The following is a 57,671-nucleotide window of genomic DNA, read 5'->3' as shown; positions in this document are numbered from 1 at the left end:
TTCACTTCAGAAGGGTGATCATCCTCAATTGTAAGCGCCAATCGCACGTACTCACTTTCCTGCTGTAACGATGCCAATTTCTCTGTATCAATCCGAATCATCGGTTGTTCCACAGACTCCGCCTGCTCGATCGCATATGCTTTGTCCAGGTAACGTTCAATCAGATTTGCAAGTTCGGGTTCAAGAGTCTGTCCTCGCAATCGGCCTCTGAATCCAAGCAGTTCACGAAGTTTATTTTCAGTACATCGATAGATCCGCGTAACCATCTGCACAAATTCAGCCTGTTCACCTATGGGCATATATCTGAACGATACCGATCTTCCATAGATCGAATCATCATAGACTGCTTTGCGAAACAGAATGCGCTCCATCGTGCGTTCATCGTTAGGATCACACTCAGGCAACAGTCCAACTTGTCGCGTACGTTCCAGGTACGAATCAACCAAGGCCATGACCCGCGGGATGTACTGCTCCATCACTTCTTTGCCGCCATCTCTATAAAATTTACTGAGTGTAATATCGTAATCATAATATCTTTGCAGCATATTCAGCGATATATCCGATACATTATCCTGTAAAATACGTTGCAGCTCCCTATCCAGCATCTCTGCTGGCAGGTATCCGCCCGAAAGGCCCATGACCTCGGATAAGGACATCTCCATCTGATGGACCAGCACATAATCGACCATCCACTCTTGCATATATATATTTAATTGGGGCAGCCGTTCACGGTAGTTCACCCATAGCTGCTTCAATTGATCATAACCATCCTGAGGATTCTGCCAGCCAATGCCGTTAATTAACTCGTAGATATGAACAAATAGATAGGACAGATCGGTATCCGGGTATCTCCCCTGACGTACTTCCTTCCTCCAAAACATATACCACTTGCGCTGGGCTTCATTCATCACGCCATACGTTGGCCAGTAACTCATAAAGGGAACCCACGGGGATACATCCCCCTCCATCTCTGCCCACTGCTTTGCTTCCTCTACAAAACGTTTCTCTGAGGACAATATGCCTCCACGATGCTGCATCGTATCATGTGCAGACTGCACAATGGTTGAACGATCGGGAACCGGAACCGCTGCTGTTTCAGGTTCTTCACTCAGATCTATCTCCATAAATTCCAATTGTCTTGAGTTGTCTTTCATAGAACGTTATCTCACCCTCCTCCAAGACAGAATACGAACAAGTGTATCCATAGGGATCATTATATCACTTGTCCTGTGTCTGCGGTGACGAAATTTAGATATTCCTGGACACAAAAAAGAAGGCATTTCTGCCCTCTTTTCATCATGTCTATTTAATTTTTTTCTGTCCTCTCCGTTAGGTGTTAAATGTATTATTTCAACTTATATAGTTTCCTTTTAATATATGAAATAAAGTCCGCCCTACGTATTAATCCACTGGTCCAATAGACGGAATGTCTCTGATGCGCTGTTTACCATGTTGTCATGATCTTCTGGAGTGCTGATGGACTGCTGCAGCAACCCCGTAAACTCGCTCCATCTTGTTCTTGTCTCTGAGCCGTAAGCATTGAAATATTCCAAACCACGATCAGCCTCAATGGGCAGGAACTGCGACAAACGCTTGGTCATGATTTGTCCACCGTTCGTGGACCCCTCAATTACATACAGGTATCCAAACAAACGGGCAGGTGTTAAAATATCCGGCAGTTCTTCACAGAGCGGAAGTTGGCTGATCTCTTCTTCACTGGCACCCAGATTTCGTAAATCTTTCTCCAACAGTCCAGCCTTGCCTCTAATCTCGATATCCAATCCCGTACTTCCCCAGAAAGGCTGTTGTACAGCCTGATCTTCCAGCGGTTTCAGGAATCCATAAAATTTCTCTAAATATGTTCTATATTCTTCTATTGTCACAGTTTGATTCATAATGGCTTTTGCATAAGGGTTCTGTTCTACTTGTCTGTGATAATGAGCTGTCTCGCTCTTCAGACGTTCCATAATAGTTGTTGCTGTCATCGTAGTTATCCCCTTTCACAATCTGTTACAAGCAAAGACTCTATGTAAGTATACTTATTCTTGTTTGAGAAAACTATATGAATCCACATCCGTACACAGCCAATACATTCCTCCGTTGTTATCTTAACTGACTGTAATCTGTATGTTTTAGTATTAACCGAAAACAATAAAAACGACCCTATAATCTGGAAGGCAGTAGATTTCAGATGTCAACATGGTACACTAACTTTATATCCTGTCATTGGAGGAATGCATTCTATGGATCTTACAGTTCAAGACGTTGTACTTCATCTCACAGATAACATTGAATTGCCGGAAAACACGGTAGATCAGCTCATTACGGGCTCACTTGATCGTAAGGTCACAGGTATTATCATTGCTTTTATGCCCACACATTATGTTATTGAACAAGCCATACAGCAAGGTGCGAACTTGATCATTGCGCATGAATCTCCGTTTTATAACCATCACAGTCATACGGATTGGCTTGCAAATGATTCGGTTTATGCGGACAAAAGAAAGTTGATCGACGAAGCAGGCATTTCCATCTATCGATGTCATGATATCATCCACCGCTTCCAACCGGATGGCATTACCGAAGGACTGATTCAGGCCTTGGGGTGGTCCTCTTATGTGGAGCAACAACTAGCGGAAGCAGACATCCTTTCTTTTCCGGAAGGACGCACCGCCCAAGCTATTGCTCACCATGTGAAAAGTTCCCTTGGCATCGATTATGTACGCGTTGCAGGCAATGCGGAAATAGTCTGTAGACGTGCAGCGGTACTGGTAGGTTTTCGTGGTAATGGACATGTGACAATTCCCTTGATTCAGAATGAGCAATTGGATCTCATCATTGCAGGAGAAGGATTTGAATGGGAAACACCGGAATATATCCGTGATGCTGTGCAACAAGGCAAGTCCAAGGCAATGATCATGATGGGGCATGCCGAGAGCGAAGCTTCGGGGATGAAGCTATTGGCAGACAGGTTGGCGGAACGTTTTCCCGAGTTGTCTGTTCGTTTTGTAGGCGAGAAGCCTGTTTACACTGTGATTTAATAGCATGATTGGATTTGTACGGAGAGGATCTTCTAGCTGATTGCTTCTAATCTCATTGCCTGTCCTACCCCGGAGCTTTGGATACTTACTATGCTCCGGGGACGCTGGGCAGACTCTCGTTTCAGTTCTTGGATAGCTAACGAACCTGACACACTCTATTGAGCGAATTTTTGCGGATTCTCAAAAGTAACAAATCGTAGACACCCTATTCCTCCATCCCCCCTGTTTTACCGCCCATTTCTACCCAACATAACCCAATTAGCGTCGCTGAGATTCGTTAGATTTCTCAATTCAATCGGATCAGTACAATAAGGTGTCACTGGTTCGTTAGATTATGATGAAAAATGAGTACTGAGCACATATGCCACGCCTCTCTTCATGCCCCATCTGGATTTCCCGAGTTCTTTATTGTACTCTAAATGCTGTGACTTCAAAGCTCAGGACATTTGTCCTTGGCGTTCAGAGTCAATTTATCATTTAATAATAGAAGTCGAAGTGATTGAATAAGGAGCGTACATATGAGAGGAATTATTTTTGCATTACTGGGCGGCGCGTGTATCACGCTCCAAGGTGTTGCCAATACTCGGATTAGCACCGACATGGGCACATGGCAGGCCGCTACGATTACACAACTGACAGGATTCATCTTAGCGGCGCTGATACTAATGTTTGTTAGAGACACCAACCTTCAAGGACTCAAACAAGTAAAGCCTATGTACTTGGCTGGAGGTGCTTTTGGCGCCGTCATTATTTTCAGCGAAGTGACAGCAATTCAGCAAATTGGGGTTACATTCACGATCTCGGCTCTGCTCATTGCTCAGCTGTTCCTGACTTTTCTGGTGGATAGTAACGGATGGTTCGGCGTGGTGAAACAAAAGATGAAACTGCCGCAATTTCTAGGCATTGCCTTAATGGTGACTGGTGTCATTATTATGAAACTATAGTTTTTGGAGAAGGATTGAAACATATCGTCGGGGGTGAATAACAGCGTGCAAGAGATCCATAACGAGCAACAATTAATACAATATCTGAAGCAATATCAACTCGAAACTGTATTTCATGAGCCCCTGCGTACACATATGACGTTATGCCACTTTGAGAAGTGTGAACTGATCTGTCGTGAAGGGGAAACTTCCGAATATTTGTACGTACTGGTCGAGGGTAAAATCAAGATTTTCACCACCTCCGCTCAGGACAAAACGCTGGTGCTTTGTTTCAAAACACCGCTTGAAGTTGTCGGTGACATAGAGTATGTCCGTGAAAGCGATATTGTTAATACGGTTCAGGCCGTGTCACCTGTGGTGATGCTTCGCATTCATTATCAATGGCTTGCTGAGCTTGCCAGCGATTATGCACCTTTACTTAAATTTTTGCTTAAAATCATCTCTCACAAATTCTACATTGACTCGAATTTTTCCAATTTCAACCTAATGTATCCCGTTGAGGTTCGTCTAGTCAGCTACCTGCTCTCCATCTCAACAGAAGAAGCGGGCAATGTCGTTCATGAAGAGCTGGACGCGTTCAATCTGACCGACATCGCGAATCTGATCGGCACCAGTTACCGACACCTAAACCGGGTCATCCAGAAGCTCTGTGCAGACGGGTTAATTGAACGACATCAGGGATTGATTATGATCAAGGATCGAGCGGGTCTAAGGGAAATAACAGGTCACAATATTTATGAATAAGGAGTTCGACAACCATGTTAATCACAGGTATTTCGCTTGCACTACTGGCAGGTGCACTTGTCAGTCTGCAAACGATTTTTAATAGCAAAGTCAATGAACGCACCGGTTCATGGTCCACAACAACGATGGTGCTTTTCACCGGATTCATTGCTTCGTTCCTCATCTCTCTGCTAGTGGAGGGCAAGAACACATTTAGCTTCCAGCATATGCAGCCCTGGTACTGGCTCAGTGGAGCCATCGGCGTTGGCGTGGTCTTCTGTCTCGTCCAAGGGATGAAGCTGCTTGGTCCCACATATGCCATCTCGATCGTACTGACGTCCCAATTGAGTTTTGCGCTACTATTTGATTCCATGGGATGGCTCGGTCTGGAGCAAATTCCTTTTTCGTGGAATCAGCTGCTCGGTGTACTTGTCATTGTTGGGGGAATTGTGTTGTTCAAGTTCGGTGGAAGTAAATCGGAAAAATCAGATCAGTCCCCTGGAACGTTGCAGTCTGAATCGTAAACGAACAAAAAAGAGTGTCCGTCCAATCCCGCAGATTGGTCAGACACTCTTTTTATGCAATCAAACCACGTATGGCCTCGTTCTCTTACACGAACTCTACGTTATGGTAGACTTGTTGAACATCTTCAAGGTCCTCAAGCGCATCGATCAGTTTCTCGAACTGAGCTTGTGCATCCTCTGGAAGTTCAATATGGTTTTGCGCAAGCATGGTCAGCTCGGCTACTGTGAACTCAGTAACACCCGCAGCTTTGAATGCTTCTTGTACAGCGTGCTTAAATTACTATACTCTCACTTTGCATATGAAAATTTAAGGTTTATGACACCAAACTATTATTAAATTTCATCATAATTGTTATGCAGATCTCAATGTTAATACATTTCTCCTCAAGGTAATGAGAAAAAATCTTCTACACTAGCACACATAAAAATCTAATTTAAATGTTACTTAAATGGCAACGCCAGTGAACTAAATGATACACTCTTCTTCAAGTAACTTTGAAGTATATTCTTTTAATTGTTCCTTCAATGTTAATTTTGAAGCTAAATCAATGTGCTTCCCCTTAAATTTAGGAATAAAAAAATCTAACATAAAAATTTCCTTTAATACTTCTAATTGATCATTAATGTACTTCTCTAAGCCAAGCTCTACCTCACTTAACTTTCTAAAATTCAGCAAATCTGTAGACGTAGGACTAGAATGATGAATCAACTCAGAGTATTCTCCATATAAAATATCTAGTTCTTCTTTTTTATTTAGTTTCCCCATTAGACGAGTACTCATTTTCCTTCTCTCATGATTCCTGATTGAAGATTCTAATAGATGTCCATGATGATGAGCATATATCATTCTGTACAATTTTTCTATTAACAACCTAAAAAGCGAATCAACTAAATATTTATCATTTATAGGTATTATTAACAATAATCTGGAAGCGTAACTCTTAAATTCACATAGCAAATTGTAAAAATTCTTTTCTTGGTATTCACTTTTATTGAAAATGTTACACATTACAGAAATATCATTAACGGAAAAATATAAATCTTTAAGTTTATTCAAGGTTTCACCAGACATTTTGTCATAGTAGATAGGATACTGCTCACTAAGATAATCTATATAATTATTTACAATCCAATTGTTATTCATCAAGTTCTTCCTTATGATTTCTGGAATATTTATTGATAATGTGAGTTACTTCATTGGTGCTAATATCTCCTGTTTTATCAATCATTTCAAGTACTATCTTTTTAAATAATTTAACATTATACTCCAATTCTTCTTTTGTGTTTTTTTCAAACTCTCTTATCAATTTTGCAATTAATGCCGTTCTATTGTCATATAGATAATCTCTTATCTCAGTCTGTACTTTAAACTTATTGGTTAATTCCTTTAAATCTTTATTATTTTTAAACAGTTTTCGCGACAAAAGAGTAGGGATTAAAACGCCATAGAAATCCATTCTTGTTTGGTTTGAATCCTTTTTAACTTCAAGTAGTTTAATCCTCTTCCACAGCGCTCTCATTTTCCATCACCTCTATTCTTTGAATAAATTCATCACAAATATTTATCATCATTTCATCTAAGCTTTTGTCGCTCCTGTCTACAATGCTTTTATCGAAAGTAGAGGTAGATAACTTGTGTGACTCTTGAAAAACATTCTCAAATATATAAATTCTGTTGTCTATAACTATATCTGCCACATCTAATCCACTCATGAAATCTGCCTGTTTTGGTTTGTGACCTAGATGTACTCTCGTCCACATCACACCAAGATTTTTTGGTTGTGAATTCTTAAATACAGTGTTTCTTTGACTGTAGACGATATCTTTAACAACTCGTTCTAACAAGTCTACACCAAGAACAGAATAAGCATCTGGTACTGCTGGAACAAAATAGTAATCACTTGTGTAGAAGGACATTTCTGTATAAACTGAATATGTAGGAGGGCAATCCAAAAAGATATAATCATATTCTCTTCTAAGTTCGTTATCTATTATGTAGTCCATCAGCTTATTAGGAGTACTTGGATTCTGCTGTCTCTGTAAGAAAATAGTCTCTAACTCACCAGGAATCAAATCTAAATTTTCGGTTAGTTCAAGTATTACATGTTTCTTAGACATTCCTACTGCGTCTTGTTTAAAGATATTATCCACAGAACACTTAAAGTCAACTTCTTCATTTTCTTTATAATATGTAGTTTTCTTCTCAAACTTCTCTAACAGGGATTGAGTCAAGTTAGCTTGAGGATCAATATCAATTAGTAAAATTTTTATTGATTCTTCACCACGGGTATATCGTTCTGATAAGTAGAGAGCAATCTCTCTACAAAGTGTAGTTTTCCCCACACCCCCTTTCATATTAATAAATGAAATAACTTTAGCATTCCTTGTCATTGATAAAACCTCCTAATTTCCACTTATAACTAGTATTTTATGGGCTAAACTAAATATAGCATTCAGAGTGCAACTGGGATAGTTTTTTCTATTCTGCGTTACTTCATAGTATTACTTCCATTTGTTGTTTCTATGTGAATTCATTACTTTAGTCCCTATAATTCGATAATTGTATATTTTCTATCAAAAATCGACAGGTGAACTATGTGTAAACTTTATAGAAAATAAAAACAATAATTTATTTAATGCTAATGACTCTGAAAAGAAAAGTTTAACTAACCTATTAAAACTTCAACAAGTCTTATAAAGAATCGGCGGGTCATTTAACACTAATGACTTTCCACTAATCTGTATAAAATAAGCATGACTTCTCTACCACTATTATATAGTGTTCAATCATGTAAAAAATTTAAGTCCAGGCCCTCTTAGTTTCGAAGAACTTCGATATAGCATAAACGTGAATCGGTCATCCCCAACATACACTTTCACAATAACTGCTTCTCCAAGCAATTGTAAGTGTAAATGAAAGAGAGATTTCACTTATTTTTCAACTTTTTCTAAGGCATATCTTCAAACCTGCTGAAAAAAAGCGAGCATGAACTTGTCCGGATCAGGCAAACGCACTATATCTGAATTTACGCTGTTAATGTACCTTTCATGTGAGACGCATGATGATCGAGACAACGCAAAAACGTTTTTCTACAGTCCAATGAAATGCTTCGCTATAGATGGAATCTGGGATCTTTCTTTAGCACGTGGTTAGAACAGAGCAGGAGCCTAAGACCAGCCTAGAAATTCTTTCAAATAAGATCTTAACATCAGCAATACTAAGCATACTCTGATATACCTTTATAATTTTTTATTTTATTAAAATATGTACAATTACATCTAAATTAATTATTACATATTTCAGCAAAATGATTTTAAAAATTCATTAACGTGTCAATACAACAAGGTCGGTCCTTTGCATACTTCCAAATTAACACTCAACAAATTCTTTTAAAAAATTCATCACAATTTATTACAGCATCATACAAGCAGGCTTTCCAATAATTTACTCCATACTTCCTAGCGAACATTCTAGCTTGCATTCTCAAGTTTTCTCTATGGTCCTCTATAGATAATGTTTCATTATGGATTACTAAATCGTGAATATTAGATAATTCTTCTTCTATAACCTCTGAGTATTCTTCAAGCAACTCAAGTTTGTTAAAATGTCTTTCTATTAAATCATACTGCTTTGGTTGAATCTCAGAATGCTTAATTAACTCAAATACTACAGTTGGAATTTGGTTCTCTTCATCTAAAGAGTATACTAATTTCGAAGTTAAAAAACGAACATTGGGAATCGAATCATAATAGAAATTCAGAAAAAGCCTTTGACCATTTTCTAACCAGCGATCATTTTTTTTAGTATTACATCTACCGCAACATGGAATTAAATTCGGAGGAAAGATTGAAAATTCAGGAAAAACACTCTTTGGTAAGTAGTGATCGATAGTCCTGGGTTTATCAATTCCACAATAAGGGCAAGAATTCTTGTGTTGTGCAGACTGAATACTTAATATCGTACTCACTACTTCTCCCTCTAGATAGCCTGATTTATTTCTGTTATAGCAACTCCCGAGTGCCTCTTTATCCATTTTGTCAGATATTGTACTTTCCGAAATTAACTCTAAACTTACATTTATCATTTCATATTCTTTATAGCGTTTGAATACTAAGGTTTCTAGATTTTCTAACCGATCACGTTTATCTATGTTTTCTGTGTTTTTAGAATTTGTTTTAATTTCTGTGTATACATCTTCTGCATTAAGCTTTGGCATTTCCAAGATCTTCACCCTTATCCTCCTTATTTTTATTTTTGTATAAACTGTTCAAAAAAGTAAGTGCATTAAAACTTAGATCATCATCAAATGCAGAAATTATATCTTCCTTAGTATAGTTTTCCGACATTTGTCTAAACCATGTTTTATAGTTGCTTTCATGCTCTCTAACATCAAAAATATCGTTCGTAATAGTACTGATATTTTCCCCAAAACACTCTGTTTGTAATATCTCAACATTTGGACTGTTATTAATTCTCGAAAAAACATTAACGTATATAGAAGGAATCTCCTGCATGATTAAAGGCGAATGAGTTGAAATTATAGCATACGAATCGAACTCCTCTAAAATTTCATAGAACATCCTCATGAAATTCGCTATTGCATTTGGATGTAAATGAATTTCAGGTTCATCAAATAACAATAATGAATCATCTTCTATATTTGCTATAACCTCAGTCATAGTAGTAAGTAAAATATTTTGTCCAGAACTTAGATGAGTAGTGAGTCTCTCTGTTTTTTTTCCTTCATTTCTATCTAACCTGATTTTTTCTACCAGCTCTATATGTTCTATTTCAAAAACATTGCTCATTATTTTATACCATTTATCTCCTCTTCCCCTATCCTCTAGTTTACTGAATGATGTATAGAAGTTATCCTCCATCTCTTCTAAGGATAAAATCCCATGCTTATTTCTCAGACCACAATAAACATAACTGAACATTACATTCTCTCTAGACCTTTTCTGTTCACCCTCAGCTTCTGAAGCTTTCTCTGTACGATTAAATGGCTTATAAAGCTCATCAAATGCGCTATAGGATAATGTAATGACCTTACTAAATGAAGGTCTTTCAGGATGAAAGTGTGCCTTACCGTTAGTAGCACCACTCAATTTACTTGCTAATTCCGTTAGAACTTTTGTCTTTCCTGTTGCGTTTTTACCTATAAAGGCATTTATTCTATGGGGAAGAGTACACATATAAGGATTTTTATTTCTTCTAAAGTTCAACTTAACTACATGCTTTTTTGTTGCACTTGGAACTTCACATGAAAATTCGAACCTAATTTGTTTATCTACTTTACGGCCTAACATTATATCCTTAGCTTCCCTGAATGCCTTCTCAGCTTGACTAAAGCGTAATAATGAAACACGAAAAATGTTTTTGTTTCTGAATTCATTTGAAACTTTAATATTTATAGCAGCATCTCTTAAGCCATCAAAAATTTCGTTGTGTAGTGATTTATGAATTTCGGTTCGTATATCCATATAATAGGAAACATCTTGACCCAAAGAACAATACGAATCATCTAATTGAGTGAATGATTCTTCGATAACATTCCGAGTTACCGGACTTTTAGTTGACATAATTTTAACATCACCAAGATCAATATACTCGTTGTTATTTGAAAAAAATCTGCTATGAAAAAGAGTTTCTGCCTCACTATAGTCATTCCAATGATCAGTTGTTAAAACAATACATGGATATTTTTTTTCTAAATTCAGTGTTCTACCATACCTTTTAACATAAAATTGCATTTTAATCACCCACTCATACTTGACTGATCATATAGTATTTCTAATAATTCATTTACATCAAGACCATTTGGTATTTTAATGTCTACCTTATTTCCAGTAAGAGCTAAAATATTTGCTTCAATTATAGACCAAGCTATCTCAATCAGTTTACGGATACTAGATAAAGTAAAATTGGTATCTTTGGCTAATTGCTCTATGCCTGTGAGATAGGCTTTGTCATTATGAGCGAAAGCTTTATCGCGCCAATGCATCAAATCTTTTATCATTTGTTCACATTCAATAATATTCATATTCTGTTTTTTTATATTTTCAGATATCACGCTACCTGTGGTAGAATGTAAACCATAATAAAATATATTTGATTCTGAGATAAATAGTAAATTTTGAAGATTCCCAAAACTACGACCTTTCTTTTCATATATTTTAGAAAGCCCAATAATTGTATTGTTGAGCAACGACCTCATAACAATTGTAAAAAATGCAGGTGCAGCTTTCATCGCATCAAAATGACCTCCTAGTCCCAAAACTTTATAAATTTCAAAAGAAGCATTAACAGAAATAACTTGATCCTTAAGAGCATTCCAATACCCAACTAATTCTTCTTTACTATGTTCAGTCATCTGTCCTTTTCCTCCTTGATTTTTGATTAGACCACGCTGCTTTACACTATTCTGGGTCCTGCTCTGCGACAAACCGCTATACTTTTGACTGAATCTTCGATTTTTCTTTTAAAATTAACTAGGCATACTTCCCATTTTATTCACTAGTATTATCTCCAAGTAGTAAATCATCATTCTAGAGTCACCTTCAATTCGCTTTGTTGAAAAATAGTCTATCTCAGCACGTGAAAAAAGATAACTAATAGTATTCTTCTAGCAGTTTGTTGATTCTATCACCTTCCTGCTTCTTATGCATTTTTCTACTTTCTTCTTTTTTCCGGCGTAAACGCGTATTCGTCTTCAATAAGAGTAATTTTGAAATTCTCAATATCTTCTTTCAGAACACCATGATATGTATCTAAATCTATTAAGTTTAATTTCATTACAATTGCTCATTTGATATCTTCCCAGGACCCTTTTCATTTTCATAGTCATTTTCAGCATCGATATTAGCGAATATTTTCTTGATGATTATCAATATCCTTGAACTCTGATTTTGCTAAGTTCAACTTAGCCTCTTCCCATTTTTCAAAGTTTATCAAATATAATATTGTTCATTTATCCACTGTTACATTTCTTATTAGTTCTTTTCCTCAATAGATTGAACACTGTCACACCTCACACAGCGAATATAATCAAACAGATTTAAAATAACCCTAATTTTGATCCTCCTTTAACTATGCAGTCTTGAACCTATAGTAATTTTGGTTATATATGCTATATTTTAGTTCATTTTTAAAATTGTATCAATCGTGAATATCTTCGATTCAAGAGCATATGTTAGCCACTCCAATATTCCAACTTTAATGCTCTCATTATTAAGTTCATAAAATATGCTTTGATGTGATGTTGACTTCTACTATTTCAACAACCGAAAATTCATTATATAAGTAATTCAGAAATACCCTATTGTTGTTTCTATATCCTTTTATAGTGCGGATACTATAGTCCTTGATCTCCTAATCAAAAGAAACTCTTTGTAACCATCTTCAAATAACATAAAAAAACTCACTCCTTATATGGATTTTCCCATACAAAAAGTGAGTTTTAATACTGCCCTTAGACATCTTAGATAGGAAAACGTATATCATCATAAAAAGCACCAAGCGCAAACATGTATACCCTTGCTGAGCTATAAAAATGATGAATTCTTCATATTTGTCCTACCCTGACAAGGCTACAAAGATGCAATCATACCACGTATCGCCTCGTTATCTTAAACAAACTCTACGTTGTGGTAAACTTGCTGTACATCTTCTAGGTCTTCAAGCGCATCGATCAGTTTCTCAAACTGAGCTTGTGCATCCTCTGGAAGTTCAATATGGTTTTGCGCAAGCATGGTCAGCTCGGCTACTGTGAACTCAGTAATACCAGCAGCTTTGAATGCTTCTTGTACAGCGTGGAATTGATCCGGTTCTGCATATACAATTACAGCATCGTCTTCGTCCACGATATCACGTACATCCACATCTGCTTCAAGCAGAAGTTCCAGTACTTCCTCGGAGTTTTTGCCTTCTATACCGATAACCGCTGTTGGATCAAACATATAGGCAACAGAACCGCTGACACCCATGTTTCCGGCATTTTTGTTAAACGCAGAGCGTACTTCCGGCGCTGTACGATTTACATTGTTAGTGAGTGCATCAACGATGACCATCGCACCATTCGGTCCGAAGCCTTCATAACGCAGCTCTTCATAGTTCTCATCCCCGCTGCCTTTTGCTTTTTCCATCGCACGATCAATGATGGCTTTGGGTACATTATACGTTTTGGCACGTTCCAGCACGACTTTCAGTGCACGGTTCGCTTCCGGGTCCGGTTCGCCCTTCTTGGCAGCTACATAGATCTCAACGCCGAATTTAGCGTAGACCCGGCTCGTGTTTGCATCTTTTGAAGCTTTCTTTTCCTTGATATTATTCCACTTACGACCCATATCGTTTCCGCTCACTTTCAACATTTAATCTGCTTTCTACTATGCCATTATATCTTGTTGAGCGTACTTCAACAAGTTAATACCCACGAAAAAATGGGAGTAACTGCGGTGATTATCCATCTCCATTTGGAGATTAGCCTCAGTTTATCTTCTCATAAATCTCTCGGCGGCAACTAACGTTACCTCTATTCACTCCATATATAGCAGACAAGAAGCACCCCATAAAGGAATGCTTCCGCCCTAAATCAGTCCTAATTTCAGTTCATCTTACCCGGTCAATTAAGCGTGAAATTGTCGACCATCCAACACTTCAGGAACATAACCCGCACGAATGACAAAGTCTCCGAAATGTTCCCCTTCATTGCGCTCTTTGGCATACTGGTTCACCATTGGAGTTAACGTGTCCAGAATCTCGGTTTCGCCAATGTTTTCTTTGTACAGCTTATTCAAGCGATGTCCGGTGAAGCTGCCACCGAGATACATGTTGTATTTACCCGGCGCTTTACCGATAAATGAAATCTCCGCCAGCATCGGTCTTGCGCATCCGTTCGGGCAACCCGTCATCCGAATGACAATCTCTTTGTCTCTCAGCCCGGCTTCGTCCAGTACAGGCTCCAGTTTGTCGATCAGGGACGGCAAGTAACGTTCGGACTCAGCCATCGCAAGACCGCAGGTCGGAAACGCAACACAAGCCATCGAGCTTCTGCGTAGCGCAGAGTAATGTGCACCATCGGTCAGATTGTATTGTTGAATCAAAGCTTCGATCTTTTTCTTCTTCTGGCTGCTGATATTACCGATGATCAGATTTTGGTTCGCAGTCAGACGGAAATCACCCGTATGCACTTTGGCAATTTCACGTAGACCCGTCATAAGCGGATAACCGTCTACATCTTTTACACGACCATTCTGAATGAACAGCGTGTAGTGCCATTTGCCATTATTACCTTTTACCCAACCATATCGATCTCCGTTAGTCTCAAAATGGTACGGACGTGCCGCATCCAGTTTCCATCCCAGACGGGTGGTCAGCTCTTCGACAAACCACTCCACACCACGATCATCCAGCGTATATTTGAAACGAGCATGTTTACGAACTGCACGATCTCCATAATCACGCTGAATCATAACTGTTTTCTCTGCAACATCAATCATTTGCTCCGGCGTACAGAAACCAATGACTTTGGACACCTGAGGATAGGTTTTGGCGTCACCATGAGACATCCCCATGCCGCCTCCTACGGAAACGTTGAAGCCTTGCAACTTGCCGTTCTCCACAATAGCAATAAAGCCAAGATCCTGTGAATAGACGTCCACATCATTGGAAGGTGGTACAGCAATACCGATTTTGAACTTCCGTGGCAAATACACTTTGCCATAGATTGGTTCAACTTCTTCATCCGAGTCCTGGGAATCAACCACTTTCTCTCCGTCCAGCCACAGCTCATGATAAGCCCGGGTGCGAGGGTCCAAATGATTGCTCACCTGACATGCCCACTCATACACTTCAGCATGCACATCGGATTGATTCGGATTTGGGTTACACATCACGTTACGGTTCACGTCACCACATGCAGCCAGTGTGCTTAACAACGAATCGTTTACTTCGCGAATGGTGTTCTTAAGATCCCACTTCAATACGCCATGCAGTTGGAAAGACTGACGTGTGGTCAGACGAATCGTCTCATTCGCATATTTATGTGCCACTCTGTCCATCATCAACCACTGCTCCGGGGTTACAATCCCACCGGAAGCACGCACACGTAACATGAATTGGTATGCAGGCTCCAGCTTGGATTTGTGACGCTCATTACGCAGGTCACGGTCATCCTGCATATAACTACCGTGGTGTTTCATCAGACGGTTGTCGTCCTCTGGAATAGCCCCCGTGATACGATCAGCCAACGTTTCGGTCAGACTTCCGCGCAAGTAATCACTTTTGATCTTTATATCTTCCACATCGCTATTCGTGCGCTGTGGGTTAAGTAAGTTATTATAAACCATGCTGCTTTCTCCTCTCGTCTCTGCGGGATGGTGCAATCCGGCTGGGCCGGTGATTAATAGACGTCCCGCTGATAACGTTTCTCCTGCTGTAACCGTGTCAGATATTCCGATGCCTGCTCAGGCGATAAACCGCCTTCTTGTTCAAGAATCGTGGTGAGCGCAGCATGCACATCATGTGCCATTTTTTTCTCGTCACCACAGATATATACGCTTGCACCTTCCTGAAGCCACTGGTACAGTTCTTTGCTGTGTTCCAGCATGAGATGTTGTACATACACTTTCTGTTCCGTATCACGTGAAAAGGCTACATCCATCTTCGTGAGCACACCATCTTTGAGCCAACGTTGCCATTCCGTCTGGTACAAGAAGTCCGTGGCGAAATGCTGATCTCCGTAGAACAGCCATGTCTTGCCCTCTGCTCCTGTTTCTTCACGCTCACCAAGGAAAGATCTGAACGGCGCCACACCTGTACCTGGGCCAACCATGATGATTGGTGTATCCGGGTTCTCCGGCAGCTTAAAATTCGGGTTATGCTGTATATATACAGGCAAGGTGTCGCCAGCTTCGATTCGTTCAGCCAGATGTACCGAGCATACACCATAACGTTCTCTGCCACGCGCTTCATAACGTACTGACCGAACGGTAAGATGAACTTCATCCGGGAAAGACTTCGAACTACTCGCTATGGAGTACAGACGTGCTGGAATTTTGCGAAGAGCAGCTACAAATTCTCCGGCAGGAATCCCTTTCAGATTATAATCCTGAACCAGATCCAGCAGATCACAGCTATTCATGACTGTACGGAATTCGGAATCATCTGCAAGTAATGCCGTTAGGCCACTCCTAGGATTCAGTTTCGCAAGTTGTTCCACGACCGGTTTCGTCACAGCTGTAATTTCAAAATAACGCAGCAACGCTTCGTGTACAGATACCTGATCGCCGTTTTTATTCACGGTCACGCGTTCATCGGCATTCCATCCCATGGCTGCAATCAATTCCTCCACAAGGCGCGGATGATTCTCAGGGAATACCCCAAGGCTGTCACCTGGCTCGTAATCCAGGCTGGAACCTTCCAAAGACAACTCAATGTGGCGTGTTTCACGGTCCGATCCTCTGCCATTCAGATTGAGATTCTCCAACACTTCAGCCTTGAATGGATTCGTGCGATCATATTCGGATTCCACGCCACTCACCGTAGCTGTAACAGCCTCCGTGGTTACCGTACTCGCAGCAGCAGATGTACTGCTTAAGGATGCCAGTACTTCATTCATCCACTCTGCAGCTGCTTCATCAAAATCAACATCACAGTCCACGCGTGGTACAAGGGCTGTACCACCCAACTCCTGCAACCGATTATCGAAGTCCTTACCTGTCTGACAAAAGAACTCATAGGAGGTATCTCCCAGAGCCAACACCGAGTAACGAAGTCCTTCAAGCTTCGGAGCCCGTTTGCTGTTCAGGAATTCATGCAGCGGAATCGCATTATCCGGTGGTTCGCCTTCGCCATGCGTACTGACGATGATGAGGAGATTTTCAATTTTCTTGAGTCCGTTCGGTTTGAAATCTCCCATCGATGACAACGTTACCTGAAGGCCTTGCTCTTCAAGTTTCTTGGCCAGCTTCTTCGAAAGGCCACTGGAATTCCCGGTTTGTGAACCAAAAAGCACGGTAACTTCCCGGGATACTGGCGGAGCACTGACAGGTGCAATACCTGTAGATGGTGCAGCGTGTACCAGGTTAGCTGGAGCCGCTATTGTCGCGCTTGCCTGAATTGCTGCAATATATCCGCTCAACCAAGTACGTTGTCCATCGGTCAATGTAGGAATAAGACGATTAAGCAGTTCAACTTGTTCTTGATTAAAAGGGCTGTTTGTCACTTGAAGTTCCACTGTTTGCCACCTCGCGCATTGCTTCGATTTTAATTCCGACTAAAATCATCACATTAATTTAATTTCTTCTCTCTAAAACCTAACACACCGGGTGTTGAGGGTCAATTTCAATGATTTTATAGCATTTATCAGTTTCGCTGATAAAGGACAAAAAACAACAAAAACCCTCCTTTTTAAATCAAGGACGGTTTTGTTATATTTTTAAATTTGACAGCCAGCTCAAGTTGAAGTTGAAAGTGGAGTATAGTCACTAAAATGATTTCCCAGCACTCTGCTTTTATCTCCGTATACTTTGTCCAAGTGATTCTCTCCCCATAGACATATGCGGTCAATGATGTCCTGCAGTGTCAAGCCGTACTCTGTCATCTCATACTCTACCTTGGGCGGAATCTGGGGATGAATGATCCGATGGATGATTTCATTCTTTTCAAGTTCACGCAACTGCTGGGTTAAGACCTTCTGGGTAATGCCAGGAATGGCTCTGCGAAGTTCGCTTGTTCGTTTTTTACCTGATATCAGCTGATGCAGAATAAGAATCCTCCATTTTCCACCGACCAGTTCCAGCATCGCCTGCACACCACTCTCATATTTTTTCATTTCTTGTTCCACTTGTACTCCCCCATAATTCACATATATGTATATCCGTTATTAAAAGTAACCGAAGAACCCCAAAGTATCTACAGCACTCTCAGGTGCGTACTTCTCAAGAAGATGTCATGAAACTTATAATAACATTGGTCAGAATGTTTAACCAAAATAAAAAGAAAAAAGGATGGTTACTCCTACATGAAAGTTAAACTGGTCGTTACTCACCCAAGACAGGATTCCCTAACATTTGCCGTGATGAATCGTTTTATAGAAGGTATGCAGGAGAATTCCCATGAAATCGATATCCTCGATCTATATCATGACGGATTCGATCCCCTATATCGTGTAGAAGATGAGCGAGACTGGCAAAATCCCGATAAACAGCATGCTCCTGTGATTCGCAAAGAGCTGGATCGTGTGCTTGCGGCTGATGCCATTGTATTTGTTTTCCCGATCTGGTGGTACAACGTCCCCTCCATGCTCAAAGCTTATCTGGACAAGGTATGGAACATGGGTCTGCTGAACAAGGCAAACTCCAAAAAGGCACTGTGGATTGCACTAGCTGGAGGAACGGAGGCTTCATTCCATAAATACGACTATTACAACATGATTTCCAACTATCTAAATAATGGGATCGCAGGCTATGCGAGAATGCAGGAATCCCGAGTCGAATTCCTCTATGAAACCATATCAGAATCCAAAGAACATATTGAAAGCTTGCTGGAGCAAGCATATCAAATCGGCAAACATTACAATTAACAATTCGCAGACATTACAGATAACAACTGCAAAACGATAGGAGATTACTCGTTCGTTGAGTAACTGACTTTTCGCCCATGACGGGCGTACAATCAAGAAGGCTTACTCCAACCTGGGTTCCAGGTCAGAGTAAGCCTTCTTTTTCACACGCTACGATTCTGATGTATCATCATTTATTCCATACCAGTTTGTCCATCATCGCATATAACAATGTAGCCGATTCAGCTCGGGTCGCTTCGGCAAGTGGGTTCACCTCACCATTGTACCCGTGGGCGATGCCAAGATCCACAAGTAATGCCACACTGTCCCGGGCATAGGAGCGAATCTCGGAAGCATCGCGGAAACGAGTAAGGTTATCTGTTGCAGCCGTCTCGGAGTCAACTAGTCCAGCCACCGCAAGTGCCCTCACTGTCAACGTCATCATCTCTTGACGAGTGATCGTAGACTCTGGCAAGAAGCGCCCGTCACCGGTACCACTGGTGATACCTAGCGAACGCGCAGCTGTAACTGCTTCGTAGTACGAAGCCTTTTCGTTTACATCAGAGAACGCATTCCCGGAAGAAGCATTCAAACCCAGCGCAGTCATCAACCATTGCATGTATTGGCCGCGAGTCATCTCCTGTTTTGGATGTAACTGCGTGGAATCACCCTTTGCCTCTGCATCAATTACACCTCGGACAGCCAAAGCCTCCATTGCTTTCTTGGCCCACAGCACTTCTGCAAGATCTGTGAATGTCTGCTCCACAGACACAACAGCATAATTTCCTGTGAATGATGTTACGGAAAGTACAAGCTGCCCGCTTTTTTGATCGTAGTAACTTTGCGGCAACGGGGTTGCCACACCGTTCGCACCAATGGCAAATGCTACAATCCGATCCTGCTGAGCATTTTGTGAGGATTGGAAAGGCAGACGAAGGTTCAACCCGCTTTCCGATGGCCATGGTTGACCATCCAGTTGAAGTTCAAGCTGGACTCCATATTGCGTGCCGAGCTGATCTGCGACTGTTTTTGGCAGCTCTGTTCTGACCAATCGGATTGATGCAATCCCATCACCAACTATATCCTTCATTAACAGTGTCGCAGGAAGCTCCAACATTCCCAGCTCTGTAACAATGTTGAACACATGTGACTCACCCTGATCTATCAACACAGAGGCAGGCAGAGACAATTCATATGCCGTTGCTCCCGAAACCGGCTTCAGCCGAAGTTCGACCAAGCGCTGACCCGCATCTGTTGAGGGGGCAACTTTAAAAGCATCTTTAATCGTTGAAACATCCACGTTGGACTGCACTACACCCTTCTGATCAGACTGTCCCTGCAACTCCAGAACAGAACGGTCCTTCTCCGGTTTAGGTTGTGGTACCGCATTCTCTGCACTTGAGTTACCACTTCCGGATTGTCCACCATTGCTGGATGAACCAGAACCATTTCCTGGATTTCCACCGGAATTGCCACCTGAATTACCACCCGAACCAGGGTCCGTGCCTCCAGGGGAACGAACATATGCTGGCACCTTCACTGTCAACGGTATAGTCAGGGCTCTACTGTCGTCAGAAGTTCGAGTAATTTCCAACTCCAGTGTTACTGTTGTTTCCTTGGATGGTGGGACAATCGTTCCATCGGTTTGAATGACCGACGGTACCGAACTGGAAGCGATCTTCACCGTGAAACCTTGCGGCACGGATGGTAACTTCAGTTTTTTTGCACCTGCGGAAGGCTGTTCCAATGCTGTGATGCCTGTAGCTACATCGGCAGCGCTCTGCTGAGCCGTGTGCACCTGATAAGCGGAAGATACACCTCTCAAGGATTGCCCCGTCGCATCAAAAGCTTCCACTTTGTAATAATATTCCGTGCCAGGGTTCAGTTCACTGTCCGTGTACTCCCGTCCATTGCCGCTGTAGACCACCTTATACTCTCCTTGCTCACGATCTGAGCGGTAAAGCTTGTAGCTTGCTGCACCAAGATGAGCATCCCAGCGAAGCGTTGCGCTCGTTGAATCTATCGCATCAGCAATAAGGCCAGCACTATCATTTGCAGGTGGCGCGGCGTCAGGTTTAACGATCATAATCCAGCTAATCATCGGGTCCTGTGATGCCGTATTACGCACGGTCAACTCCAGCTTGTTGTCCGACACGCTGATGCCTTTGTTGGCTCTAACACTGGCAGGCGTAAAAGTAACTGCACCGGTATTGGCGCCATTGATGATGAAATTCGCCCTGCGCGATGTATTGGTCCACGGATCGTTGAATCCGGCGTAGACATCGTATGTCCCGTTTGGCACATCAAATCTATAGGTTAAGTCCGTGCCTTTAGGAGAATTGCTGACATTACCACCGTTCAGATAACGTACGGTCGAGAATATATCCCCGCCATTCGAACCGGATGCCAGTGCATCTGCGCTGACATAACCCCAATTGTGTCCCTCAGCCGGAGCGTACATCTGGTCCGCCGTTCCCGGGTTCGCAAGCGTTCCCTTCATATAAGCACCCATGAGACTGTAATCAGCCGTTTCGTAACCTCCGCTGTTCACGAAATACAGTGTATTCTCCGGAATGACATTTACGCGAACTGCCTGCTTTTTGTTGTTATATTCCGGTGTCGTTACCTGTAATGTGAGCGGTCCTGGCTTGGCAAAATCCTCTGCCGTCATGGTCCGGTTATCAATCGTCCATACTGCTGGCGTTGATACCAGTGCTCCACCGTCGCGCACATTCAATGTTGTTGGCAGGGACGGTACTTTGCCTAACGCCACGGCTTCTGGCAACGGATCAGCAATATCTACCTTTCCCATCGAATTCAGCAGATCAGGTGTCCAGCTGTTATACCACTTGATCGCGATGTCGGAGCCTATTCCAAACTCAATTGGCAAGAACACATATTTTGCAGCATCATTCGAGAAATTACCACCATTCCACGTATCCCCCACGTAAATGAATTTTCCTTTTTCCGGATCGACCGGAATGACGGAAGTGGTCTGTGTGCCAAATGCTTTTCCTGGATCGGGATCACTCGGCAACGTGCGCACGAACGGATTGGTCTGCGTTGACCACGGGCCAAAGATGTTGTCCGCCACCGTCACTTTGTTTTCGTTAGGGGCCCAACCGGAAGCTCCGGAAGTCAAAATATAATATTTCCCCTGATACTTGAACATCGCCGGTGCTTCACGTTGCCCTCCCGGGAACACACGCACGTAATCGACGCCGTATTCCGCCTGATAGGTGGAATCTCGTACCGGATTGCCTTTGTCATCCGTTCGTCCTTCCTTATGCCACCCTGTTACGTCACTGTAGTCTTCATTCAGTTTGGAGATATACAGCGTCAGGTTTTCCTCACTGGAATAGATCAGATAGCCAGTGCCGTCATCGTCCTTGAACAACGTCATATCACGTGCCATACCCTTATCGGTTGGGAAGAAATCTTTCTCCCCTTCGGGAGCTCTGTCCATCCGGTAACTCTTCTGATACACAAAAGGCCCTGTTGGAGAGTCGCTGATCGCATAACCGGCCCGTGCCTTACCATAATTCGCATTATCGTTATAGGGGTCTTTGTCGCCGTCCATGTGGGCCCACATCACGTATTTCTTCGTTTTGTCGTTGTAGATGACCTTTGGTCGTTCAATAATCCGTCCTTTGCGGATATCTGCCCAGATATCCACGCGGTCTTCACGCCCCGCATACAATTTGGAGATCAACGGGTCATTGTCAAAATCATCCATGGATTGAAGTGTTGTTAAAGCCATGCCTTCATCCTTCCAATTCATCAGATCCTTGGATGAATACACACGCACACCAACAGCTGGCCAGCCGCCCTTATGATATTCGCCATACCAGTAATAGGTCTCCGTCTGTTCATCATAGAAAAAGCCAGCCCCATGAGCATCAATCGGCTTCCCGTCCAGATCTGGCCACAATTGCCCCGGTGTAATGCTTGTACGAATCGTCGCAACACCACGCGGTGCGGATGCTGGAGAAGTTACACCGTCCACGGTCGCCTGAATGATGTAAAAATATCCTGTGCCCATCGTTAGACCGCTATCGTTATACGTGTTTTCTTTGCCACTATAGACCTGCTGATATGTACCCGTAGCGCTGGTTGCACGGGACACGGTATATGTTACATCAGATCCAGGCAGGACATTCCACCCCAGAGAGATTGATGTATCCGTCACAGCTGTGGCGGCGAACTCTGCTGGAGAGTCAATGGAGTACGTCGTGGCTTCTGCAACAGTGAATGCTGACTCACCTGCTGCATTATAGGCCGTCACACGATAGCTGTAGCTGGTGCCCGGCTCAAGTGCATTATCCGTGAATGTGAGCCCTTTACCTTCATAGATTTGCTCGTATTGCTCACTTCCAGCTTCGGCCCGAACCACGCGATAACCAGTTGACTTGTCCACAGCGGACCAAGATAGCTTCACGCTTGTGGCATTAGGTGCTTCGGCCTTTAATTCGCCAGGAGCCTGTGGTGCCGCCGCAATCGTCCGAACTTCCAGAGGAGCAGTCCATAATGACTCGGTTAGACCTCCGTATTCATAAGCGAGCTTGTAATAATACACCGTATCCCCGCTTAATCCTACATCCGTATGTTCCAAAGATCCGGTACTGGTTACCAGAGAATAACCGCCTTCTGGCGTAGAGGAACGGTACAGGCGATAGGCTGATGCACCTACGATTTCAGACCATTGCAGTGAAACCGAAGATGCCGTCTGCTCTGCAATGGCGAGCAAAGCATCGTTCACTGGTGGCTGCTCGGCAATAATAACGTCATCCATATGTACCGACTGCCACTTATTTCGAATGCCAACAACACCTGACCCAATGGAAGAATCGTTTAAATCAAATACCAACCGATCGGAGCCATTTTCGGCGATATATCCTCGAATGGTGGCACCCGACAGCACTATTTTGAGTGTGTACCACGTATCTTTGGCAAACGCATAGTCCACCGTTTTCAACGTTGTATCGCCGTTATTCACCTTTTTGCTGAAGACCAATTTGTTGTTAGGTACCTGCATTTGAAAATAATAATAGTTGCTCTTATCCTGAAACCGCGGCAATATTCCCGGATATCCTTGACCGGCTCCCGTGTAAAAGCGCATGGACACGGTCATGTCCGACATGGAGTCTCCAGTAGAGATGATGCCTTCATTGGTATCGCTCTGGAAAAGCGTGAAGTTGGACGCATCTGTCGGGTCAGCAATCACTTCCCAGTTGCCTGAGCTTACGTTCCACGCAGGTGATTCCGTGTAATTCCCATCCGAAAAATCGTCCTGCAACAACGTGGCGGGTATACTGCTCAGATCGGCATACGCCTTACTCGGCAGCATCAACGGTCCCGAAGACAGCGCAAGTGTTGCTGATAACATAAATATCATGGGTTTCCTGAGTTTATCCAATGTTCATTCTCTCCTTTGGCGTGAAAGATGAAAGCATGGTTCTTGAAAGCGCGGTGTTGTTGTTCAGCCTATCCTCAGCAACCAGTGGTCAGTAACGAGCTCTTGTCCACCTCCTTATTTTAATGAAACCGGTTTCATTGGAGTGCAAAAAAAGACCCGTCTTCCCTTCTAAGTGCAATGATACCCATACGGAATACCGTGTTTTCTTTGCCCCTATGCAGTGAAACAGGTTTTTAACATATAAATGTAATCGCTTTCCTGAATTATATTATTGCCTTATTCAAGCTGTCAACTGTGAATTGGGCTCAAACATTTTTCGTTAAAACCACGCAAAAAAGGCGCGAGTTCTGCCTGTTTTGCAAGCAAAATTCGCGCCTTTTCTCACGCTTCGAGCTTGTTCGCAAGCTCGCACGTGATTCGTAATCAAAAGCGGACTTTTTGAACAACCTCTATTTAGAATACTTTTGTTGTCCACGACTCACAGTTCCACGTCTCCGTAACGACATCACGGTAGAATTCCGGTTCGTGGGAGATTAGAAGAATACTGCCTTTGTAAGCCTTGAGCGCACGTTTCAACTCTTCCTTGGCATCAACGTCCAGATGGTTCGTCGGCTCATCGAGTACAAGCAGGTTGGTTTCATTATTGATCAGCTTACAGAGACGCACTTTAGCTTTCTCGCCACCACTCAGTACAGCTACCTTGCTCTCAATGTGTTTTGTAGTCAAACCACATTTTGCAAGTGCAGCACGCACCTCGAATTGGGTATACGAAGGAAACTCCTGCCAGATCTCTTCAATACATGTATTGTAGTTGGCATCCTTCATCTCTTGCTGGAAGTAACCAATCTCCAGATGTTCACCGCGTTGAACGGTTCCTTCCAGAGCTTGAATTTCACCCAGAATACTACGCATTAGGGTTGTTTTACCGATTCCGTTCGCACCAACAAGGGCGATCTTCTGTCCACGCTCCATACGCAGATCCAGTGGTCTGGACAACGGTTCGTTGTAACCAATCACAAGTCCTTTGGTTTCGAAAATGAGCTTGCCGGATGTTCTTGCATCACGGAAGTTGAACTGTGGTTTCGGTTTCTCCTTAGCGATCTCAATGACATCCATCTTGTCGAGTTTCTTCTGTCTGGACATCGCCATATTGCGTGTAGCTACACTTGCTTTGTTACGCGCTACAAAATCCTTGAGGTCAGCAATTTCTTGTTGTTGGCGCTTGTACGCCGACTCCAGCTGCTGTTTTCTCATCTCATGCACTTCCTGGAAGTGATCATAATCGCCCACATAACGAGTTAGATTCTGGTTCTCCATGTGATAGATCAAGTTGATAACACTGTTCAGGAACGGAATATCGTGAGAGATCAGAATAAATGCATTCTCATATTCCTGCAAATAACGTTTCAGCCATTCGATATGCAATTCATCCAAGTAGTTCGTAGGCTCATCCAAGAGCAAAATATCAGGTTTTTCCAGCAGCAGCTTGGCAAGCAGGACTTTGGTACGCTGTCCACCACTCAAATCATTGACATCTTTATCCAGACCGATATCCGTCAGACCCAGACCACGTGCGGTTTCATCCACTTTGGCATCGATCATGTAGAAATCCTGATTTGTCAGTGTATCCTGAATCGTACCCACGTCTTCAAGCAGTTGTTCAAGCTCCTCCGGTGTAACATCGCCCATTTTGCCATACATATCATTCATTTCCTGTTCCATGTCAAACAAATACTGGAACGCGCCGCGAAGTACGTCACGGATCGATTGGCCTTTGTTCAATACAGCATGCTGGTCCAGATAACCAACACGCATCCGTTTGGACCACTCCACCTTACCTTCATCCGGCTGAAGTTTTCCTGTAATAATGTTCATGAAGGTGGATTTACCTTCACCATTGGCCCCGATCAGACCAATATGTTCGCCCTTCAACAGGCGGAATGAAACGTCGTTAAAGATAGCACGGTCACCAAAACCGTGACTTAATTTTTCTACATTTAATATGCTCATTCATGACACCTTTTCTATATAGACTTAATTCTTTGTATATTATAAGCGTTATATCCTGCACAACTCAACGCCATATTAAAAATTATTCCACCTTTTTGTCTGAAATTTGCCTTATATGAAAGTATGGGTTAAAATTTTGCCTTAACGAATTACTATTATATAGAACGGAGCTCTTCGAAGAGCATCAGGTGAAGATTATGATTGAGGTGAAACAATCCAAGTTGGGTGATGGTGGTGAGTTTAACCGCGGGGTATTTGCTACCGTTGATATTGCCAAAGGAACGCTTATCCATCAGGCACCCGTTGTGCCTTACCCAAATGAAGATCATGAGCATGTCGAAAAAACGATTTTGGAAGATTACGTGTTCGAATATGGGGCGAATCATACCGCAATTCTGCTCGGTTACGGCAGTCTGATCAACCACTCTTATGAACCTAACGCTACTTACGATATCAATTTTGATAACCACACCTTTGACTTCTACGCGTATACAGACATCAAAGCTGGAGAAGAAATCGTGATCAATTACAACGGTGAGGAAGACAGTATGGACCCGTTATGGTTCCTGGACGATTACGAGGAGCGTATGCTGGAGTTCAATAAGTCCAATGATGATGAGGTTGAAAAAGAGACCGAACCCCAGTCCCTGGATACGGGCACGAGTAAATAAACGTTAAACTCAAGTAAAGTTCGCAAGCACTCTATTGTATGTGCGAAAAGAACTCACTGTACCCGGTGAATGATGAAATGAGTAACTGGAGACTTTTCACAGTCCAAAGTTTAAACACACAAATAAGCAAGTCCTCCGTTAATGGAAGACTTGCTTATTCATGTTGTCTTGCTTTCTAAGCCAGATACACCTGTTCATGTTTTATTGTTTATCGTGCATCTTAACTTGTTTTAATCCGTAATCGGCGGATCTGTATGCAAGTCTTGATCGGGTGTCGTGGATCTCCACTTGGTAAAGGCTACCTCGAACCCTGCACGCTTTGGTGAACACAGAAATGGACCTGCATGTTTGTTCGTTGGATAGGCAAACCGTGCAACCCGAATTGTACGCCAAGGATGCTCATCTGTGCGAGCACGAATGACAACAGCCTCATTACTGTAGGAGGCTCTGATTGTTACGATTCGTCCACCCCACTCTGGCACAGGAGAGAGTGACCAATCGGAATACGTATCCGTCACGACGGCTCCAACATGTGCCACGCCATCATTGACCTCAACTCCGGCCTTGATCCATTGGTCTTCTCCATACCATAACATCAATCCCGCCTGATCATATAATTCGGTGAATGAGCTTAGATCAAACGATACCTCAATCGCTTCCGTTCCGTCCCATGGAGCAAGCATGGCATGTCCATCCCGATGACAGAACCCGTAGAATGTGTTCTCCCAGAAGTCACTGCCTTCCCGAGCTTCCACAACGAAACGATCCCCATCCATCCGTGCAGCAACGGGTTCCTTAGTCCACTTGCCTTCATGAAGCCCAATAAAATCCGATGACATCGTTATTTTCATCCTTCCTTCCATCCCAAAGGGGAGTTCATCACCACTTCATCACTTCTAAATTAAAGAACCCAGATCCGATGCAGCAGTAGGATATGCAAAATTCATGGTGTTTAACTGATCGATAGTCAGATTGAACTGAATCGCCATTGCAAAAAGGTTAATCAATTCTTCTGTTTTGCTCCCGAGCACATGTGCGCCCAGAATACGCCCGGTTGATTTGTCGATCACCACTTTGGCCATGGCAAATTTTTCATGAGTTCGTTTGTAAGTATACCATTTCGACATATCATTTACCTGCACCTCGTAGCCCTCTTTCTTGGCTTGTTCCGTGCTCATACCTACAGCTCCAAGGGCAGGGACAGTAAACACAATGGAAGGCATCACCTTATAATTAGGTTTGTGTTGATTTCCCTCCAACAAATTGAACGATACAGCCCGGGATTCCTGACCTGCTAACGGGGTTAAAGGCAACCCTTTTGTATCCGTTACATCGCCAGCAGCATACACTCTCGGATTACTATCACTTTGCAAGTACTCGTTCACCGTAATCCCCTTTTTGCTGTAGCTGACGTTGGCTTTCTCCAATTCCAGCCCATCCACATTGGGAACACGCCCGGCTCCATGAACGACAAGTCCGCACTGCCACTGGTGATCTGCACCATTACGTGTGCCATGAACGACATAGGCGTTCCCCTCTTGCCGTATGGACTTCACCTCCGCGTTCAAGTGAACATGAATGCCGATCTCTTTTGATTTTTGCAGCAAAGATTCTACAAGCTCCGCATCAAACGACTTCAGAGGCTGTTCACTCCGATGCAGGATATGAACTTCCGTCCCGGCTCTAGCCGCAATATGCGCAAACTCAAATGCAATGTATCCACCGCCTACCAGAACTAAACGATCCGGCAGCTGTTCCAGATCCAGAAAGTCATCACTATATATAAGATGCTCCGAGCCCTCAATCTCAAGTGAAGCAGGTCTTGCACCAGTAGCAATCAGGATGTGTTTGCCATGGAGCACTTCTTCTCCAACTTGAATATGGTCTTCATCGACAAATGAAGCTTTACCATGGAACGTATCCATTCCAGCCTGTTTGAATTGATCTTCACTTGCTCTAGGTATGCTCTCGGTAAAGGTGCGTTTAAAGGCCATAAGTTCAGACCAGTTGATGGTCGCCTGTCCCTGAATTCCTTTCCCTTGCATCCGTTCATTCCAGTCAATCAGCTCAGCCGCTCCAGCCAGCACTTTCTTGGGATCACAGCCACGCAGTGCACACGTTCCGCCGAACTCACGTTCATCAATTACAGCAACTCTCCAGCCAGCTTCAGCGCAACGGGTGATAACAGAGCTTGCCGCGCTTCCTGTGCCAATTGCAATCAAGTCATACGTTTCTTGTGTCATCATGGTTCCTCCTCATCCTTTTGGTGCATCTATTGCAGGGATGCCTGAAGTTACAGCAATCCAGCCTGTTTAAGGTACTCTGCTGCAACCTGTTCAGGATTCTCTCCCTCTACGTTCACGTCATAGTTCATCTGACGCATCTCATCATCCGTAATTTTTCCAGCAAGCTGATTCAGCACCTCAACCAGTTGTGGATATTGATCTGCCGTTTCTTGACGAAGCATCGGCGCACCTTGATACGGCGGGAACAATTCCTGGTCATCCTCCAGCACAACGAGTTCATATTGTCTCAACTCACTGTCTGTGGAGTAAGCATCAACGAGATTAATATCTCCGCGCTGAAGAGCACCATAGCGAAGCTTGGGTTCCATTGTTGCAACGTTTGGGAATTCAATCCCATACTTTTTCTGTATGCCAAGGTATCCGTCTTCCCGATCCGAGAATTCCAGCGTGAATCCTGCTTTGATCTGCTGCTCAACCGGTTTGAGATCCGAAATGGTCTTGAGATTGTATTGATCTGCGATGCTCTTTGGAACGGCCAACGTATACGTATTGTTGTAATCCATTGGGTTCAGCAGCACCATGTTGAACTGGCTTAACATTCCGTCTCTTGCTTGTTCGTAGACCTCTGTTCGATCCGTACTCACAGCCGTTTCCTTCATAAATTCGGAGATCGCTGTCCCCGTGAATTCGGGATAGATGTCAATATCACCCGACTTGAGTGCATTGAAAAGGAATGGTGTTTTGCCTAATCCGGGTTTTAGTTCAACGGTCAGGTCTGTGTCTTTTTCGATTAACAATTTGTACATATTAATGAGAATTTCGGGTTCCGCCCCCAATTTCCCGGAAATGACGAGATCCTTCTGACCACCACGTGCCACGAAAGGAATGGTAATCACAAGTATCGCGATTATTGCCAGCGAACCAAGGGTAACCAGTGTTTTCTTGAAGGATAATCGTTGGAACTGACGCAATAGTACGTCAAACAAAATAGCCAGCAAGGCAGCCGGTATGGCTCCAAGGATGATCAGTGCCGTATCGTTCCGATCAATGCCCAGCAAAATTAATGCACCCAAACCTCCTGCGCCGATCAAGGCAGCAAGTGTTGCCGTTCCTACAATAAGGACCATAGCGGTCCGAATTCCGGCCATAATGACAGGCATCGCCAGTGGCAGTTCCACTTTGATTAGACGTTGCCAACTATTCATGCCCATCGCATTCGCCGCTTCCACCATGGAAGGATCAACTTCGGATATGCCTGTGTACGTGTTGCGGAGTACCGGAAGCAGCGCATACACCACCAGTGCAATGATTGCAGGAAGTGTGCCTATGCCGAATAACGGGATGAGCAATCCGAGAAGCGCCAAGGAAGGTATCGTCTGCAACACAGCCGTAACCCCAATAATCGGTTCAGCGACTTGTGGCTTGCGTGTCAAGTAAATACCAAGGGGAATAGCGATGAGGACAGCAAAGAACAGTGCGATAAATGAGATCTGAATATGTTCCAGCAGAGCAGACAACAACTGACCTTTGCGCTCACTGAACACCTCCGTGAATCTATTCATGTCCTTCACCTCGTTCCTGTAACTGACCAGACCAGTATTTCATCAGATCAACTCGACTGATCTCGCCAATAATCTGGCGGTTACGTTCAACCAGCAGATGGTCATGGGAAGCCATGATATCAACTAACTCCGTCAACGTAATGGATACAGGAACGGCAGTTTTAGCTGATTTTGGCACATGACCCGGTGAGAGTGGTGACATGATGGATTCGAGATCAAAATCAGATTGTGAACTCGTATCGGTGTTAGGACTTCCAACAAATTCACGTACGAAGTCATTAGCTGGCTGTCGGATCAGTTCTTCCGGGGTGCCTACCTGCAAAACCTGTCCATCCTTCATAATGCAGATGCGATCCCCCAGCTTCATCGCTTCCTGAATATCATGGGTGACAAACACAATTGTTTTTTTCATCTGACGCTGGATATCCAAAATATCATCCTGTAATTTCTCCCGACTCATTGGATCGAGTGCACTGAACGGTTCATCCATCAAAACTATCTCGGGATCGGCAGCGAGTGCACGCAACACACCAATTCTCTGCTGTTGTCCTCCGGATAACTCGGACGGTTTACGCTCACTGTACGTATCTCCGTGTAAACCCACCATGTCCAGTAACGTATGTACACGCTCCTTGATTTGATCTGACTTCCATCTTCGCAGTTCAGGAACAACCGCAATATTTTCGGCAATTGTCATATGCGGGAATAGTGCAATCTGTTGCAGCACATATCCGATATTCCAGCGCAATTCGTGAATGTTGTATTCATCAATTGGGCGTTCATTAATGCGCACTGTTCCATCTGTTCGTTCAATCAGGCGATTGATCATTTTGAGCATGGTGGTTTTGCCACATCCACTCGGACCAATCATGACGAACAATTCTCCCTTGTTAATGTTGAGGTTAACCTGACGCAAAGCCGTTGTTCCATCAGGATATTGTTTTGATACATTTTCGAACTGAATCATTCGCTCTCTTCGCCCCTTTATCTAGGGCGTGTTTCAGACACGCCCTAACATTCATCTTCATCTATTTCCCCAAAAGTGTGTTCGTATAATCACTGCTTTCCTTAGTGTCCCTTGTTAGGGAGAGATCCATATTCGAATCAACGATGTCAACATGCTGGTAGACATGCAAAAAGACGGGCACTAGGCACCGTCTTCTCATAATATGAAAATGTTTCTTCCATTATTTCCTTACTTCCATATGATTCTGAATAAATTGCTCGAATGAAATCGGGTTATTCCCCGTTAATTTTTTCACCGTATCCGTCGTTTGATCTTCTCTCCCCTCCTCCCGGATAGGCACATCCAGTCCTGCGAGGACAGCAGCGTATTCTCCTGACATTCCTGCGCGAATCATGCTGTTCCTCAATTTATCATCGGACAAAGATTCATGCTGGATGGACTGACCCAGTACACGGCTCAAGACGTCTGCAACCTGTCCATAGGACAACGACTCCGGCCCTGTAATGATATGCTCCGTATTATGAGGAACAATATCCGTCAGAGCATGGAACGCAACTGCCGCGATATCATCTGCACTAACAAATCCAATTTTCCCGTCACCCGTAGCACTGTATATTTTCCCGAGTTGGTTCGTTGTCTCCCGATGCGGCCCTTCCGTAAAGTTCTCCATAAAATAGGAAGGCTGCAATACAGCCCACTCAGGAGCATGAGCTTTTATATACTGATGTACTTTGCCAAATATAGGACCCTCTTCATCAATTGAAGCACTGCCAAGTAAAACGAATCGCTTAACGCCGCTCCATAATGCTTCCTTGATGAATGGAATGATGACGTCTTCTGGGGTCATGTCCATGACTGGCAAGACAAGGTACACCTGATTCACATTTTTCAGCGCCGGCGCATATGTCTCGGAATCATACCAATCAAAATAGACATAATTATCGGCAGAACCAGAAAGAGATGGTTTAGTTCTTCCTGCCAAACGCACCGGATAATGATGCTTTTGAAGTATGGCCGCAACACGGCTTCCTGTCTTTCCATTAGCTCCGGTAATAAGTGTCAACGGTTTATCATTGATCATGCTTGTTTCCTCCTAAGTCCGATTCGAGTACGACCATCGGATTCCAATAGTCTTTATAATGTGTAATTTTTCCATTAGAGTGGCTCACTACAGAGATGTACGTTTGGTTGTATGGCTTGCCTGTAACTAATGAACGCCCTTTACAAGTAAATTCAGCCACAAACTGTTGTTTCGTGGAATCAGCCAAGATCACCGGTTCAGAAAACTGCTGAATTTCAATCATCCCCAGCAGATTATGAAGATGATTCGTAATTGCGGCTTTGCCTTCCAGTTTCTGAGGATATCCTGCTGGTGCATATGGGAATTCGAAAATAGCGTCAGATGTATATAGCTCCAACCATTGTTCTAGTTTTCCCTCCAGTAGCAATTGAGTAAATCCATGCATGATCCGATACGGTATATTATTGCCCGCTTCCAACTGCTGAGATTGTGTCATCCTTATTTCCTCCTTCAGTTTGTTTGGTGTTTTTTTTCCAGACCAATCGGTCTATAATAGTCAAAAAATAAACGCCCTAAGCGTCCATTTTCAAGAAAACGTAAAGAATTCTTACTCAAATCATGTAAAACGTTAATCCATAGCCCTTAGGGTCATCTGTACAAAATCCCGCAGCGCTTCTGTGCTTGCACCGCTCTTAGCCGTAAAGGTCAATGAGAGTCGGGAATAATTCAGAAAACGGGCAAGCCCGGGCAATTCTTCCTCTGCGTGCTTCAATTCGCCGCTCCTCTGGCCTCGTAACAGCGCAGTATGAAAAACATCTTCCATTTGTTGGTTAGTGGTTTGAATAAAAGCCGCGATTTCGTGATTTTGTGGTGCCTGTTCAACCGCGCTATTAATGATGAAACATTCATTACGACGTTCGTTGTCTGTCAACACGTTAACCGCTTCGTTGAACAACTCCGTCACGCCTTGCCTCACACTTGTGCATTCGTTTAATAGTTTGATCCCCGCCTCTGTCTTCTGCTGAATATAGAATTTAAGAGCAGAGACAAATAAATCATGTTTAGTTCCGTAGGTGTCATACAGGCTTTGCCGCGCAATGCCAAGTTCACTCAATAGTAAGCTCAAAGATGTACCTTCATAACCGTACGCTCCAAATACAGACGTTGCTTTTCTTAGAACAGTCTCCGTGTCAAACTCCTTGGCTCTTCCCAATTTCAGACCTCACCTCCCTATTCATTATATAAAGAATACCTTTTCCAGACTGATCAGTCAAGAAAATAAATGCTTTGATTTTTGCCAAAGTGGTATAATGGGAATAGAAGCTGAATGAATTCTTTTACCACTTACAACCATGACCACATATAAAGGAGTGTACCTATATGTATATTCAAATTACAGATTTGGCTGCAAAACGATTGACGGAAAGCCTGAATGACCAACCCGGTTATTTCAAAGTGATCTATGACTTGGAAGGTTGCGGATGTAACGGAGTTATCGCTATTATTATTGTTGATGAACTTGCGGCTCTCGACGCGCAGATTGAAACCAATCTGGTGCCATTCTATGTTGATCCGAAGCAGCAGCTAAACCTTGAACAACACATGAAGCTGGATACAGAAGAGAATTATCCTTCTTTCAAATTAAGCAGTGATTCTGGTGTGCTCAGCGCCAACGTTCGCGTCCGTGACACCCGTGCAGTAACAGCGGGAAGCTCCCGTGGATCTGACGCCTGCATGTTGTAATACAGTCTCCATCATACTTGAAGTAATCTAGTATTATCTCTCTTCACATCAAAAGCCGTTGCATCTAATGCAACGGTTTTTTTAACGTTCTTTTCCTTATATGCCTCTATCAGAGTTGAAGAAGAAGAAGAAGAATCTAGCAAACTTTGTTTACAACTCGGAAACAATTGGAGAACCTATGGATATAATCCTCTAGTATACTCGGTATATAGATTCATATATTCCGAGGAGGAACACACACCATGAAATCTTTTACTCGTAAATCCATCATATCTACAATTCTCATAGGCTCTGTTGTAGCAGGTTCTGCTTTTACTACGTTTCCCATCACTTCAAGCCTGAATCCTGTCGCGTCTGCTGCAAGCTCCAGCTTCACTCAATTTCTGCATGATAATGCACCTGGTCGTACAATCAAAACGATTAAAAATGTGGCAACTGTGACTAATGTGTCCAGTACGGTTGTACTTGTCAATAAAAAGAGAAATCTACCTTCAACTTATGCACCTCAAGATTTGGTTGTACCTAATATTCCTTTTAGCTTCTCAGGTTCCAGTCCGAAGAAACAAATGCGTAAAGTGGCTGCAACCGCGATAGAGAAATTATTTGCCGCTGCCAAAAAAGACGGCATCGATATCAAAGCGGTGTCGGGCTATCGCTCGTATGCGACTCAGAAATCGATCTTTGACCGTAATGCCAGCATCAAAGGTGAAGCTGTTGCCAATAAAACAAGTGCTCGGCCAGGACAAAGCGAACATCAAACGGGTCTAGCCATGGATATCTCCAGCGCTTCGGCTGGTTATGATCTTCAGCAAAGCTTTGGCAACACCAAAGAAGGCAAATGGCTGAAAGCCAATGCCCACAAGTACGGATTCATTATCCGTTATGGCAAAGATCAGGAGAAATTGACTGGTTACTCCTATGAGCCATGGCATGTACGTTATGTAGGGGTGTATATTGCTGGTGAGGTTACCAACCAGAAACTTACGCTGGAGCAGTATTTGGAACGTGCTAAATAAGGCAAGTTTGAACCCAAAGCGTAGACAGTTATGTGATTAGATAAAAGAAGCGTGACTATAGATAACATGACTGAAGGAGAAGATGGGGCCGCAACTGGCCCTCTTCTGCTTCAATTTTTCATTTACACACTTCATCATGTCCCAACGATTTTTCTAAAGACCAGTGGCAGTCTCTTCAGACCTTCTGTTCCAGCCCAAGAGCCTACTCCAGCAAGTATTACATTATGGCACAAATAAAGTGCGACATTGTACACGATAGGGCCTAGAATAATCTCCACGACTACAAAACGTTTTAACGTCGAAGATTGGATCACATATACCCGAAATTCATGAGGGTCATGTCCTCCCATATACCTTGCGATCAATGCTTTCATGAATCACCTCTAGTGTTTTATTTTAGCGTATGGCAGACAATCCTTGTCTTATTCTAAAATAATACTTACATAAAGTAACTAAGTGTGTTATAGTCAGTTTATAAATCATACATAAGCGAGGGAAACTACCATGAGTGAGTTGGAGAATCTAGTCAAAAACCGAAGATCGGCCGTTATTTTTGAAGAAGGAATTGAAATTTCGGATTTGGAACTGCAAGAAATGTTTGCCCTGAATAAATTTGCACCATCTGCCTTTAACCTACAACACACGCACTATCTTGTAATTAAAGACGAGGAACAGAAAGAGAAAGTCTATGAAGCTTCCCAGCAATATAAGGTAAAAACAGCTTCTGCGGTCATCGTGGTATTGGGCGACATCAATGCGCATCATCATATCCGTACTATTAACGAAGGCCTGCTGAACCTGGGCGCTCTTACTCCGTTCCAATACGAGCAGGAATCCCAAAGTGTCACCGAATTTTACGAATCTCGCGGCAGATTCTTCCAACGTGAGGATGCGATTCGCAATGCCAGCCTGTCTGCCATGCAATTGATGCTGATCGCTCAGGATCGCGGTTGGGACACTTGTCCAATGATTGGTTTTGACTCGGAAGAACTGCAACGGAGTCTGGAAATCCCTAACCATTACGTACCCGTTATGCTGATCACCATCGGCAAAAAGTCGGAAGCCAAACAGCGCCCACGCGGTTACCGTAAACCGATTAACGAATATGTTAGCTTTAACAAAATGCACGCTGAATAACATATAATATAACAAATTATATAAGTTGAACTAACATTTACACGATAACGGAGAGGACAGAAAAAACCTGAAAAAGCGAAGCGCTCGCCTAAAAGCTTTCTGAAAGAAAGCTGCATCGGAAGCATACGCTATCCCCGGATTTTCCCCTTTAGAAAAGGAATGGAAATAAAATCTGGGGATAACAGCGATTGGAAGGTTGTTCTGTCATCGTAGTGTCAGTGTAAATAATCTTTAGTTCAACACAGCAAAAAAGCCACGATATCGTGGCTTTAATACGTTTCATAGATCAACGTATCCAACATGTGAAATTCATCGTCAAACTCCGCATATATGTACAGTCGACCAGCAGGTGTATCCCCCGCATCATAACCCAATCGGAAATATTGATCTCCCTGAAATTCTACATCAGCCAAAATCAATGTATTGATATCTTCGTCCGGATGAGCCTCGGCAATGGTTTTAAGTGCCTGCTCACCAAGCATGTCCCACCGTTTCCACGTCTCTTCCATATATGAGGATAAGGCTTCCATCTCTGTCTTGGTTGAAACCTGTGCAGTGACTACCAGTTCTTTATCCTGAATAAGTAAGCACATCTGATAGTTGGACATCGAGACGTCATACTGAAACAACCCCATACCCGGAACTTCATGATTGGATTCAAACATTAGATTATCTGCATACTGCAGTCTTTCCAGCTTGGGATTAGCGCTATAATCCAACTCGGTTAATTTGTTCTCGGAACAGTACAACTCTTTTAGTTGTACGTTATGGCGAATATCCAGCTTGCTAATATGGTTGTTAAAACAACGGACACTCTCCAAAACCATATTTGAACGAAAATCCAACTGTTTGATATGATTGTGGTTACAACGAAGTTCAATCAAGTTTGGACAACCTGTTACATCAAGTTCCAACATGTAATTGTTGGCGCAATCAAGTCGCCGCAGTTGCTTATTGTGTTCAAGTTCAAGTGAGAAAAGAGCGTTATAACTGCAACTAAGTTCCTCCAACTGCTCAAGGGGCTCTGAAGCCAGCTCCGACAACATATTCCAATGACACTCCACCGTTATAAGTTTGGAATTATGAGAAAGATCCAATTTGCGAAGTCGATTAAAACTGCAATCCAGCACCTGCAATTCCGAATTGGAACGGAGGTCCAGTGTAAGAAGCTGATTCTCTCTGCAACGTAACGTCCTCAGCTTGTGATTCTGAGTAAGATCCAGACCGCTCAATTGATTATAGGCACAATTCAGCTCTTGAAGACCCCTGAAATACTCGATTCCATCAAGATTGCTAATATTGTGATTTGAGAGTTCTAATATCTCAACCTCACAAACGTCACTCTCCTGAATGAAATCCCGCTGATCGCAAAAACGATCCAACACAACTTGCCTGAAACGCTCATCCGTGAAGGCATAAGTAATATCCATGTCTAACGCCTCCCCTCTCATTTTGCTCTATTGGAACAGTCTTCCAACATATTATCACTATTCTATGAGTTTCGTCTCCAGGATTCAACAATTACCTAAGCAATTTTTTTTATACCATGTTAGCATCAAACATGTAAGAGAAATCGTACAGAGAGGAAGATTTTCATGGAAATGGTTATCGAAAACCTCCCGTCGTATCGTATCGCCTATGTGCGACAAGTTGGTTCGTATGGGCCTGCCAACAGTCAAGCTATGGAAATGTTAAAGAGTTGGGCTAGAGCCAAAAATCTGCTTACTGCATCGACCGTTTTATTTGGTATCCCCCAGGATAACCCGGAAAGCACGATTCCCGAAGATTGCCGATACGATGCTTGTATTGTCATTTCGAAAGATTTTCCTATGGATGAATTGACCCCCGATCTAAACGAAACTGAACTTCCAGGCGGGCAATATCTGGTTTGCAAAGTCAAACATACTACAGAGGCTGTTCAGCAAGCATGGACTGAAATTTTCCCGCGTTTGCAGAGTAGCGGTTATACTCTGGATAACAAGCCAGTTATGGAAAGGTATACAGGCCATCTTGTTAACCTTGATTTTTGCGAGATATGTGTTCCAATCAGGCTTGTTTAGTTGCAAAAAAAGTGACTTCAGTCAATGAAGTCACTTTTTTGCTTTGGGTTCCAACAAAGACCACTGAACCACTAATCTCTTCACTCGGCTCCCTGCTATTGCTAATCAAGCTTAGAAGAAGATTTTTTACTGAATTGTATTACACTTTCAGTGCGTTGAGTATCCTGGTAAAAAGCATTGGAGCAACTCTACCAAAGCAAATGTAGATTGTTGCATTATTGTTTTTCAAAAAATTCAGTTGCTTTATTCACGTATTTCAAGTATTGCGAAGGTAAATCCTCTTCATAGTAGATCGCTTCAACTGGACAAACGTCTAAACAATCAGCTGCTTTTTCTGAAATACATGCTTCGGTAATTACAAAAGGCATTTCTTCCAATCTCCTTTTCGTATTAGAATGATATCTTATCGCGTCTTCAATTGAATCTGCATGAAGACTATTTCTTCGGCCAATTTCTCCAACCGACTCAGCGCATCAGCATCTTCGATTTTATTATCAGCACCAAAATGATCACTATTTAGATAAACATATCTTGGCGCTACATATGAACGAAAAAAGCCCGCGATCGGTTTTAATTGATTTTCGACAACCAAATAATGCTGATATGTGCCCCCAGTTGCAATAAAGCCTATCACTTTATTATAAAAACTCTGCACAGGGAGTAGATCGAACACATTTTTCAGTACACCTGTCAAAGAGGATTGATATATAGGTGTGCCGATAACGAAAAAATCAGCATCAATCATTTTTTGGATTACTGACCGGGTGTGTTCATTATAATCCTCTAACTTGCGGCCATCGCAAAATTCGATGTTTTTGTATTCTCTCAAGTCTATTAGTTCAATTTCAATTTCCGGATGATTTTTTTTCACGAATTGTAGTACAGTATCCACACCAATTGCATTTTTTGATCCAATCAATGACCCAGACAAACCTATTAATTTCATAACTGGTCCTCCTAATCACTTATCTGTATTTGAACTATTCCGTTCGTTCTAATTGACAGTCAGTCATTAATTTGAGCATACTACCCAAGTTGATTTTTCCTAACTGCCTCATCAGTTGTTGTTCACACTCTATAAAAATACTTGTGAGTTGCATATCTATCTCTGCTGTTAGATGTCCCTTACTGCTCATAGATGGTTTAGGAATCTGTAAGGGCTTAGACGACACCAATTTATATATATCTTGCAAGGTTATATCATGCGGCTCCACAGACAACACATAACCACCATCAATACCCTCTTTTGTCTTAACATATCCCACTTTTTTAAATGAGCTAAGGATACGGCGTATCCTAACAGGGTTTACACTAATCTTTTCTGAGATCTGAGCACTGGTTAGTTTCTCATTCTTATGTGAACTAAGGATAATGAGAATGTATATGACAACACTTAGCTCACTATTCATATTAGGCCCCCTAGTTCATTATTCTTCGTAGTTGTCCTTCAAATCCAATGGCATGAACTGTAGGAGGCTGACCTTTATCAAACCATGATTTTCTTTGAAATCTTGCGTCATTTACCTTGCTAAGCATATCAGAGCTTCATGTTACTGCTATGACCTGGTGATAATTTGGCAGTAGGATCAATATAAACTTTAGCATTGTTGATTGCAGTCGGAGCCTCTCCGAAGCCTACAGCGATCAGCTTAATTTTCCCTGGGTAGGACGTAACGTCTCCAGCTGCAAATACTCCTGGAATATTGGTTTGCATCCGCGTATCAACAACAATAGAGCCGTTATCAACTTCCAATCCCCACTCAGCAATGGGACCCAAAGAAGAAACAAAACCAAAATTCACGATAAGAGCATCACAAGGAATGATTCTTTTCTCCCCCGTTTTCGCAATAGTGACTGTAATCTCGGTTATCCGTTCATCACCAGTTAACCCGGTAATCTCAGACGGAGTGACGATATTAACTGAAGATGCCCTCAATTTTTCAACGCTATGTTCGTGAGCACGAAATTTATCTCGTCTGTGAAGTAAAGTGACTTGTTTGGCAATGGGCTCAAGCATAAGTGCCCAATCGACTGCTGAATCTCCACCACCGTTAATAATCACGTGTTGATTGGAGAACTGCTGCAAATCTTCAACAAAATAATGAAGGTTAGATTGTTCAAACTGACTCGCGTTCTCCAGTTCCAATCGGCGTGGTTCGAATGCCCCTATACCTGCGGCAATAATAACCGACTTACTGTAATGAATAGATTTATCTGTAATAATTTCGAAATGATGTTCCCCTTTTTTTAATACCTGTTGTACCTTCTCCTCTAAATAGACATCAACCGGAAATAATTGCATCTGCTCCAGTAAATTTTCAACGAGTTGAGCAGCTGTAACCCTTGGAAATCCAGCAATATCATAGATATATTTCTCAGGGTATAGGGCAATCGCTTGACCACCTAATTGCGGCATACTATCAATAATTTTGACACTTGCTTGACGCATACCAGCATAAAAAGCGGCAAACATTCCAGTTGGACCACCACCAATAATTGTGATATCAGTAATTGATGGAGTAAGTTCTAGTGACAATGGGAGCTCTCCCTCTCTTTATGTTTTTATAATACACAACATAATATACTATAATGTATAAAATATATAAATATCAAATAAAATTATTTATTAAAATCAAACCTAAACGATAGATTTGATATTTTTATACTTATGTGTATATTATGTATATGTTAAAGAGTTGCTAATAATAGAAATGAAAAGATGGGAGGTGTGGAGGAATATGCCCTTTGTAATTACAGAGCATTGCATTCATGAACAAGCTGCCGATTGTCTTGATGTATGTCCAGTCGATTGCATTGTAAAAGGAGAAGACCAATATTTTATCAATCCTGACCAATGCATAGATTGTGGGAACTGTGAAACAGCTTGTCCTGTTGGAGCTATTTATTATGAGGAAGATTTACCTGATCATCATCAAATATATGTAAGCAAGGCACTCGACTTCTTTAAGTTAAGTTAAATGAATATATAAAAAAGATGCTTCCTAGCGTTATGCTAGGAAGCATCTTTACATATCTAATACGTTCAATTACTCTTTTTTTACTTTTATGGAATATGTGCAACGTTGCCCGCCGTCAGCCAAACACTCCATTCTTTTGACTTCAGCATCCCCAAGTAATGATTTAAACATACTTAATTCACATTGACAAACCTTCTTATATTTCATGGCGACGTGACTAATTGGGCAGTTATTTTCCTTTAAAATAAATTCATCATCGCTAATCTTCTCAAGTCCCACCATATAGCCATTCTCATTCTGAATGTTCGCAAGTGTCTCAACACGCTCCGAGATATTTTTCGCTTTCATACTTTGGTCATATTTTTCGATCATTTTATTTTTGCGACTTTCAAAAATTTTCTCAACAGCTTCCGATCCTAATTGTTCTTCAAGCTCAGTCAATATATCCAATGTTAGTGAATGATATTTATTAGGAAAATATCCTACAGACTGTTCAGTTAAACAATACACTGTTGTTGGTCTTCCAATAGATTGTCGCTGTATCTTAGACGTAATTAAATTATCTCGTTCTAGCGATTGGATATGACGCCGAACCGCCATGGTGGTGATCCCAAGCTCATCGGTAAGATCTTTAGTAGTCATGTCCCCTTTGGTTTTAAGGAGATGTAATATAATTTCTCTGGTTGGAAGACTATTCACCAGATCAGGATTAGTCATTTATGATTCAACCTCCTTACGAATAAACAATTTTTAACACCTTCGATTTCGTGTATACAATCCATGTATATCGCTCTCGTTGTTTACATCATCTCATGTTCTCAGATACATTATATCCTTAAACAACCGATATAACTAATTTTATATTTATTATATATAATATATGTGTTAATTCAAACTCTAATAAATGGAAAATAACCCAAACTATTAATTGTGATCATATAATACGAGAATACAAACTAAACTTTATATACATAAATGTTGATTAAGTATATAAAATGAAGTATGATCAATTTAGAAATATCATTATATTACATTGGAGGAATAACACATGACATATCAATTACCTGCATTACCCTATGCAAATAACGCACTCGAACCACATATTGATGAGCAAACGATGATGATCCATCATGATCGTCATCATAATACTTACATTACGAATCTGAATGCTACTCTGGAGCATTTTCCTGAGCTGCAAGGGAAATCTATTGAAGCTTTGATCTCCAATCTGGACAGTGTTCCACAGGAACTTCGCGCAGCTGTTCGAAATAACGGAGGCGGGCACGCCAATCACAGCTTGTTTTGGAAAATCATTGGCCCCAGCGGGGGAGGAAATCCAACAGGAGCATTAGCAAAAGCGATCGATAATGAACTGGGCGGATTTGAAAAATTTAAAGCGAAATTTACGAAAGCAGCAACTACTCGGTTTGGCAGTGGATGGGCGTTCCTTTCCGTTGCGAATGGAAAATTGAAAGTCGATAGTCTTCCTAATCAAGATAGTCCTTTGATGGAGGGGGAAACTCCGATTATTGGTCTGGATGTCTGGGAACATGCCTACTATTTGAAATACCAAAATAAGCGCCCAGATTATATTAGCGCATTTTGGAATGTAATCAATTGGAGCGAGGTAAATAAGCGCTACGAACTCGCAATCAAACAAAGCATTGATTCCAACTTCATCATTTCATAAATTCAAGTCTTCAACTATGCTACTAAGAGTATGACCAAAAGGAGAAGAGCAACCTCATTAGAGATTGCTCTTCTCCTTTTTCATTACACCTATTAGAAATTAAAATGCCCAGTTGCCTTTACGGAATACCGGCTCGATTGTACCGTCTTGTAACTCACCATCGATATCCAGTTCAGCGGAACCGATCATGAAATCAACGTGAGTCAAGCTCACATTGCACTCATGCTTCAGTAACTCTTCATTCGACATCGTTGTGCCATCTTTCATGTTGAATGGATACGCACTTCCCACAGCCAAATGGCAGGATGCATTTTCGTCAATACCCGTATTGTAGAAAATGCGATTCAGGTTGGAAATCGGGGAGTCATGTGGTACGAGAGCCACTTCACCCAGATAACGTGCACCTTCATCAGTAGCAAACAGGTTCTTCAGATGCTCTTCACCGGATGCTGCCGTAAACGCTACAACCTGTCCATCCTTGAATGTGATTCTCATCTGATCTACCAGTTGCCCGTTCAGGTTCAAAGGCATGGTGCTGCTAACATACCCATTCACTCCACTGCGCTTAGGCATGGTGAATACTTCTTCTGTCGGCATGTTGGCAACCGTGTATACGCCTTGTTTATTTTCGCTACCACCGCCACCCCAGATGTGGTTGTGAACCAATTCAATTTTCAAGTCTGTACCTGGCGCACGGTAATGCAGGCTCTTATAATTCTTTTTGTTTAAGAGATCACTCATAGTATTCAGGGTATCCAGATGTTCTCTCCAATTTTGTACGGCATCTCCGCCATCTACACGGTTCATTTTAAAGATGGTTTCCCACATCACGTTGATTCGATCTTCTTCCGGGATGTCGGCAAATACTTTGTTCGCCCAAGCCTTGGTTGGGGCCTTGATCAGACACCAGCTAATTTCATGGTTGCGTGTGTATTTGGCATATCCTCGACGTGCGTGTGCAGCTGCCTTGGTAGCACGGGAAACGCTGTCGGAGTCAATTCCGTTATACAGTTCAGGATCTGGAACTTTGATCGTCAGGGTAGCGCCGCCTGCTTCCGCAAACTTTTCCATCATATCCGCTTTCCAGGCTGGATAATAGTCGAAGCTGTCATTGGAACCATGTTCAAAACGACTGCGGGTAATATTGTCGTCATCAAAGTCCACTTGTACATAATTTGCACCAGCCGCATAGGCTTTTTGCACAATGAGACGTGTGAATTCTAGCGTTTCGATGGGAGCAGTGACGAGCAGATCCTGTCCTTTTTGAATATTCACGCCAACTTTAACAACTAGTTCTGCGTATTGTTCCAATGACTTTTCAAAGGTTTGTTCAAATTGACTCATGGTTGTGTTCACTCCTGTTTCATATATTATGGCATGGTTTGCAAACTTGGGATCTGTTGAGTGGCCGTTACAGCGAAGGATCGTTCTTTAGATCGTCGTTGTCTCCAAATTTTCTTCATCGTATTTTTCAAAGGTTAAAATTCGGAGACAAATACGACCGCTTTCGCTTCTGCAGAATCGATTCCTTCTCTTTCACTACGCAGGCACAATTCCCAAAATTTCATCTATACAAAATGATCTAACTATTACGTTTTTCTTGTTCGCGTAACTCAATCCGGCGGATTTTACCAGAGTTGGTCTTTGGCAGATCCGTAACAAATTCGATCTTGCGTGGATATTTATAAGGTGCTGTAATTTCCTTGACGTGGTGTTGCAGTTCACGCATCAGTTCCGGTGAAGCCAGTGAATCGTCTCTCAACACGACAAAAGCTTTGACAATATTGCCACGGATCTCATCCGGACTTGCAACCACCGCGCATTCCTTCACGCTGGCGTGTTTCATAAGTGCTTCTTCCACTTCGAATGGTCCAATCGTGTAACCCGAACTGATGATGATATCGTCACTGCGGCCTTCAAACCAGAAGTAACCTTCTTCGTCTTTGCGTGCACGGTCCCCTGTTACAAAATAATCGCCGCGCTGACTCGCTTCCTTCCGTCCCTCATCCTGATAATAGGACCGGAACAAGGCTGGCATCTCTTTGTGCACCGCGATATCTCCTACTTCACCCGGAGGAACAGGTTGTCCCTCTTCGTCAATAATTTCAATCAATCCAGGTGTAATCGACTGACCCATGGAGCCAATACGTACAGGTGCATCTTTGAGACTGCCGATTAACAACGTGCTCTCGGTCTGTCCATATCCGTCTCTAATAGTCAGATCGAAGTGACGCTGGAAGATTTCAATGACTTCCTGATTGAGCGGTTCACCCGCTGAAACAGCACTGCGCAGATGAGACAGGTCATAATGTCCAAGATCATCGGCTTTGGCCATCAACCGATATTCCGTTGGTGTACAGCAAAGGACATTAATTTGATGTTCCTGCATCAGTTCCAGATAACGCTTGGGCTGGAATGATCCATTGTAGACCAGTCCGGTCGCGCCTCTTCCGAGTACCGACAGGAATGGGCTCCAGATCCATTTTTGCCAGCCAGGTGCAGCCGTTGCCCATACGGTATCTGAAGGTTGAATATCCAGCCATAATGAAGAAGCGATCCGCAGGTGGGCATATCCCCAACCGTGGCTATGTACAACTCCTTTGGGATTACCAGTTGTGCCCGAAGTGTAAGCAAGAATAGCCGTATCATCACGGTGAGTTTCCACCGCGGCCATCTCTTCGGGTTGATTCTGCATTAACTGATGCACATTCACCCAACCTTCAGCAGGTACGCTAACCTCTTCATTCGGCGATGCCACGATGCGATATGCCAGTGACGGCAGATCCGCGTCCATCTTTTTCACTTCCGAGGTCGTCTCGGACCATACAATAACAGCCCGCGCCTCAGAGTGACGCAGACGATATTCCAGATCTTTTGCCCGTAACATCTCGGAGGAAGGAATAACGGCAATCCCCAGTTTCAGACAAGCAATATAAATGACATAGGCAATAATACGGCGTGGTACCATGACCAACACCCGATCACCCTTCTCTAGTCCAAGTTCACGCAAACCTCCAGCAAGACGATTCGCCTGCTTGAACAAATCACCATACGTGATCTCTTCCAGTTCTCGTTGATCGCTGAGCCATCTAAGTGCAATCCGGTCTGATGGATGATTCTCCATCTCGGATGTCAGGTTATAGCTTTCAGGCGAAATCCACTGTTCAAAGTTCAAATGGAGCCTCTCCTTCGTAGTTCAATTGTAAAGCTTCTATATATTATACCCTAAATCCTAGGACCAGGTGCTATGAACTAGGTTCATTCTGAAAAAAATAAACATAGGTCAATTAATGAACTATTATAATAGATCTTATCCTATAAAGAAAATGACATATACAAAATGACGCCTTCCTGATTGATCAGATAGGCGCCATTTTCATTCTTCATTTATATTACATTAATTTTACCTAACTATAATTTTCACACAGCTATACTGTGTATGTTACCACGGATAATTACCCATTCCATCCAAAATGCTTTCGATCTCATTCAACTCTTCCGTTGTCAGATCAGGTGCGCTTAGCGCAGCCACGTTTTCTTCAATCTGGGACACACGGCTTGCACCAATCAGTGCAGAGGTTACACGGTTACCACGCAAAATCCAGTTCAGAGCCAGTTGGGAGATCGTCTGCCCTCTTCGCTCGGCAACTGCCTGAAGTGCATCGAACTTGGCAATCCGTTCGTCCGTATATGCTTCTTTTTTCAAATTGCCTGTTGGATTGGCGCGTTCTTCCTTGATCTTATCGACATATTTATTCGTCAACTGACCGCGGCCAAGTGGACAGAATGCAATGGAACCTACGCCCTGCTCATCCAGTACGTCCTGCAAACCGTCTTCAATCCAGCGATTCAGCATCGAGTAGTTTGGCTGATGAACCAGACATGGCGTACCTAAACGACGCAGAATAGTTACCGCTTCTTGTGTCTGTTCTGCATTATAATTGGACAAGCCTACATACAGTGCTTTACCTTGCCGCACGATGTGATCCAGCGCCGTCATCGTTTCTTCCAATGGCGTGTCCGGATCTGGACGGTGATGATAGAAAATGTCTACATAATCCAGTCCCATCCGACCAAGACTTTGATCCAGACTGGCAATCAGGTTTTTGCGGGAGCCCCACTCGCCGTAAGGTCCATTCCACATATGGTAACCGGCCTTCGAGGAGATGAGCAGTTCATCCCGGTAAGGACGAAGATGTTTTTTGTAAATCACGCCAAAGTTCTCTTCCGCTGATCCTGGAGGTGGACCATAGTTATTCGCCAGATCAAAATGGTTAATTCCGAGGTCAAAGGCACGCAAAATCATCTCTTCCTGAATATCCAATGTGCGGTTACCACCAAAGTTCTGCCATAAACCCAGCGCAATTTGCGCAAGTCTGATTCCGGATTTGCCGGAACGTACATATTTCATCTCATCATATCGTTGTTCACTCGCAGTATAGGGCATCGTTATTCTCACTTTCCTGTAAGGTTTGTTGAATTCCTTTTCATCTTAGACATTTTCCTGGATAAACGATATGGCATTTCACTTTGAACATATGGAATAATGATTGTTATCTATATATACTAATCTTAAATAATTAATCTTTTTAGCTATTTAGTATGTTAAAATGCAAGATGAGACGAAATCGTACAGGAGTGAATACCCTTGATTACGTATATGTTCAAAAACAATCATTTTCAGGAGCTTCAGCTCCTTCATTATGGAACCGAAGCCTGTACACCAGGTCACCACTTTGGCCCTGCCATGCGAGACTATTATAAAATTCATTATATTTTGAATGGCAAAGGCACCTTCGAAGTTGGTGGCAAAACGTATACCCTGCACAAAGGACAAGGATTTCTGATCGTTCCGCATTCCGTCGTGCATTACGAAGCAGATCAGGATGATCCATGGGAATACAGCTGGGTTGCTTTTCAAGGCAGCAATAGTTCTTCCTTTTTACAGCAGGCCTGTCTGTCCGAGCATCACCCGATTTTTGAGCCGGGTAATGAGGATGACGAGATGCGATCCTGCCTGCACCGAATGATCAATTCTCGCAATACCCATAAAGGCTGGGAGATTAGCATGACTGGTTTGTTGTATCAATTCTTCTCTATTTTGATTGATCAGGCCAATTCAGAGCATCTTCAACCCATTCAGGATTATTCGAAGGAAACGTACGTAACGCAGGTAATGGACTTCATTGAAATGAACTATGCCAATGCCATTACCGTGCAGTCCATCGCTGCCCATGTCGGTTTACAGCGCAGTTATCTGTGCTCTCTCTTCAAGGATCAAATGGGAAGCAGTATTCAGTCGTATCTGGTCCATTATCGGATGCGCAGGGCAGCCGAACTGACGCTTGATCCCGGTCTGACCATTGGTGATATTGCCCGTTCTGTGGGCTACACCGATCAATTGCTTTTCTCCAAAATGTTCAAAAAAGTGATGGGCGAAGCGCCCACCTATTATCGCAAACATAAAACAGCACCCTCCCAGTTAAGTTGTTAATTGGGAAGGTGCTGTTTTTGCCAATCGTTTATCCTTACAATCGTTATTCCTTACATTCTTTTCATTGGTTTATACCGTCTCCGGCATGGATATGCCAACAACTTGCACTTTGATTTCATCGACCATAACGCCGGCTAATTGTTCTACAGCCTGTTGAACATTATGTTGAAGTTCACGGCAAACCTCATGCATCTTGTTACCATATTGAATGTTGATGCGCAGCTGGATGGTTGCCTGATCGTCTTTGACGTGTACGTCAATCCCTTTTTGCAGACTCTTGCCGCTGATGCTCTTGGCAATCCCTTCAGTCAGTCCAACGGACATGGAGGATACACCAGCCGTTGATTGAGCGGCCATCCCTACGATCTTGGACAGCACATCATTCGAGATATGAATGGTACCCATTTGAACAGATTGAGGTGCGATATATTCAGGTTCATTGTATTGTTTTTCGATAATTTCAGACATGTGCTCCACTCCTTCGAATAATTAAATTCTATGCATTCTGCCATTTGTCCTTAAAGAACATGTTATAGATTCGAACCAAAAGAATTTTAACGATCATATAAACCGGGATAATAATCAGGATGGCAATAATTCCACCTAGGTCGCCTGCACCCAACACCAGAATGATGGTCGTGAGCGGGTGAATATCCAGCTTTTTGCCGAATACGTACGGTGCAACCAGGTTGTCCTGAATCTGCTGAGCGACAAGAATAATAATCAGAGACCAGATGGCAACCGATGGTGATACCACGAGACCCATGATCACAATAGGTACGGACGACACAATCGCTCCGATAAACGGAACAAAGTTCATGATGACCGCAATTACCGTGAGCAGTAATGCGTACGGCAGTCCAATGATGAGGAAACCGATATACATCAATACACCCAGCGCCAGATTGACCAAAACTCTTCCCACGATAAAACCACTCAACGCCTGATCAATCTCAATTACAACATCACGGCTGTCATTTTGGAAACGTTTTGGAGCGATATGTGCCAATTTACGACCAAATTTCTCGCCTTGTAACAGCATATAGAACAAAAGGATCGGTAGTGTAAACAAGATGATCGCAAAACTGGAAACAAGTGAGAAAAATCCACTTACATAGTTGGTTACAAAGTTAAATCCTTTGTTGATATACTCCGTGATCTGGGAGAAAGGTGTCGAGCCCTCAGGGAACAAGGCCTGAATGGCACCATTTTGCTCCAGCTCTCTGAGCTGGTCACTTAATGAATTAATTAAACTTGGTGCGTTATCGACCAGATTGATCAGTTGCTCACGTAACGATGGCCATAAACCAATGATGAAGAACACTCCCAGAATAGCAATAACCAGATAGATTAGCAAAATACTTAGCGTGCGATTTATTTTCTTTTTCTCCATATAATTCACAAGCGGCCTTAGCAGATAATAAAAGAACACCGACAACATCATCGGCACGGTAATGACCGTGATCATGGTGACGAGCGGCTGAAAGATGAAGCTTACACGTGATAATAAATAGATATTAACCAATATCAGCGCCAGTGCAATACTGAACCGGACAAACGTATTTACTTTGAACAAAATATTTCCCCCCACATGGACATTTCTTCTCTTATTTAATTTGGAATCTCAATGGTAAACACGGTGGTCTCTCGCCCACGCCGGGAAAGGATCAGCCGTCCGCCCATTTTCTCCGTATTACGTCGTGCGATGGACAAACCAAGTCCGGTGCCTCCGGTCGCTGTCCGCGCCTCATCCCCTCGTACAAACGGGTCAAAGATCGTTGACCATAGTTCTTGAGGTATGCCCACTCCGTTATCTGCCACCTCTATCACCACATGGGTATGAAGCGGAATGAGTTCGACCCGCAGTTCGGTCCCGATTGGATTATAAGACAGAGCATTGGTAATCAGATTCTGAATGACTCTGGATAACAGCTCCGGATCGTACCTCGCGTAGATCACCTCATCAGGAACAAGTACATGAAGGACAAACTGTTTCTGTTCAATCTCCCCATAGGTATCTGCCATAATCTCGCGCAGGAATTCTCCAATCTCTCTTCTCTGAATATGCATGCGAAAATCGGGCGAATCCACCTTGAGCAACTCCAGCATATTCTGTATCATGCGTGCAACTTGAACGGACTTGTTATAGATGTATCCCAGATACCTCTGCTGCCTGTCCTTGTCCTCTCCACGCCCTTCCACCAATGCCTGCGCATATCCCTGTATGGATGTTATCGGTGTCTTCAGATCATGTGATAAATCTACAATCAATCGCTGTTTGCTCTCTTCGGCGTAACGTTTCTCCGCAGAGGTGTTCTCAATAACGTCAGCCATGTAGTTGAAGGTCTCACCTATCTGGACAAATTCCCTCTCGGCTGAGATCGACATCCGTGTACTATAATTTCCCTGTATCATCTGCGTAAGACCCGAGGAGAGAATACTGAGTGGTTTTTTGATTCTCCGTGCGACCCAATAGCTATAGACAAAGATCAACAATAAAACCAAACCGATGCCAATCATAATGTAAAAGGATAATGGATGTTTCAGATTGGTAATCAACTGATTATCATTAATTCGCACGCTGACCAGATCACGCGGGATTTTGAGCAATACATACGCTGCCGCTCCTTCTGTCGAGAGAGGCGTGATCGAATAATAGTATTCCTGGTCACTCCGATTTTCCAGTCCATCATACAGATCGGCTTCACGGTATTGCGTGAACGCATCTTGCTTGTCTCCCACATGACGAATGACATTGCGATTCGCATCCAGAATTTCAATCCAGCCGCCGCTGTCCTTGAGACGTTGAATCTCTGTGTCTTTGCCTTTCGACACCGAACCTCCACCGGAATAAAATTCGTTCTCCAGCTCTTCCACATATACGTGGGCTTCAACATTCAGATCCGGATCAACCACCTGATCCGAAATGCGAAAATCCACGACATCCAGTGAAACCATAAGGTACACAATCAATACCAGTAACAGCAAAAAGAAGTTGAACAGCAAGAAGTCCAAAGTCAGGGATGTCTGCAACAGTCGCTTTTCTCTAGCTTTCCATGGGCGCTTCAATTTTGTATCCCAGTCCCCTTATCGTTTTGAGATATTCCGGTTGTCTGGAGTCACGCTCGATCTTCTCCCGAATATTGCTGATATGTACCATGATAGTACTGTCCTCGTGCGCATAATAATCGCCCCAGACCGCTTCGTATATTTTTTTACGGGTGAACACTCGGCCAGGTTGATCAAGCAACAACTCCATAATTTTATACTCTGTAGAGGTCAGTGTTACAGGACTTCCTGAACGAAAAAGGATACATTGGGATCGATCCAGCGTCAGCTCACCTAATACCAGATTCTGTTCTTTCGCTTCGGGGATCTCCGCTGCATCAAATTGATTAACTCTTCTGAGCAACGCCTCTACTCTGGCGACAATCTCAAGCGGGTTGAATGGCTTCGCTATATAATCGTCTGCCCCAAGTCCAAGTCCAAGGATTTTATCGTGATCCTGACTTTTAGCGGATAGGAACAGTACAGGCATGTGATATGTAGCTCTGATCTGTTTGATCAACTGCAATCCATCCATTACAGGCATCATGATGTCCAGTATGACCAGATCGATCTGTGTTGAACGTATGCATTGTAATGCCTCGGCTCCATTCACCGCAGTTTTAATGGTATAGTCCTTCTCCAGATATAGTTGAAGCAGTTCAACAATCTCTGGTTCGTCATCTGCAATTAATACGGTGTATCTCATGTTATTCCTCTCATTTCCTATACTCTATGCCTATCTCTACATTATTACTATATACTACGTCTCTTAATTCAACCTAAATCATTTCTAAAGATAATCTAAATAAATAGAAATAGAGCCCTGGCTCAGGCCAAGGCATTAACTAAAAAAGGGCTGTTTTCAGCCTACATTCAAGCTTTTCGTTCTTCATTCAGGCTTTTCAATCTTCATTCGGACCATTTGTATTAGATCATCAGATCAGTCCTTAAGCGAACGAAGCCACGGCTCAACTCTCCCCAATAAACGTTCCTTGTCATACTGAACATATTGGTTCGCCCGATTGCGCACGGGATCACCCGCGTAGAAACGTTCATATAGATCATGCCTTGCTCCGAGTGGACTTCCGGTCAGCTCCCATGCAAGTTGAAAGAGCCGCATCTTCTCCGGGGCTTGCATCGTTACTCCACCAAGATATTTGCCTATCATGGAACCCATCATTTCATTAGTCTCAAACGTACCTGAAGGAATCTGAATCAGACCACCCGCAGCAATGGTCTTCAAAATCTCCACCGCGCGGGGATAATAGTGATTGCCCAGATTACGTGCGGTTTCAATATATTTGAATTCCGGCAGCCAGTTGCCAAATGGGTCCGGCTTGGATTGTGCTTCAGCAGCAATAATCAGTCCCTCGATAGTCTGCATCTGACTGATCAGCTCTCCGAGTTGTTCCTGCACATTCAGGAAGGAGTCCACCCCGATCTCCTTGGCAATGGCTGAGGTCACGGCTGTAATAAACTCCAGTTTCGAGTGTAATCGAATGACACTCTGATGGTAGGCCAGACTGGCCGAAGCTGTATTGCAGCGAATCTGCCATACGGCTTCAGGGTTATTGTGCAGTAATACACGTTCCCAGGGCACAAATACATCATCAAAAAATAATACAGCATCCATCTCATCATACTGCGCACTGAGTGGATGTGATTTATCTGTATCTTTTGTGGCAAAAGATTCACGACACATCATGTGCAAGCCCGGACTGTCCGCGGCTACAATTACCATATGGGCCAGCTCTGGCAGGTGGCCTGGAATTCGTTGAACGGGATAAGCAATGATATCATCCGCATAAGGCGCTGCTGTTGCCACCATTTTGGCCCCGCGGATCACTACGCCCTCCATATTCCTTTTGACAATTCGCAGCATGGCATCCTCATCTTCTCCAACAGGCAAGGAACGATTAATCTGCGGGTCACGCTGGACAATTGTCAGGAATGCATCTTTTCGTTTGGCTTGTGCAAAATAATCCGATATTTTGTCTGCAAATGCCGGGTCATTTGATGTCATTTCATGTCGTGTTGCATACCAACCGGTCAGCCTCGATCGGGCATAATCAGACAATCGGCTCATCACCCCATACGTCCGATCGGCCCACAGCCGAAAAGCATCCGCCCTGCTGTTTACGTCAGGAAGTGAACGGGGCACAAGAAAGGAGCGATGCACGTAAGTTCCCGTCTGTTCATCCCAATAGGCCACGGTTTCCCTTGTCTTCGGGTCATCCACCAGATTGAACAATCCTTCTATGGTTTGAAGTGTTCCCTGAAAGGCCCGATGCCCAGTTACCTGGATACGCTCTCCGTCCAGCCATACATTCCGCTCATCATTCAAACGTTGAATGTAAGCTTGTCCACGAGACATCGTGATACTCATGATATGTCCTCCCTCTCAGGCACCGGCCTGACATTTCTGTAACTCCATCCTTCTAACTGCTTGAGAAACTATGTAATGATACATTCTGTATCTAACAAAATAGTACTGTGCCAGGGATAGAAAAGTCAACAGACACCGAGCGAAGAGTCCGGTGTCTGTTGGGCCATGCTATTTTAGACTAATTTGGAATACATGTGACGCAGATACCGCCAGCGTACGAGTGCAAAATACAAAATCTGCATGGAAGCGAACACCAAGAAGATGCGCAGGCTGTATCCAAAGACCGAGAAATCAACCAGTTGCTGCAACGCCACAAAGGCAACCGAACTGTGGATGACCGCCACCAGAATCGGCAGGAAGAACATAAGCAATAGCTGCCTTGTTACGATCTTACGGAGTTCGGGACGACTCAGTCCCATTTTGCCAATCATGCGATACTGCGCTTCATCCCGTTCTAAATCTGCGTAAAGTCTGAAATACGTGAAACTTGCTGCAAAGGTGAAGAAAACAATGCCGATTAGGCCGCTCAAAATTAGAATGATGCCATTGGTCTGCTTGGAATTAAGCCAATCCACCACAAGCGCGCTGACCTCGTAATAACCTTTTTCGGAATGATCATCTTGAATGGATTTGATCAATTCAGGAGCAAAGCTGCGTGTACCCATCCAATCTTTCACGATAAATTGTATCGTTCGACTCGAATAGAAACCTTCAGGCATGCCAACTTCCTCGTTGTACGCAGGTCTCATCTTATTAAACAATTCGTCGGTTACGACGTAGAGATAAATTTCATATTGAAAAGGAATCACAATATCGGTACCAGGTGTCGATAGCTGGACAGGTATGTGCTGATTATCAACCTCCAGATTGACCTTTCCTCCCGAGGCTCCTTTTTCAACCTGTTCACGGTACTCCTTGCGAATCGCCAAATTGCTTGGTGTCATAAATGACTCATCGATTTGTTTCAACGTACGTTCTTCATACCCCAGTGCCTTCGCAAGACGGTTATAATCACTCAGTTTGATAATCTTCCCATTATTATTTTCACCTATAGGAGCATAACTGCCCTTCACGTAGGGAACTTGATGATCAATCAACGTTTCTTCAATCTGCCGAATATGTCGCTCGGAGTTTGGAGTATCCCAGTTATTCATATAACTGAATGCGTACGGATTCGACATGGACGACAACCCCGGGTCAGCAATAGCAAGCATGGTGCCAATTCCCGTAAATGAAGAAGCTGAAATGATACTTACCATGAAAAACATGATGGCGTTATCTTTCATTCGATAGGTAAGTTCAGATAGGAAGAGCAGATTGGTTTTACGGAAAAACAACCTTGGATTTCTTTTCAGTGCCCGAATGATGTATACACTGAGCTGCGTGAACAGAAAGTACGTACCTGCAATAACAACCACGACACTTGCGAATAATAACGGAAAGGAGAAGCTTATCCATACAAAAGTGAATACTCCTGCATAACCCCCGCCAATCAACAATACGGATAACAAGGCGAGTAGACGTGAGGCTTTGGGTTCCGGTTTCGGTTTTTCCTCTGATTTCACAAGGTCAATGAGAGTTCCTTTGCGAATGAGCAAGGACGAGGACATCGCGATCACAACAAACAGCAGCAGAAATGCACCTGCCGTCAGGGCAATGCTTTTTAGCGGAAAATAGAATCGAAGGCTGTTCTCAACAGCCAGCATGGAGCCACAGATCAGCAGGATCAATTTGCCGAAAATAATTCCGAGTCCAATCCCGGTAATAATGGAGGCTAATCCGATACACATGTTCTCCATAAACAGGAGCCGGTTCATCTGTTTACGTGTCATGCCTATGATCAGGAAAATACCAAATTCCTTCTTGCGCGTCTTCAGAAATGAACCAACGGAGTAGAGCAGGAACAGGAATGAAAAGATGAATATAATGATCTCTGCAATCACAAACCCCTGATTCGCAAGCAACGTAACCGTCCCACTTGATCCCTTTAACCCCGCTTTCAAATCAGGATGGAACAGGAGCAATGCGTAAGTAAAAAAGATCATAACGGAAAATGTACTGCTCAGAAAATGAGCCAGATAAATTCGTTTGTTACGAACAACGTTATTAATGGCGAACTGGCGAAAATTCATGTCCTGAACCTCCCATTAGGGATAATACATTAATAATCTTCTGGTAAAAGGCTGCGCGATTATCGCCGTAGTGAATTTCATTATACAGTTTGCCATCCTTGATAAAGACAACCCGACTGCAATAACTTGCAGCTACTGCATCATGAGTGACCAGCAGCATCGTAGCCTGATCCTCCTGATTGCGCGTTTCGAGAATCTCCATGACATCTCTTGCCGCCTTCGAATCCAGGTTGCCTGTTGGCTCATCGGCCAGAATCAGCTTCGGGGAATGGATAAGCGCTCTGGCAATGGCCGTACGCTGTGCCTGTCCTCCTGATATCTCATATGTCCGTTTGTTCAGAATACCCTCGATACCCAACTTGCTTGCCAGCTGTTCGACACGTGTGTTCATCTCTGCTAGCGAAACACCGTCAAGAGTCAGTGGCAGCACAATGTTTTCCTTGACTGTCAGTGTATTTAACAGATTGAACGATTGAAAAACAAATCCAAGCTCTTTGCGCCGGAACAGCGCGAGTTCGTCCTGATTCAATTCAAACGGATTCTTTCCTGCAATCCGCAGTTCGCCTGATGTTGGGTGATCAATGGTTGAGATCATGTTCAGCAGCGTTGTTTTGCCACTACCCGATGGTCCCATGATGCCAACAAACTCACCTTCCTGAATACTGAGGTCAATACCTGATAACGCTTCATAAGATACGATGCCTTTGTAGATTTTACTGATCTGTTTCACAGAACAAATCTCCATGGTTACAACTCCTTAGTGATATATGAATTCAAAATCAAGTTACATTCATGCTATGTGCATGTGTATTGTGCGTGGCCTTTCCTGTACTCTTATGACTACAGTCTATCGAAGTTTCGGCCATTCTCCTATGGTTTAACCTTTCATCAACATGACAATGTTGTAAGGTTGCATCATGAAAATCAAAAAGACGCCTTCGCCCCGATCAGGCAATAGACGTCTATACATACACTCACACTGTAATTCATACTCCACTCACACTTCTTAAAAATACACACCTTATGTCCCAATCTCACCTCAATCTGTCACTTCAGGAGTTGAATGTAATTCGGACAGTCGTTCCTTCGCCGTACACAGATTCAAGATCAATCCTATGATTCATCCGTGTCAACACTTCTTTGGCAATATACAGCCCCATGCCTGTGGACTCTTTGAAATGCCGCCCGTTCTCCCCGGTGAAGAAAGGCTGGAATACCCGGTTTAGATCAGACTTCGGAATTCCGATGCCCTGATCCTGCACTTCCAGTATGATGGAGCGTTCGGCTTCATACGCACGCA

52 protein-coding genes and 1 pseudogene (2 of these 53 cut by a window edge) are annotated in these 57,671 nt (G+C 43.1%); 13 read left to right on the top strand and 40 right to left on the bottom strand.

What is annotated here, in order from left to right:
- Both C161_RS13520 and C161_RS13515 read right to left on the bottom strand, forming a co-directional pair.
- Positions 1-1,154, bottom strand: the 5' portion of a protein-coding gene (locus C161_RS13520; protein WP_036670696.1) for a TerB N-terminal domain-containing protein. 424 nt of this gene lie to the left of the window's left edge; the window shows 1,154 of its 1,578 coding nt (coding positions 1-1,154); it begins with the start codon at positions 1,152-1,154; the stop codon falls past the left edge of the window.
- A 240-nt stretch (positions 1,155-1,394) separates the two neighbouring features.
- Entirely contained in the window at positions 1,395-1,985 is a 591-nt protein-coding gene (locus tag C161_RS13515; RefSeq protein ID WP_036670695.1) for a biliverdin-producing heme oxygenase, read from the bottom strand.
- 258 nt (positions 1,986-2,243) lie between these two features.
- On the opposite strand from C161_RS13515, the gene C161_RS13510 reads away from it, so the two are divergent.
- From C161_RS13510 to C161_RS13495, 4 genes are all read left to right on the top strand, one after another.
- A complete protein-coding gene (locus C161_RS13510; RefSeq protein WP_036670694.1) occupies positions 2,244-3,041 on the top strand; it encodes a Nif3-like dinuclear metal center hexameric protein in 798 nt (265 codons plus the stop codon).
- A 518-nt stretch (positions 3,042-3,559) separates the two neighbouring features.
- Complete coding sequence (locus C161_RS13505) at positions 3,560-3,985, top strand: DMT family transporter (RefSeq protein ID WP_036608521.1); 426 nt, start codon at positions 3,560-3,562, stop codon at positions 3,983-3,985.
- Between the two features lie 45 nt (positions 3,986-4,030).
- On the top strand, positions 4,031-4,729 hold the full coding sequence (locus C161_RS13500) for a Crp/Fnr family transcriptional regulator (RefSeq protein ID WP_036670692.1): 699 nt from the start codon (positions 4,031-4,033) through the stop codon (positions 4,727-4,729).
- A gap of 14 nt (positions 4,730-4,743) precedes the next feature.
- Positions 4,744-5,232: a DMT family transporter gene (locus C161_RS13495; RefSeq protein ID WP_036670691.1), complete on the top strand. Its 489-nt coding sequence runs from the start codon at positions 4,744-4,746 to the stop codon at positions 5,230-5,232.
- A gap of 85 nt (positions 5,233-5,317) precedes the next feature.
- On the opposite strand, the pseudogene C161_RS31965 reads toward C161_RS13495, so the two are convergent.
- From C161_RS31965 to C161_RS13445, 11 genes and pseudogenes are all read right to left on the bottom strand, one after another.
- A pseudogene (locus tag C161_RS31965) lies at positions 5,318-5,503 on the bottom strand (YebC/PmpR family DNA-binding transcriptional regulator); the annotation flags it as partial.
- Positions 5,504-5,698: 195 nt separating this feature from the next.
- On the bottom strand, positions 5,699-6,376 hold the full coding sequence (locus C161_RS13490; protein WP_036670690.1) for a hypothetical protein: 678 nt from the start codon (positions 6,374-6,376) through the stop codon (positions 5,699-5,701).
- Positions 6,369-6,752, bottom strand: coding sequence for a hypothetical protein (locus C161_RS13485; protein ID WP_036670689.1), 384 nt, complete (start codon positions 6,750-6,752; stop codon positions 6,369-6,371). Before C161_RS13485 ends, C161_RS13490 begins: the two co-directional genes overlap by 8 nt.
- Complete coding sequence (locus tag C161_RS13480; protein WP_036670687.1) at positions 6,727-7,623, bottom strand: ParA family protein; 897 nt, start codon at positions 7,621-7,623, stop codon at positions 6,727-6,729. Before C161_RS13480 ends, C161_RS13485 begins: the two co-directional genes overlap by 26 nt.
- A gap of 986 nt (positions 7,624-8,609) precedes the next feature.
- Positions 8,610-9,464, bottom strand: a complete 855-nt coding sequence (locus C161_RS31540; protein ID WP_051449719.1) for an HNH endonuclease — start codon at positions 9,462-9,464, stop codon at positions 8,610-8,612.
- Positions 9,436-10,986, bottom strand: a complete 1,551-nt coding sequence (locus C161_RS13470) for an AAA family ATPase (protein ID WP_036670686.1) — start codon at positions 10,984-10,986, stop codon at positions 9,436-9,438. The genes C161_RS31540 and C161_RS13470 overlap by 29 nt, the downstream gene beginning before the upstream one ends.
- A gap of 5 nt (positions 10,987-10,991) precedes the next feature.
- Positions 10,992-11,606, bottom strand: coding sequence for an AbiU2 domain-containing protein (locus C161_RS13465; RefSeq protein ID WP_036670684.1), 615 nt, complete (start codon positions 11,604-11,606; stop codon positions 10,992-10,994).
- A 1,255-nt stretch (positions 11,607-12,861) separates the two neighbouring features.
- On the bottom strand, positions 12,862-13,578 hold the full coding sequence (locus tag C161_RS13460) for a YebC/PmpR family DNA-binding transcriptional regulator (protein WP_036608916.1): 717 nt from the start codon (positions 13,576-13,578) through the stop codon (positions 12,862-12,864).
- 279 nt (positions 13,579-13,857) lie between these two features.
- The gene (cysI, locus tag C161_RS13455) at positions 13,858-15,579 is read right to left on the bottom strand and encodes an assimilatory sulfite reductase (NADPH) hemoprotein subunit (protein WP_036670682.1); all 1,722 of its coding nucleotides are present in this window, start codon (positions 15,577-15,579) and stop codon (positions 13,858-13,860) included.
- A 53-nt stretch (positions 15,580-15,632) separates the two neighbouring features.
- Positions 15,633-17,468, bottom strand: a complete 1,836-nt coding sequence (locus C161_RS13450) for an assimilatory sulfite reductase (NADPH) flavoprotein subunit (RefSeq protein WP_036670681.1) — start codon at positions 17,466-17,468, stop codon at positions 15,633-15,635.
- Between the two features lie 219 nt (positions 17,469-17,687).
- Positions 17,688-18,065 carry a winged helix-turn-helix transcriptional regulator gene (locus C161_RS13445; RefSeq protein ID WP_051449752.1) on the bottom strand — a complete coding sequence of 126 codons (378 nt, stop codon included), beginning with the start codon at positions 18,063-18,065 and terminating at the stop codon, positions 17,688-17,690.
- A gap of 189 nt (positions 18,066-18,254) precedes the next feature.
- Here C161_RS13445 and C161_RS13440 point away from each other — a divergent pair, with 189 nt between their 5' ends.
- Entirely contained in the window at positions 18,255-18,815 is a 561-nt protein-coding gene (locus C161_RS13440; protein WP_036670680.1) for an NAD(P)H oxidoreductase, read from the top strand.
- A 169-nt stretch (positions 18,816-18,984) separates the two neighbouring features.
- On the opposite strand, the gene C161_RS13435 is transcribed toward C161_RS13440, so the two are convergent.
- Entirely contained in the window at positions 18,985-24,210 is a 5,226-nt protein-coding gene (locus C161_RS13435; RefSeq protein ID WP_036670678.1) for an S-layer homology domain-containing protein, read from the bottom strand.
- 453 nt (positions 24,211-24,663) lie between these two features.
- Positions 24,664-26,220 carry an ABC-F family ATP-binding cassette domain-containing protein gene (locus C161_RS13430; RefSeq protein WP_017688769.1) on the bottom strand — a complete coding sequence of 519 codons (1,557 nt, stop codon included), beginning with the start codon at positions 26,218-26,220 and terminating at the stop codon, positions 24,664-24,666.
- 197 nt (positions 26,221-26,417) lie between these two features.
- Between C161_RS13430 and C161_RS13425 the strand changes: the two genes are divergently transcribed.
- Entirely contained in the window at positions 26,418-26,891 is a 474-nt protein-coding gene (locus tag C161_RS13425; protein ID WP_036670677.1) for an SET domain-containing protein, read from the top strand.
- 230 nt (positions 26,892-27,121) lie between these two features.
- Here the strand turns inward: C161_RS13425 and C161_RS13420 are convergent, their stop codons facing one another.
- The 7 genes from C161_RS13420 to C161_RS13390 form a co-directional block, all read right to left on the bottom strand.
- Entirely contained in the window at positions 27,122-27,742 is a 621-nt protein-coding gene (locus C161_RS13420; protein WP_235193804.1) for a DUF1349 domain-containing protein, read from the bottom strand.
- A gap of 45 nt (positions 27,743-27,787) precedes the next feature.
- Positions 27,788-29,134, bottom strand: coding sequence for a dihydrolipoyl dehydrogenase family protein (locus C161_RS13415; RefSeq protein WP_036670676.1), 1,347 nt, complete (start codon positions 29,132-29,134; stop codon positions 27,788-27,790).
- 50 nt (positions 29,135-29,184) lie between these two features.
- Entirely contained in the window at positions 29,185-30,699 is a 1,515-nt protein-coding gene (opuFB, locus tag C161_RS13410) for an osmoprotectant update ABC transporter permease/substrate-binding subunit OpuFB (protein ID WP_036670675.1), read from the bottom strand.
- On the bottom strand, positions 30,692-31,666 hold the full coding sequence (locus tag C161_RS13405) for an ABC transporter ATP-binding protein (RefSeq protein WP_036670674.1): 975 nt from the start codon (positions 31,664-31,666) through the stop codon (positions 30,692-30,694). The genes opuFB and C161_RS13405 overlap by 8 nt, the downstream gene beginning before the upstream one ends.
- A 220-nt stretch (positions 31,667-31,886) precedes the next feature.
- Entirely contained in the window at positions 31,887-32,747 is an 861-nt protein-coding gene (locus C161_RS13400) for an ergot alkaloid biosynthesis protein (RefSeq protein ID WP_036670673.1), read from the bottom strand.
- Positions 32,737-33,183: a nuclear transport factor 2 family protein gene (locus C161_RS13395; RefSeq protein ID WP_051447078.1), complete on the bottom strand. Its 447-nt coding sequence runs from the start codon at positions 33,181-33,183 to the stop codon at positions 32,737-32,739. Before C161_RS13395 ends, C161_RS13400 begins: the two co-directional genes overlap by 11 nt.
- Before the next feature lie 132 nt (positions 33,184-33,315).
- Complete coding sequence (locus C161_RS13390; RefSeq protein ID WP_036670672.1) at positions 33,316-33,900, bottom strand: TetR/AcrR family transcriptional regulator; 585 nt, start codon at positions 33,898-33,900, stop codon at positions 33,316-33,318.
- Positions 33,901-34,067: 167 nt separating this feature from the next.
- On the opposite strand from C161_RS13390, the gene C161_RS13385 reads away from it, so the two are divergent.
- The gene (locus tag C161_RS13385; protein ID WP_036670671.1) at positions 34,068-34,430 is read left to right on the top strand and encodes an iron-sulfur cluster biosynthesis family protein; all 363 of its coding nucleotides are present in this window, start codon (positions 34,068-34,070) and stop codon (positions 34,428-34,430) included.
- A gap of 242 nt (positions 34,431-34,672) precedes the next feature.
- Positions 34,673-35,446, top strand: coding sequence for a M15 family metallopeptidase (locus C161_RS13380; RefSeq protein WP_036670670.1), 774 nt, complete (start codon positions 34,673-34,675; stop codon positions 35,444-35,446).
- A 134-nt stretch (positions 35,447-35,580) separates the two neighbouring features.
- On the opposite strand, the gene C161_RS13375 is transcribed toward C161_RS13380, so the two are convergent.
- Positions 35,581-35,820 (bottom strand): hypothetical protein, encoded by a 240-nt coding sequence (locus C161_RS13375; protein WP_235193803.1) that lies wholly within the window; start codon positions 35,818-35,820, stop codon positions 35,581-35,583.
- A 130-nt stretch (positions 35,821-35,950) separates the two neighbouring features.
- Here C161_RS13375 and C161_RS13370 point away from each other — a divergent pair, with 130 nt between their 5' ends.
- Complete coding sequence (locus tag C161_RS13370; RefSeq protein WP_036608564.1) at positions 35,951-36,583, top strand: nitroreductase family protein; 633 nt, start codon at positions 35,951-35,953, stop codon at positions 36,581-36,583.
- Between the two features lie 269 nt (positions 36,584-36,852).
- Here the strand turns inward: C161_RS13370 and C161_RS13365 are convergent, their stop codons facing one another.
- A complete protein-coding gene (locus C161_RS13365) occupies positions 36,853-38,013 on the bottom strand; it encodes a leucine-rich repeat domain-containing protein (RefSeq protein WP_036608566.1) in 1,161 nt (386 codons plus the stop codon).
- Between the two features lie 165 nt (positions 38,014-38,178).
- On the opposite strand from C161_RS13365, the gene C161_RS13360 reads away from it, so the two are divergent.
- On the top strand, positions 38,179-38,643 hold the full coding sequence (locus C161_RS13360; RefSeq protein ID WP_036608575.1) for an AraC family transcriptional regulator: 465 nt from the start codon (positions 38,179-38,181) through the stop codon (positions 38,641-38,643).
- 215 nt (positions 38,644-38,858) lie between these two features.
- Here the strand turns inward: C161_RS13360 and C161_RS32770 are convergent, their stop codons facing one another.
- The 4 genes from C161_RS32770 to C161_RS13345 form a co-directional block, all read right to left on the bottom strand.
- A complete protein-coding gene (locus C161_RS32770; RefSeq protein WP_200868493.1) occupies positions 38,859-39,011 on the bottom strand; it encodes a hypothetical protein in 153 nt (50 codons plus the stop codon).
- A gap of 35 nt (positions 39,012-39,046) precedes the next feature.
- Positions 39,047-39,589 carry an NADPH-dependent FMN reductase gene (locus C161_RS13355; protein WP_036608577.1) on the bottom strand — a complete coding sequence of 181 codons (543 nt, stop codon included), beginning with the start codon at positions 39,587-39,589 and terminating at the stop codon, positions 39,047-39,049.
- Positions 39,590-39,623: 34 nt separating this feature from the next.
- On the bottom strand, positions 39,624-40,052 hold the full coding sequence (locus C161_RS13350; protein WP_036608578.1) for an Rrf2 family transcriptional regulator: 429 nt from the start codon (positions 40,050-40,052) through the stop codon (positions 39,624-39,626).
- A gap of 128 nt (positions 40,053-40,180) precedes the next feature.
- Positions 40,181-41,179, bottom strand: coding sequence for an NAD(P)/FAD-dependent oxidoreductase (locus tag C161_RS13345; RefSeq protein ID WP_036608580.1), 999 nt, complete (start codon positions 41,177-41,179; stop codon positions 40,181-40,183).
- A 202-nt stretch (positions 41,180-41,381) separates the two neighbouring features.
- Here C161_RS13345 and C161_RS13340 point away from each other — a divergent pair, with 202 nt between their 5' ends.
- Positions 41,382-41,621: an indolepyruvate ferredoxin oxidoreductase subunit alpha gene (locus C161_RS13340; protein WP_036608584.1), complete on the top strand. Its 240-nt coding sequence runs from the start codon at positions 41,382-41,384 to the stop codon at positions 41,619-41,621.
- A 69-nt stretch (positions 41,622-41,690) separates the two neighbouring features.
- On the opposite strand, the gene C161_RS13335 is transcribed toward C161_RS13340, so the two are convergent.
- Positions 41,691-42,338: a helix-turn-helix transcriptional regulator gene (locus tag C161_RS13335; RefSeq protein WP_036608585.1), complete on the bottom strand. Its 648-nt coding sequence runs from the start codon at positions 42,336-42,338 to the stop codon at positions 41,691-41,693.
- A gap of 331 nt (positions 42,339-42,669) precedes the next feature.
- On the opposite strand from C161_RS13335, the gene C161_RS13330 reads away from it, so the two are divergent.
- Positions 42,670-43,311: a superoxide dismutase gene (locus C161_RS13330; protein ID WP_036608586.1), complete on the top strand. Its 642-nt coding sequence runs from the start codon at positions 42,670-42,672 to the stop codon at positions 43,309-43,311.
- A 99-nt stretch (positions 43,312-43,410) separates the two neighbouring features.
- Here the strand turns inward: C161_RS13330 and C161_RS13325 are convergent, their stop codons facing one another.
- The 3 genes from C161_RS13325 to C161_RS13315 all read right to left on the bottom strand — a co-directional run bounded on the left by C161_RS13325 (position 43,411) and on the right by C161_RS13315 (position 47,758).
- On the bottom strand, positions 43,411-44,655 hold the full coding sequence (locus C161_RS13325; RefSeq protein ID WP_036608587.1) for an aminopeptidase: 1,245 nt from the start codon (positions 44,653-44,655) through the stop codon (positions 43,411-43,413).
- 238 nt (positions 44,656-44,893) lie between these two features.
- Positions 44,894-46,435, bottom strand: a complete 1,542-nt coding sequence (locus tag C161_RS13320; protein ID WP_051447106.1) for an acyl-CoA synthetase — start codon at positions 46,433-46,435, stop codon at positions 44,894-44,896.
- Positions 46,436-46,753: 318 nt separating this feature from the next.
- A complete protein-coding gene (locus C161_RS13315) occupies positions 46,754-47,758 on the bottom strand; it encodes an aldo/keto reductase (RefSeq protein WP_036608591.1) in 1,005 nt (334 codons plus the stop codon).
- 201 nt (positions 47,759-47,959) lie between these two features.
- Between C161_RS13315 and C161_RS13310 the strand changes: the two genes are divergently transcribed.
- A complete protein-coding gene (locus tag C161_RS13310) occupies positions 47,960-48,805 on the top strand; it encodes an AraC family transcriptional regulator (RefSeq protein WP_051447079.1) in 846 nt (281 codons plus the stop codon).
- Between the two features lie 69 nt (positions 48,806-48,874).
- Here C161_RS13310 and C161_RS13305 read toward each other — a convergent pair whose 3' ends face one another.
- From C161_RS13305 to C161_RS13270, 8 genes are all read right to left on the bottom strand, one after another.
- Positions 48,875-49,273 (bottom strand): Asp23/Gls24 family envelope stress response protein, encoded by a 399-nt coding sequence (locus tag C161_RS13305; protein WP_047842725.1) that lies wholly within the window; start codon positions 49,271-49,273, stop codon positions 48,875-48,877.
- 28 nt (positions 49,274-49,301) lie between these two features.
- Entirely contained in the window at positions 49,302-50,381 is a 1,080-nt protein-coding gene (locus tag C161_RS13300; protein WP_036608593.1) for an AI-2E family transporter, read from the bottom strand.
- A gap of 35 nt (positions 50,382-50,416) precedes the next feature.
- On the bottom strand, positions 50,417-51,874 hold the full coding sequence (locus C161_RS13295) for a sensor histidine kinase (RefSeq protein ID WP_036608595.1): 1,458 nt from the start codon (positions 51,872-51,874) through the stop codon (positions 50,417-50,419).
- Positions 51,852-52,559 (bottom strand): response regulator transcription factor, encoded by a 708-nt coding sequence (locus tag C161_RS13290; RefSeq protein ID WP_036608597.1) that lies wholly within the window; start codon positions 52,557-52,559, stop codon positions 51,852-51,854. The genes C161_RS13295 and C161_RS13290 overlap by 23 nt, the downstream gene beginning before the upstream one ends.
- Positions 52,560-52,793: 234 nt before the next feature.
- Positions 52,794-54,239, bottom strand: coding sequence for a 4-hydroxyphenylacetate 3-hydroxylase family protein (locus C161_RS13285; protein WP_081745892.1), 1,446 nt, complete (start codon positions 54,237-54,239; stop codon positions 52,794-52,796).
- Positions 54,240-54,412: 173 nt separating this feature from the next.
- Positions 54,413-56,371 carry an ABC transporter permease gene (locus C161_RS13280; protein WP_036670669.1) on the bottom strand — a complete coding sequence of 653 codons (1,959 nt, stop codon included), beginning with the start codon at positions 56,369-56,371 and terminating at the stop codon, positions 54,413-54,415.
- On the bottom strand, positions 56,346-57,116 hold the full coding sequence (locus tag C161_RS13275) for an ABC transporter ATP-binding protein (RefSeq protein ID WP_036608600.1): 771 nt from the start codon (positions 57,114-57,116) through the stop codon (positions 56,346-56,348). The genes C161_RS13280 and C161_RS13275 overlap by 26 nt, the downstream gene beginning before the upstream one ends.
- Positions 57,117-57,423: 307 nt before the next feature.
- A protein-coding gene (locus C161_RS13270) for a sensor histidine kinase (RefSeq protein ID WP_081745893.1) crosses the window boundary here: on the bottom strand, positions 57,424-57,671 show its end. The gene runs 736 nt beyond the window's last position; 248 of the gene's 984 nt are visible here — the last part of the coding sequence; its start codon lies off the right edge, out of view; it ends in the stop codon at positions 57,424-57,426.

Origin of the sequence: Paenibacillus sp. FSL R5-192 (assembly GCF_000517845.1) — a bacterium.
Taxonomy (GTDB): Bacteria; Bacillota; Bacilli; order Paenibacillales; family Paenibacillaceae; genus Paenibacillus; species Paenibacillus amylolyticus.
Note: the sequence above shows the minus strand (reverse complement) of the source record. Positions and strands in the feature narration are given on the sequence as shown.

Coding starts and splice junctions, on each gene's coding strand:
- cysI (WP_036670682.1), bottom strand. CDS start 15,579: ATGGTTTATAATAACTTACTTAACCCACAGCGCACGAATAGCGATGTG.
- C161_RS13340 (WP_036608584.1), top strand. CDS start 41,382: ATGCCCTTTGTAATTACAGAGCATTGCATTCATGAACAAGCTGCCGAT.
- C161_RS32770 (WP_200868493.1), bottom strand. CDS start 39,011: ATGCCTTTTGTAATTACCGAAGCATGTATTTCAGAAAAAGCAGCTGAT.
- C161_RS13395 (WP_051447078.1), bottom strand. CDS start 33,183: ATGACACAATCTCAGCAGTTGGAAGCGGGCAATAATATACCGTATCGG.
- C161_RS13415 (WP_036670676.1), bottom strand. CDS start 29,134: ATGACACAAGAAACGTATGACTTGATTGCAATTGGCACAGGAAGCGCG.
- C161_RS13485 (WP_036670689.1), bottom strand. CDS start 6,752: ATGAGAGCGCTGTGGAAGAGGATTAAACTACTTGAAGTTAAAAAGGAT.
- C161_RS13400 (WP_036670673.1), bottom strand. CDS start 32,747: ATGATCAATGATAAACCGTTGACACTTATTACCGGAGCTAATGGAAAG.
- C161_RS13320 (WP_051447106.1), bottom strand. CDS start 46,435: ATGGAGAATCATCCATCAGACCGGATTGCACTTAGATGGCTCAGCGAT.
- C161_RS13365 (WP_036608566.1), bottom strand. CDS start 38,013: ATGGATATTACTTATGCCTTCACGGATGAGCGTTTCAGGCAAGTTGTG.
- C161_RS13385 (WP_036670671.1), top strand. CDS start 34,068: ATGTATATTCAAATTACAGATTTGGCTGCAAAACGATTGACGGAAAGC.
- C161_RS13480 (WP_036670687.1), bottom strand. CDS start 7,623: ATGACAAGGAATGCTAAAGTTATTTCATTTATTAATATGAAAGGGGGT.
- C161_RS13490 (WP_036670690.1), bottom strand. CDS start 6,376: ATGAATAACAATTGGATTGTAAATAATTATATAGATTATCTTAGTGAG.
- C161_RS13290 (WP_036608597.1), bottom strand. CDS start 52,559: ATGAGATACACCGTATTAATTGCAGATGACGAACCAGAGATTGTTGAA.
- C161_RS13330 (WP_036608586.1), top strand. CDS start 42,670: ATGACATATCAATTACCTGCATTACCCTATGCAAATAACGCACTCGAA.
- C161_RS13335 (WP_036608585.1), bottom strand. CDS start 42,338: ATGACTAATCCTGATCTGGTGAATAGTCTTCCAACCAGAGAAATTATA.
- C161_RS13425 (WP_036670677.1), top strand. CDS start 26,418: ATGATTGAGGTGAAACAATCCAAGTTGGGTGATGGTGGTGAGTTTAAC.
- C161_RS13355 (WP_036608577.1), bottom strand. CDS start 39,589: ATGAAATTAATAGGTTTGTCTGGGTCATTGATTGGATCAAAAAATGCA.
- C161_RS13470 (WP_036670686.1), bottom strand. CDS start 10,986: ATGCAATTTTATGTTAAAAGGTATGGTAGAACACTGAATTTAGAAAAA.
- C161_RS13370 (WP_036608564.1), top strand. CDS start 35,951: ATGAGTGAGTTGGAGAATCTAGTCAAAAACCGAAGATCGGCCGTTATT.
- C161_RS13285 (WP_081745892.1), bottom strand. CDS start 54,239: ATGAGTATCACGATGTCTCGTGGACAAGCTTACATTCAACGTTTGAAT.
- C161_RS13495 (WP_036670691.1), top strand. CDS start 4,744: ATGTTAATCACAGGTATTTCGCTTGCACTACTGGCAGGTGCACTTGTC.
- C161_RS13360 (WP_036608575.1), top strand. CDS start 38,179: ATGGAAATGGTTATCGAAAACCTCCCGTCGTATCGTATCGCCTATGTG.
- C161_RS13420 (WP_235193804.1), bottom strand. CDS start 27,742: ATGAAAATAACGATGTCATCGGATTTTATTGGGCTTCATGAAGGCAAG.
- C161_RS13445 (WP_051449752.1), bottom strand. CDS start 18,065: ATGAAAAAATATGAGAGTGGTGTGCAGGCGATGCTGGAACTGGTCGGT.
- C161_RS13465 (WP_036670684.1), bottom strand. CDS start 11,606: ATGACTGAACATAGTAAAGAAGAATTAGTTGGGTATTGGAATGCTCTT.
- C161_RS13515 (WP_036670695.1), bottom strand. CDS start 1,985: ATGACAGCAACAACTATTATGGAACGTCTGAAGAGCGAGACAGCTCAT.
- C161_RS13430 (WP_017688769.1), bottom strand. CDS start 26,220: ATGAGCATATTAAATGTAGAAAAATTAAGTCACGGTTTTGGTGACCGT.
- C161_RS13440 (WP_036670680.1), top strand. CDS start 18,255: ATGAAAGTTAAACTGGTCGTTACTCACCCAAGACAGGATTCCCTAACA.
- C161_RS13380 (WP_036670670.1), top strand. CDS start 34,673: ATGAAATCTTTTACTCGTAAATCCATCATATCTACAATTCTCATAGGC.
- C161_RS13280 (WP_036670669.1), bottom strand. CDS start 56,371: ATGAATTTTCGCCAGTTCGCCATTAATAACGTTGTTCGTAACAAACGA.
- C161_RS13305 (WP_047842725.1), bottom strand. CDS start 49,273: ATGTCTGAAATTATCGAAAAACAATACAATGAACCTGAATATATCGCA.
- C161_RS13375 (WP_235193803.1), bottom strand. CDS start 35,820: ATGAAAGCATTGATCGCAAGGTATATGGGAGGACATGACCCTCATGAA.
- opuFB (WP_036670675.1), bottom strand. CDS start 30,699: ATGAATAGATTCACGGAGGTGTTCAGTGAGCGCAAAGGTCAGTTGTTG.
- C161_RS13505 (WP_036608521.1), top strand. CDS start 3,560: ATGAGAGGAATTATTTTTGCATTACTGGGCGGCGCGTGTATCACGCTC.
- C161_RS13275 (WP_036608600.1), bottom strand. CDS start 57,116: ATGGAGATTTGTTCTGTGAAACAGATCAGTAAAATCTACAAAGGCATC.
- C161_RS13460 (WP_036608916.1), bottom strand. CDS start 13,578: ATGGGTCGTAAGTGGAATAATATCAAGGAAAAGAAAGCTTCAAAAGAT.
- C161_RS13315 (WP_036608591.1), bottom strand. CDS start 47,758: ATGCCCTATACTGCGAGTGAACAACGATATGATGAGATGAAATATGTA.
- C161_RS13350 (WP_036608578.1), bottom strand. CDS start 40,052: ATGAATAGTGAGCTAAGTGTTGTCATATACATTCTCATTATCCTTAGT.
- C161_RS13325 (WP_036608587.1), bottom strand. CDS start 44,655: ATGAGTCAATTTGAACAAACCTTTGAAAAGTCATTGGAACAATACGCA.
- C161_RS13510 (WP_036670694.1), top strand. CDS start 2,244: ATGGATCTTACAGTTCAAGACGTTGTACTTCATCTCACAGATAACATT.
- C161_RS13405 (WP_036670674.1), bottom strand. CDS start 31,666: ATGATTCAGTTCGAAAATGTATCAAAACAATATCCTGATGGAACAACG.